Origin of the sequence: Pedobacter sp. Bi27 (genome assembly GCF_918698255.1) — a bacterium.
Classification (GTDB): domain Bacteria; phylum Bacteroidota; class Bacteroidia; order Sphingobacteriales; family Sphingobacteriaceae; genus Pedobacter.
This window is the reverse complement of the sequence record NZ_CAKKMW010000013.1, coordinates 1-57671: the sequence shown is the minus strand read 5'-3', so window position 1 is coordinate 57671 and position 57671 is coordinate 1. Positions and strand designations below refer to the sequence as shown.

General features: G+C 38.2%; 44 protein-coding genes (1 of these 44 running past the window's edge). 16 read left to right on the top strand and 28 right to left on the bottom strand.

Annotated elements, in window-relative coordinates; translation table 11 throughout:
- A protein-coding gene (pafA, locus tag LQ227_RS24950) for an alkaline phosphatase PafA (protein WP_230151796.1) crosses the window boundary here: on the bottom strand, positions 1–103 show its 5' portion. The gene continues 1556 nt to the left of window position 1, outside the view; the window shows 103 of its 1659 coding nt (coding positions 1–103); its start codon is at positions 101–103; its stop codon lies beyond the left edge, outside the window.
- A gap of 355 nt (positions 104–458) precedes the next feature.
- Here pafA and LQ227_RS24945 point away from each other — a divergent pair, with 355 nt between their 5' ends.
- Positions 459–2117 (top strand): DUF3472 domain-containing protein, encoded by a 1659-nt coding sequence (locus LQ227_RS24945; RefSeq protein WP_230151794.1) that lies wholly within the window; start codon positions 459–461, stop codon positions 2115–2117.
- Positions 2118–2159: 42 nt separating this feature from the next.
- Here the strand turns inward: LQ227_RS24945 and LQ227_RS24940 are convergent, their stop codons facing one another.
- A complete protein-coding gene (locus LQ227_RS24940; RefSeq protein WP_230151792.1) occupies positions 2160–3449 on the bottom strand; it encodes a folylpolyglutamate synthase/dihydrofolate synthase family protein in 1290 nt (429 codons plus the stop codon).
- A 266-nt stretch (positions 3450–3715) separates the two neighbouring features.
- On the opposite strand from LQ227_RS24940, the gene LQ227_RS24935 reads away from it, so the two are divergent.
- A complete protein-coding gene (locus tag LQ227_RS24935) occupies positions 3716–6511 on the top strand; it encodes a gliding motility-associated C-terminal domain-containing protein (protein ID WP_230151790.1) in 2796 nt (931 codons plus the stop codon).
- Positions 6512–6732: 221 nt separating this feature from the next.
- On the opposite strand, the gene LQ227_RS24930 is transcribed toward LQ227_RS24935, so the two are convergent.
- From LQ227_RS24930 to LQ227_RS24895, 8 genes are all read right to left on the bottom strand, one after another.
- The gene (locus tag LQ227_RS24930; protein ID WP_215130675.1) at positions 6733–7572 is read right to left on the bottom strand and encodes an energy transducer TonB; all 840 of its coding nucleotides are present in this window, start codon (positions 7570–7572) and stop codon (positions 6733–6735) included.
- The gene (locus LQ227_RS24925) at positions 7572–7973 is read right to left on the bottom strand and encodes a biopolymer transporter ExbD (RefSeq protein WP_025144642.1); all 402 of its coding nucleotides are present in this window, start codon (positions 7971–7973) and stop codon (positions 7572–7574) included. Before LQ227_RS24925 ends, LQ227_RS24930 begins: the two co-directional genes overlap by 1 nt.
- Positions 7973–8677, bottom strand: coding sequence for a MotA/TolQ/ExbB proton channel family protein (locus tag LQ227_RS24920; protein ID WP_029279915.1), 705 nt, complete (start codon positions 8675–8677; stop codon positions 7973–7975). The genes LQ227_RS24925 and LQ227_RS24920 overlap by 1 nt, the downstream gene beginning before the upstream one ends.
- A complete protein-coding gene (locus LQ227_RS24915) occupies positions 8677–10446 on the bottom strand; it encodes an SPOR domain-containing protein (protein WP_230151787.1) in 1770 nt (589 codons plus the stop codon). Before LQ227_RS24915 ends, LQ227_RS24920 begins: the two co-directional genes overlap by 1 nt.
- A 434-nt stretch (positions 10447–10880) precedes the next feature.
- Positions 10881–12506 carry a LamG-like jellyroll fold domain-containing protein gene (locus LQ227_RS24910; protein ID WP_230151785.1) on the bottom strand — a complete coding sequence of 542 codons (1626 nt, stop codon included), beginning with the start codon at positions 12504–12506 and terminating at the stop codon, positions 10881–10883.
- Between the two features lie 84 nt (positions 12507–12590).
- The gene (locus LQ227_RS24905) at positions 12591–14231 is read right to left on the bottom strand and encodes a SusD/RagB family nutrient-binding outer membrane lipoprotein (protein WP_230146447.1); all 1641 of its coding nucleotides are present in this window, start codon (positions 14229–14231) and stop codon (positions 12591–12593) included.
- Positions 14232–14242: 11 nt separating this feature from the next.
- Positions 14243–17353 (bottom strand): SusC/RagA family TonB-linked outer membrane protein, encoded by a 3111-nt coding sequence (locus LQ227_RS24900; protein ID WP_230151783.1) that lies wholly within the window; start codon positions 17351–17353, stop codon positions 14243–14245.
- Between the two features lie 143 nt (positions 17354–17496).
- Entirely contained in the window at positions 17497–18393 is an 897-nt protein-coding gene (locus LQ227_RS24895) for an ROK family protein (RefSeq protein ID WP_230151782.1), read from the bottom strand.
- Positions 18394–18542: 149 nt separating this feature from the next.
- Between LQ227_RS24895 and LQ227_RS24890 the strand changes: the two genes are divergently transcribed.
- The 4 genes from LQ227_RS24890 to LQ227_RS24875 are packed head-to-tail and all read left to right on the top strand — an operon-like array spanning position 18543 to position 24980.
- Complete coding sequence (locus tag LQ227_RS24890; protein WP_230151779.1) at positions 18543–19193, top strand: RNA polymerase sigma-70 factor; 651 nt, start codon at positions 18543–18545, stop codon at positions 19191–19193.
- A 36-nt stretch (positions 19194–19229) separates the two neighbouring features.
- Entirely contained in the window at positions 19230–20243 is a 1014-nt protein-coding gene (locus tag LQ227_RS24885; protein WP_230146443.1) for a FecR family protein, read from the top strand.
- A 32-nt stretch (positions 20244–20275) separates the two neighbouring features.
- Positions 20276–23377: a SusC/RagA family TonB-linked outer membrane protein gene (locus tag LQ227_RS24880; RefSeq protein ID WP_230151777.1), complete on the top strand. Its 3102-nt coding sequence runs from the start codon at positions 20276–20278 to the stop codon at positions 23375–23377.
- A gap of 7 nt (positions 23378–23384) precedes the next feature.
- Positions 23385–24980 carry a SusD/RagB family nutrient-binding outer membrane lipoprotein gene (locus tag LQ227_RS24875; protein ID WP_230146441.1) on the top strand — a complete coding sequence of 532 codons (1596 nt, stop codon included), beginning with the start codon at positions 23385–23387 and terminating at the stop codon, positions 24978–24980.
- A 71-nt stretch (positions 24981–25051) separates the two neighbouring features.
- Here LQ227_RS24875 and LQ227_RS24870 read toward each other — a convergent pair whose 3' ends face one another.
- Together LQ227_RS24870 and LQ227_RS24865 are read right to left on the bottom strand one after the other, a co-directional pair.
- A complete protein-coding gene (locus LQ227_RS24870; protein WP_230146440.1) occupies positions 25052–25552 on the bottom strand; it encodes a hypothetical protein in 501 nt (166 codons plus the stop codon).
- Between the two features lie 508 nt (positions 25553–26060).
- Entirely contained in the window at positions 26061–26963 is a 903-nt protein-coding gene (locus tag LQ227_RS24865; RefSeq protein ID WP_230146439.1) for a class I SAM-dependent methyltransferase, read from the bottom strand.
- A gap of 160 nt (positions 26964–27123) precedes the next feature.
- Between LQ227_RS24865 and LQ227_RS24860 the strand changes: the two genes are divergently transcribed.
- A complete protein-coding gene (locus tag LQ227_RS24860; protein ID WP_230146438.1) occupies positions 27124–27699 on the top strand; it encodes an RNA polymerase sigma factor in 576 nt (191 codons plus the stop codon).
- Entirely contained in the window at positions 27696–29192 is a 1497-nt protein-coding gene (locus LQ227_RS24855; RefSeq protein ID WP_230151775.1) for a hypothetical protein, read from the top strand. The genes LQ227_RS24860 and LQ227_RS24855 overlap by 4 nt, the downstream gene beginning before the upstream one ends.
- A gap of 120 nt (positions 29193–29312) precedes the next feature.
- On the opposite strand, the gene LQ227_RS24850 is transcribed toward LQ227_RS24855, so the two are convergent.
- The 4 genes from LQ227_RS24850 to pyrR all read right to left on the bottom strand — a co-directional run bounded on the left by LQ227_RS24850 (position 29313) and on the right by pyrR (position 35968).
- The gene (locus LQ227_RS24850) at positions 29313–31010 is read right to left on the bottom strand and encodes a TonB-dependent receptor (protein ID WP_230146436.1); all 1698 of its coding nucleotides are present in this window, start codon (positions 31008–31010) and stop codon (positions 29313–29315) included.
- 4 nt (positions 31011–31014) lie between these two features.
- Positions 31015–34038: a tetratricopeptide repeat protein gene (locus LQ227_RS24845; RefSeq protein WP_230151773.1), complete on the bottom strand. Its 3024-nt coding sequence runs from the start codon at positions 34036–34038 to the stop codon at positions 31015–31017.
- Between the two features lie 449 nt (positions 34039–34487).
- Positions 34488–35417 carry an aspartate carbamoyltransferase catalytic subunit gene (locus LQ227_RS24840; protein WP_057933671.1) on the bottom strand — a complete coding sequence of 310 codons (930 nt, stop codon included), beginning with the start codon at positions 35415–35417 and terminating at the stop codon, positions 34488–34490.
- Between the two features lie 2 nt (positions 35418–35419).
- Entirely contained in the window at positions 35420–35968 is a 549-nt protein-coding gene (gene pyrR / locus LQ227_RS24835) for a bifunctional pyr operon transcriptional regulator/uracil phosphoribosyltransferase PyrR (RefSeq protein ID WP_029279357.1), read from the bottom strand.
- Positions 35969–36335: 367 nt separating this feature from the next.
- Here pyrR and LQ227_RS24830 point away from each other — a divergent pair, with 367 nt between their 5' ends.
- Positions 36336–36737 carry a thiol-disulfide oxidoreductase DCC family protein gene (locus LQ227_RS24830; protein ID WP_230151771.1) on the top strand — a complete coding sequence of 134 codons (402 nt, stop codon included), beginning with the start codon at positions 36336–36338 and terminating at the stop codon, positions 36735–36737.
- On the opposite strand, the gene LQ227_RS24825 is transcribed toward LQ227_RS24830, so the two are convergent.
- From LQ227_RS24825 to cmk, 7 genes are all read right to left on the bottom strand, one after another.
- A complete protein-coding gene (locus LQ227_RS24825; protein ID WP_230151769.1) occupies positions 36734–36940 on the bottom strand; it encodes a hypothetical protein in 207 nt (68 codons plus the stop codon). The two genes, LQ227_RS24830 and LQ227_RS24825, sit on opposite strands and share 4 nt — an antisense overlap.
- A gap of 78 nt (positions 36941–37018) precedes the next feature.
- Entirely contained in the window at positions 37019–38680 is a 1662-nt protein-coding gene (locus tag LQ227_RS24820; protein WP_230151767.1) for a beta-N-acetylhexosaminidase, read from the bottom strand.
- Between the two features lie 306 nt (positions 38681–38986).
- The gene (gene rpsA, locus LQ227_RS24815) at positions 38987–40921 is read right to left on the bottom strand and encodes a 30S ribosomal protein S1 (protein WP_029279370.1); all 1935 of its coding nucleotides are present in this window, start codon (positions 40919–40921) and stop codon (positions 38987–38989) included.
- A 589-nt stretch (positions 40922–41510) separates the two neighbouring features.
- Entirely contained in the window at positions 41511–42491 is a 981-nt protein-coding gene (locus LQ227_RS24810) for an SH3 domain-containing protein (protein WP_230146431.1), read from the bottom strand.
- Between the two features lie 189 nt (positions 42492–42680).
- On the bottom strand, positions 42681–44180 hold the full coding sequence (locus LQ227_RS24805) for a YgcG family protein (RefSeq protein ID WP_230151764.1): 1500 nt from the start codon (positions 44178–44180) through the stop codon (positions 42681–42683).
- A 59-nt stretch (positions 44181–44239) separates the two neighbouring features.
- On the bottom strand, positions 44240–45070 hold the full coding sequence (locus LQ227_RS24800; RefSeq protein WP_230146429.1) for a DUF1080 domain-containing protein: 831 nt from the start codon (positions 45068–45070) through the stop codon (positions 44240–44242).
- Positions 45071–45376: 306 nt separating this feature from the next.
- Positions 45377–46057, bottom strand: coding sequence for a (d)CMP kinase (gene cmk, locus LQ227_RS24795; RefSeq protein ID WP_215130722.1), 681 nt, complete (start codon positions 46055–46057; stop codon positions 45377–45379).
- A gap of 130 nt (positions 46058–46187) precedes the next feature.
- Here cmk and LQ227_RS24790 point away from each other — a divergent pair, with 130 nt between their 5' ends.
- The gene (locus LQ227_RS24790; protein WP_215130724.1) at positions 46188–46712 is read left to right on the top strand and encodes a ferritin; all 525 of its coding nucleotides are present in this window, start codon (positions 46188–46190) and stop codon (positions 46710–46712) included.
- A gap of 38 nt (positions 46713–46750) precedes the next feature.
- Complete coding sequence (arfB, locus tag LQ227_RS24785) at positions 46751–47161, top strand: alternative ribosome rescue aminoacyl-tRNA hydrolase ArfB (RefSeq protein WP_230151761.1); 411 nt, start codon at positions 46751–46753, stop codon at positions 47159–47161.
- A gap of 2 nt (positions 47162–47163) precedes the next feature.
- Here the strand turns inward: arfB and LQ227_RS24780 are convergent, their stop codons facing one another.
- The 3 genes from LQ227_RS24780 to lon all read right to left on the bottom strand — a co-directional run bounded on the left by LQ227_RS24780 (position 47164) and on the right by lon (position 51224).
- Complete coding sequence (locus tag LQ227_RS24780; RefSeq protein ID WP_230146427.1) at positions 47164–47679, bottom strand: murein L,D-transpeptidase family protein; 516 nt, start codon at positions 47677–47679, stop codon at positions 47164–47166.
- A 39-nt stretch (positions 47680–47718) separates the two neighbouring features.
- Positions 47719–48669, bottom strand: a complete 951-nt coding sequence (locus tag LQ227_RS24775) for a lipid A deacylase LpxR family protein (protein WP_230151759.1) — start codon at positions 48667–48669, stop codon at positions 47719–47721.
- 83 nt (positions 48670–48752) lie between these two features.
- On the bottom strand, positions 48753–51224 hold the full coding sequence (gene lon, locus LQ227_RS24770) for an endopeptidase La (RefSeq protein ID WP_230151757.1): 2472 nt from the start codon (positions 51222–51224) through the stop codon (positions 48753–48755).
- A gap of 317 nt (positions 51225–51541) precedes the next feature.
- Here lon and LQ227_RS24765 point away from each other — a divergent pair, with 317 nt between their 5' ends.
- On the top strand, positions 51542–52162 hold the full coding sequence (locus tag LQ227_RS24765) for a tetratricopeptide repeat protein (RefSeq protein WP_230146424.1): 621 nt from the start codon (positions 51542–51544) through the stop codon (positions 52160–52162).
- A gap of 51 nt (positions 52163–52213) precedes the next feature.
- Here the strand turns inward: LQ227_RS24765 and LQ227_RS24760 are convergent, their stop codons facing one another.
- Both LQ227_RS24760 and gpmI read right to left on the bottom strand, forming a co-directional pair.
- Positions 52214–52744 carry a hypothetical protein gene (locus LQ227_RS24760; RefSeq protein WP_230146423.1) on the bottom strand — a complete coding sequence of 177 codons (531 nt, stop codon included), beginning with the start codon at positions 52742–52744 and terminating at the stop codon, positions 52214–52216.
- The gene (gene gpmI / locus LQ227_RS24755; protein WP_230146422.1) at positions 52744–54267 is read right to left on the bottom strand and encodes a 2,3-bisphosphoglycerate-independent phosphoglycerate mutase; all 1524 of its coding nucleotides are present in this window, start codon (positions 54265–54267) and stop codon (positions 52744–52746) included. Before gpmI ends, LQ227_RS24760 begins: the two co-directional genes overlap by 1 nt.
- Positions 54268–54440: 173 nt before the next feature.
- On the opposite strand from gpmI, the gene LQ227_RS24750 reads away from it, so the two are divergent.
- The 4 genes from LQ227_RS24750 to LQ227_RS24735 all read left to right on the top strand — a co-directional run bounded on the left by LQ227_RS24750 (position 54441) and on the right by LQ227_RS24735 (position 57441).
- Positions 54441–54839: a DUF4783 domain-containing protein gene (locus LQ227_RS24750; protein ID WP_131032000.1), complete on the top strand. Its 399-nt coding sequence runs from the start codon at positions 54441–54443 to the stop codon at positions 54837–54839.
- Positions 54840–54999: 160 nt separating this feature from the next.
- Positions 55000–55842 (top strand): carboxylating nicotinate-nucleotide diphosphorylase, encoded by an 843-nt coding sequence (nadC, locus tag LQ227_RS24745; protein WP_029279400.1) that lies wholly within the window; start codon positions 55000–55002, stop codon positions 55840–55842.
- Positions 55843–55891: 49 nt separating this feature from the next.
- On the top strand, positions 55892–56539 hold the full coding sequence (gene plsY, locus LQ227_RS24740) for a glycerol-3-phosphate 1-O-acyltransferase PlsY (RefSeq protein ID WP_029279402.1): 648 nt from the start codon (positions 55892–55894) through the stop codon (positions 56537–56539).
- Positions 56540–56634: 95 nt separating this feature from the next.
- A complete protein-coding gene (locus tag LQ227_RS24735) occupies positions 56635–57441 on the top strand; it encodes a M48 family metallopeptidase (protein WP_230146420.1) in 807 nt (268 codons plus the stop codon).
- The last annotated feature ends 230 nt before the right edge of the window (positions 57442–57671 follow it).

Here is a 57671-nt window from a genome sequence, read left to right as displayed (position 1 = left end):
GGAATGCTTTAGGTTGTGCTGTGGAAGGTTTTTTAGTTTGGGCTGAGGTGATTGCGATCGAAAAAATAGAAATGGAAAAGATTAGACAGGATATTTTCTTCATTGTGTTTTAGTTAAAAGGCTAAAGTAATAACTTTTAAGTGAAGATATTTTGAAGTTTATGTAAAGATTTAGAAACTAATGCAAATTACACGCTAATCTATGTATGTAGGATTAATTATGCGCAAACGTTTGCCTTATTGATATGAGTCAAAAAGAGGTTAATTGGTTTGATACTTTGATTTTGAAGTTTTAAAATTATTCAAATGAGGTTAGCTATCTCATTTTTAGGGTGTTAATGAATTGTTTGAAGCTCAGAAGGGCACTCAATCGTTTGTGTAGACAAAAAAAAATAACAGCATTGTTTAATTGGTAGTTTTAATAATCAATTATAAATTAATACCTAACCTTAAAAAACTATGAAACCATTTACTACTTTTTCCTGGTCGTTACCGGCTTGGATTATCTTGTTATTTAGCATTCTGTCTTGTCAGAAAAACATTCTTGCTGAAAATCCCCAATTATCGATACCCAAAAAGAGTTCTGTAAATACAGCTCCTGTAAGCGGAGAAAATGCTGCTCCGTCAGAACATTTATATTTTTCTTTTCCTTCTGATGCTATTGCTAAACTACATAAAATAAAAATTACACAATCTGCCTATGCCGAATATTTTTCTGTGCATAATTATTCGGGCGGCTATGCAGGCTTACAGCAAACACCTGATAATTCTTTTGGAACACCAAACATCCTTATATCCTCATTGTGGGATCCAAATACTTCTGGGGGGATCTATTCTGAAGTGGCTTATACCGGTGCACAAACCATTAGCAGTAGATTCGGGGGAGAGGGTGATGGATATAAAACAATTAATCCCTACCAATGGGCACTTAATACCTGGTATAATATAGCCTTAAGAGCATGGAAACGAGATGGAAAGCTATATATCGGTACTTTCATCCAAAATCAATCGAGTGGTGTTTGGTTTCATACCAGTACATTGGCTATTCCTGAGCGCACTACTTTCCTGGGATCGAGTAACGATGCATTCTTAGAAAACTGGGTTGGAACTAATCCTGATTATGACGGAAGGTATGTTAGAAAAGCATTTTTTAAGGATTGTTGGAACTTAAATACAAGCAATACATGGGAAAAACATACCAGTAGAAGTTTTAGTGCCAATGCAGGAGATGAGGGTAGAAATGGGATTTACGATAGGGCTTTTAATTCAGGCTATGATACTACTGAAGATGCTTATTTTATGGAACATGGAGGAAATACCCAGCCGAGTGCCGGTTTTGGTACAGGAAGAACGTTAAGTCTTCCGGCACAAAGCAATCAGGGTACTACACCAACATTAACCATTGGTGAGGTACAATCTGCAACGGCTGTTGCCAATGGTAATACGGTTACGGTAAACTGGATAAATAATCAGCTAAAAAGCCCTCAGCTTTCTTCAAAAATTGAATTATTGAATTCATCAGGTACTGTAGTTAATACTGTAAATGAAGTATTGCCGCAAAAAAGATCTGTGACGATTACCAGCAGCCTAGGCACAGGTACTTATTCGGTTAGAATTACCCTTACCGATATTTTTAACCAGAATTCAACACCGTTAACAGTGCCGGTTACCAATGGTATTTCGGGAAGTACCTGGTACAAGATAAAAAATGCGTCGAGTGGGCTTTATCTCGCCATAGAAAATAACAGTACCGCTAATAGCGCCTTTTTAGTTCAAAGTACCAGTGCCACCGGAAATGGTCAAAAATGGAAGTTTAACACACAGGGAACAAGTTATATTGTTGTTTATGCCAATAGCAATAAAGCACTGGATATTGCAGGAGGCGTGCAGGCATTAAATGGAAATATCATTCAGTACACCATTACCAATGGGGCAAATCAAAATTGGAATTTAATTCCTGTTGGCGCTAATAAATATGTAATCCAAAGTAATCTTTCTAATCATTATGTTCTAGACAATCCAGGTAGTAGTACAAGCAGTGGTACTAAGATTGTGCAGTATAGTATGAATGGTAGTGCTGGATCATCAAATCAGCAATGGCTTTTAGAAGCACAGTAATTTATATAAGCAAAGGAGATAAATGTTGTTTATCTCCTTTGCTTATATCGCTTCGGCTACTACAAATGTACTTCCTCCAATAAAAACCAAATCTTTTGGATCTGCGTATTGAACGGCCTTTTCTTTTGCCTCGATTACCGATGCATAACTGTTTCCATTTAAATTAAATGTTGCAGCCTGTTCTTTAAGTTCATCTGCTGCTAAACCACGTTCTAAGTCTGGTTTGCAGAAATAGTAAGTAGCATTTTTAGGCATCAGGGATAAAACTTTCGAAATATCTTTGTCCTTAACCATTCCAAAAACAATGTGCAGGTTTTGGTAAGGAGTTTGGGCGATGTTTTTAATTACCTCGGCAATGCCAGCTTCATTATGGCCGGTATCGCAAATAACCAAAGGATTTTTACCCAAAGTCTGCCAACGTCCTTGTAAACCGGTTTGCTTTTTAACCTGGCTTATTCCTTTGTAAATCGCTTCCTGATCGATTTTAATTTCCGTTTTCTCGTTAAGTACAGCGAGGGTTTTTAAAACGGTTAAAATGTTTTTGTGCTGGTAAACGCCGGTAAGATCGCTTTGAAGATCCTTGTATTTAATTTCACTATTCTGATAAACAGATAGGGAAAGCATATTGTTCCTGATCTTAAAATCCTGAGCCCTTAACTCCGCATCAGCAAAAACAATCTGAGCACCTACTTCTTTTGCCTTACTGACAAAAACTGGAGCCAATTCTGCTTGTGTTTCGCCGATTACAACCGGAATATTCCTTTTAATGATGCCTGCCTTTTCACGAGCGATTTCGGTTAGCGTATTGCCCAGCATATTCATGTGATCAAGGCTGATATTAGTGATGACCGAAATTTGCGGTGTAATGATATTGGTCGAATCTAACCTTCCACCTAAACCCACCTCAATTATGGCCACATCAACTTTATGTTTGGTAAAATGATCAAATGCAAGGGCCACAGTGACTTCGAAAAATGAAGGCTCGGTTTTTTCGATGAGTTTTTGCTGTTCTTTTACAAATGACACCACTTCAGTTTTGCTGATCATTTTTCCATTGATGCGGATGCGTTCGCGGAAATCTTTTAAATGGGGAGAGGTGTACAATCCTGTTTTATATCCTTGCGATTGCAGTACCGAAGCCAGCATGTGTGAGGTAGAACCCTTTCCATTTGTACCCGCCACATGGATACTTTTAAACTTATCCTGCGGATTATCCAAAGCTTCACAAAGAATGATGGTATTGGTTAAATCTTTTTTGAAAGCAGATGCGCCAACGCGGGTAAACATGGGGAGTTTACTGTATAAAAAATCAAGCGTTTGTTGGTAGTTCATAATTTACATCAAATATAAGTTGACTGGAGTTATTATGAAACGAAATAAGCAGATTTTATTAAAACTGGTATTTCTAAGTTTTTAATATTAAAGTTAGGTGATTACTTTAAAAGTGTTTAGTAGCGATTTAGTTTGTAAGGTTATGTTGTTATATTTGCAGGTATCTAACGGTCTCAATAATAGTGATTAATAAATTTAGTCTAATCCTTTTCGTGCTCTTAGCTTGCTTTTTTAAACTTGCAGCTCAAACTTTTTATGTAAGTTCTATGGATTATTCTAAGGGAGCAAGCGACCTTTATAAAGTTGAATTTACAAGCGAAGGGGTAAAATCTACAAAAATAGTCGGATGCTCACCTGGTGATCAGTATTTTTCGATCGCTATGAACAGGAATAATTTATTTTGGTTCAGAAATTCAGAAATATACACTGCGGATGTAAAAGAGAACAGTATTGAAAATTGCAGGCGTTTATTTTTAGGTATGTCTGGCTCAAATTCACTTACCCTTGGAGCGGATAATAAGTTATATTATTGTTCTGGTTATTTATTCAATACAGATATTAATACAGGAAAATCAGAAGCCTTAGGTTTACTGAATTATTCACCCACAGGAGATGTCTGTTTTTATAAAAAAGATCTTTATATGGCAGCATATCAAGGGATAGTGAAGATTAATGTTAAAGAACCTAATAAAAGTACCCTTCATATTCCATTGCCTGCAAATTTACCCCTTTATGGGATCGTTAGTGTTTCAACTGGCCTCAGAAAAAACACAGTTTATGGATTGGCAAATTCTGGTGCTCAAACCAATATTATCGAATTTGATATAGAAAATCAAAAAATGGTTGGTGTGGTAGGGACGCTTCCTTATAATATTCTAGATGCCGCAAGTATGGTTGAAGATGGGAGCATTATTGGGATAGAATTTGATCATGTAGATATAAACCAAGATTGTACTTTGGGAAACACAGCCAATGTAGATGTTATTACCGCGCCTCATATTGAAGATTTTACCTATACTTTAAATGGTGTTACCAATGCAACAGGTAAGTTTACCGGCTTATCCAAAGGTCAATATACACTTTCCATCATCTCTGCATCCGATTCCTATACCACGACAGTTGATGTTCCTGAGGTTAATTTGATAAAACCTATTTATAGCTGGCAGATCAAAAATCAGCTTTGCGAAACCCTTGGTGAAATTACTTTTAATACTCCTGAACAAAACAGCAGTTATCAAATTAGATACAATGGGAAGTTGTATCCTTTAAATAGTACATTCTCTAATTTAATAAGTGGTAATACGAATCACTTTGAAATTGTAAATAAATATGCATGCAAGGTTGATGAACAGGATCTTATTGTCGGACGGGATAAATGTAAAATCCAATTCTATAAGGCTGAGGTAAAACAACAATGTGATGTTTTTCACAAAGGAATAATTAGTATTTTAACAAAGCCACATGTAGCAGCTTATACTTATATCTTAAATAATGATTTAAGCAATACCACCGGAACATTCAAAAATTTAATTCCTGGGCCCTATCATATTAAAATTATTTCTGATGAAGATGAATTAGAAACTGACATAATTGTGCCAGATTACAAGCAACTACAACCAGAATTTTCTTTTGCTAAAATAAATCCTGATTGTGCCGCTAAAGGAAATATTCAGTTTAATGCTTTTGCCGGTAGTAATGATTATAGGATAAAATTTAAAAATGATGTTTTGCCCTATAATCATCAATTCACTAACTTGGAGATAGGCAACTATCATTTTGTTGTGCTGAATAAAGAGAGCTGTTTAATTGATGAGTTTGATGTAGAATTGGTTTACGAACCTTGTCCGGTTATTATCAATAGTGTCGAGATGTTTGCCGAATGTAACGTTCTTGGAAAAGGCTTTATAAAAGTTAATTGCCCACCAATTCCAGAAACTTATACATTTACACTTAATAATTCAGTATCAAATAATACCGGTGTTTTTAATATGCTTGATCCTGGTACTTACACAATTGAGGTTAAAGCATCTGGTGGTGCGCCAGCAACATATAGGACTATTGAAGTACCTGATTATTCTCTAACTAAACCGCTTACAAAGATTAATGCTAAGAATCCTGCTTGCGATCTGAAGGGAGAAATATCATTTTCAATAGGTAGTAATTCATCTGATTATAATGTGAAATATAAAGGACTAGTTTATCCTGGCAACCACATTTTTTCGGATTTAATTGAAGGAGATTACAGTTTTACCATTTTAAAACTTAACGGCTGTATTGTTGATGAATTAAATAAAAAGCTAGTATACGAACCCTGTCCAATTGTTATCAATAGTATCGAGATGCTTGCCGAATGTAATGTTCTTGGAAAAGGCTTTATAAAAGTTAATTGCCCACCAATTCCAGAAACTTATACATTCACACTTAATAATTCAACATCTAATAATACAGGTGTTTTTAATATGCTTAGTCCGGGTAGCTACGATATTGAAGTAAAAGCATCTGGTGGTGCACCAGCAGAATATAGAACTGTTGTGGTTCCAGATTACTCGTTAACAAAACCCCATTCGATTGTTAATGCTAAAAACCCTGTTTGCGATTTAACTGGGGAAATCTCATTTTCTATTGGTAACCGTTCAGCTGATTATAACCTCAAGTATAATGGAGTAGTTTATCCAGGTAATTACGTTTTTTCGGGTTTGTACGAAGGTAAATACACCTTTTCGATTCTCAAACTTAATGGCTGTATTGTAGATGAGCTAGATGTTTCTTTAGAAACAGAAGCCTGTAACGACATTTCATTTCCGAATGCTTTCAGCCCCAATTCGGATAATATAAATGACGATTTTAAAGCGAAAGAGGGAAGTAGGGCTTTTAATTTTCAGATGCAAATTTTCGATAGAAGGGGAGTAGTTATCTTTTCTTCAAATAAATTATATGACGCTTGGAATGGTGATTATAAAGGACAGCCAGTTCCCGTAGGAGTCTATTTTTGGGTGGCATCGTTTACAACTCAGGAAAATAAAAGAATAATTAAAAAGGGATCGGTTACCTTGATTCGATAGCCCGTTAAACTATGTTGATTAATTACTTATGCGAAGTAATTTGTTATGGTGTTGGATGTGCTGTCAGATGTTACCATCTGACCGATAATCAGGTTATAATTGGTAATAATTGTTTGTCGAAAATTTTGAGGAGATAAGTCTTCTGTCAGATAGTAATATCTGACAGCACAATAAATGATAACAAAAAAATGGTCTGTGAAGACACAGACCATAGATATTTTTTATTTCACTTTAAAGTTGAACATTACAATCCCGGTTTGTACATCGGGTGCTGATTCTAATTTGTTTAAGCTCGCACCTAATACCGCCTGTTCACATTTCCGCCAAAGTGCTAAATCAGATAGAGTAGTGCCTTTTGCACCTGCACGGGCCTGAACCACTTTACCATTTTTATCTACGCGGATTTGAACGGCGATTTTTCCTGCGCTTTGTCCATCATCCTGAATTCTAGGGATATCGATGAATTTTCTGCTGGCTAATGATAACTGTACATTGCCATTTCCAGAACCACCTTCTCCATAATTTGATGCCAATGGATCGCCATCTTTATCACCTTGGTTTCCTGGTGTTTTTCCAGTTCCATCTCCCTGACCCTGACCAGTATTTTTTTTGCCTTTGTAAAGCGCGTTTTGATTAATCACTGGTTTAGACGGCTTATCTTCAGTTACCGGAGTTGGTGCCGCAGTAGTCGGTTTTGTAGGTTTAGTATTTACGGCAATGGCATCTTCCGTATTTTGTGTCTGAATTTCCTTTTCAGTATTTTCGGTTGCGGTAGTTGGGGTTACTTTTTCTTCTGGTGTTACCTTATCAGGCGCTTTACCATTGGCGTTTGGATCAGCCGATGGTTCTTCAATGCTGGTATAATCATCGCCCATTCCTTCTGCAGAAGTTCCATAATTTACAACCATACCACCCATACCCACTTCTTCAGGTGGCTGGAACGAGCCAATCACGATAAAAAAGCTGATCAACAATAAAAAGCCCATAATTCCGCTTGCTATGGCAATGGCCTTAGGGTAATTATTTTCCTCGTTAGGTACGTTTTGTGCTTTGTAGTTCATTATTTTTTAGGCTCAACGGCTACAACAAGTTTTAATTTTAATTTATTGGCAATATCGTTTACCACAAATCCATCCTGATAAGTCACATTACGCGATACATATAAAAGAATGGTCATGTCTGGTGCCAATTTTTGGTATGATGCCAATGTTGGCTCTAATTCTTCAATGCTAACTGGTTTCTTTTCAACGAAATATTTTAAATTTTCGTCTATCGTAACGGTAACTGCTTTCTTGGCGGTCGATTGCTGTCCGCTAGATGATTGTGGCAACAACAATTTAACCACCGTAGGATTTACCACTGCTGAGGCCAATAAGAAGAACAGCATCAGGAAGAACATAATATCGTTCAACGCTGAAGTATGTACTTCTACCGATCCTTTTGTTCTTTTGCGTAAATTCATTATTTGCCTGGTTCTTCTAGTAAATCAATAAAATCAATTGCATCGGTTTCCATTTTGAGGATGATTTTTTCGACCATAATGTTTAAAATGTGATACAGTACGTAAGCGATAATACCGATAATCAGTCCGGTTGCAGAAGTAATCATTTTGGTATATAAACCACCAGAGATGGTTCCGATTTCAATTGCACCTTTTATTGATACCTGGTGGAAAATGGTAATTACCCCCACAATTGTACCTACGAAACCAAGCATTGGTGCAATACCTGCAACAATACCCAATATACTGATGTTCTTCTCTAATTTAGAAACCTCTAGTTTACCAACATTTTCAATCGCGCCTTCAATATCTTTAATTGGGCGGCCAATGCGTTTTAAACCTTTTTGCAACATGCGCGAAAGGGGAGAGTTATTATTTCTTAAAAGCGACATAGCGCCCTCTAAATTTCCCGATTGGATATACGACCTGATCTGACCCATTAGGTTCGATTCGTCTTTGGTTGCTTTTTTAATGGTTAAATAACGTTCAAAAAAAATAACTAAGGCTAACAATGCTAAAAAAGCCAATGGAACCATTACCCAGCCGCCTTTAAAAAGCAGATCGATAAAATGTAGTTCTGGCTGTGGTTGTGTTACTGCTTGGTTAACCGCATTTGCTGTGTCTTGTAATGCTTGTGTGGTGTCCTGAATTAATAAAGTTATCATTATGGTTGTGTGTTGTTAAATATTTGTTGTACGTAAAACCCTTTTCCCTTTAGTTTTTTCTGCAAAATATCTTTCTGCTCCTCAGCTTCTTTTTGTGTTTTAAAACTCGCAATGCTTACTTTTTTCCACGGGCCTGCCATATTTGCAATTTTAGCATTTAAACCTCGGGCTTTAACTATGGCAATATATTTTTCGGCTCCTGCAACTGTTTTATAGGATGCGGCAATAACATCAAACGTAGAAGGACCAGTGTTTGGTACAACTTTATTTTCTTTTGGTGTTTCGGTAGCTGGCTTAGCTACAGGTTTTACCGCTACTTTTTTAGCTGTATCTGCTTTTTTCTGAACCTGGTTTGCTTTTAAAATGCTATCTGTTTTGGCTATAGAATCCTGTTTTGCTTTTAGGGTATCAACAACAACCTTCGGCGAATCGGCAATTACTTGTGCCGGTTTTACTGCTTGAGCTGTTCCACCTGTAAATAATTCTGGTTTAACCAAATAGGTTATCGCTGCAATAATAACCAAAGCTAACACTGCAATTGTAATCATCAACCAGGTAGACATACCTTGTTGTGTTTCGTCTCCATGTTCTATTGGATCGTGACCAAAACGGTTAGGATGCGCTGCATGTTGCTCTTTTATAAATGCAGGGGCCTCAATTACAGGCTCTTCATTTTTAGCTTCGTCTTCTAAATTGATATATGTTTTAGGTTCCTCCGTTTCCGATCTAAGTGAGAAACGGCTCGAAGGTTCATTTTGTGGAATAACGGTTTCTGGTACCTCCACGGTATTGATTTCCTCAGGCGCTGGGGTATTTTCTGTAGCAATTACTTCGTCTCGTACATCGTCAGATTCAGGCGTTTCAATAGCGGGTTGTTCAACAGCAATATTTTCTGCTTCCGACTCGGGCGTGTGACCAAAACGGTCTGGATGCTCTTCATGCTGTGCCACAACTGATTCGGGAACTTCTACAGCTTCAGCGTTAGTATTTTCTACCTCTTCTTTAGGTGTATTTTCAGCAGTATTTGCTTCATCTTGTGCTTCAGCAGATTCAGGTGTTTCAATTGCCTGATGTTCGGCGGCGATATTTTCTACTTCCGATTCTGGTGTATGACCAAAACGGTTAGGATGTTCTTCATGCTGTTCCTTAATAAATTCTGGTGCTTCAATAATTTCTTCTGAAGGAGTTTCTGAATGTTTTAAAGTGTTTTTAAGATCATCTTTAACTTCATCCAATTCTACATTTTCGATTACCGGAGCCTGATATGATTTATTCTCAAATGGAGATGGTACCACTGGTGCTTCAGCAATTTCGTCGTAAACTTCTTCCTCTTGTTGAGGTAAATCAGTTTTTATTTCCTCAATTACGGTTTCTGCCAATGATGGAAGACCGTAAAATTCAGAACCATAGTTCATATTTTTAACCGGTTCGAAACCTAATCCTTGCTCGGTAAAAAATAAGCGGCCGGTATTTTGTAACTCGGCCTCATGGTCTAATTCTAATTTTTGATTTACTTCTTCAACAAACTGGGCAATGTGATTACGGGCATCATCGTCACTGATGTTTGTTTTAGCTGAAATGAAATTGGCTAAAGCGTTTTCTTCTGTTACTTCTGCTGAAAATTGCAGCGTATATCCGGGAGGCAAAAACGTTTGTTTTTCCTTATCGTATCTTCCTGGGTATTTCTTTTTATAAAAGGTGCCCAAGCCGGTAATACCAACTTCTTTGCGTTGCTGCAAGAGTTCTAATAGGTATGATAAGATATCCATTCGGGTAAAATTAAGCGTTTAAAATTAAAAATTATATTCTACCTTCAAATAGTGTCTACGGGTGCTACTACACATCCTATTCCAAAAAGGGGACAAAAACGAGTACAGTTTTGTTATTTTAATCATGAAAAAAAATCACAGTTTTCTAAACCTATATCTGTATCCGTGCAAAGATAACGGTTACAAAGATAGAAATGGTATGCTAGTAAGCAAATCGCTAAATCGATATAATATTGATTTTGAAGCTAAGGCCTAAGTTATAGAAACGCTTTACTAAAGAAAAGCGTATATAGGAAAAGAAGAGGAGGATTTTAAAAGAGGTTGTATCATAATGTTAAAATCAATTCGTTCTGAGGCAAGCTTAGGATGACAATTCGATATTTATGATACAACCTCTTAGGTTTTTTAGGTAATATAACTGTTTTGAGGAGGATCTATAAACAAGGAACAGTAGTAGACCAATCGGTGCTCTCCATATTAAGTAAGCTTGTAGTGTGGCCATGCCCTGTTGCGTCTGCAATGGTGGTTCCAGTACCTTCGTCGAATTTCCAATAAGCCTCTAAGTTGGTACTTGTAGCACTTACACTGCATTTATTAGCTGAAATTGTCGACTGTGCCAATGCCGATTTCCAAACCCGCATTTCATCGAACTGACCATTAAAACCTCTGTTGGCATCCCAGCTTCTCGAAATCTGGAATGTGCCGTTAGCAGCAATAGTACCAGTAGCGCTCATGCTGGCATCTAAAGTGCCATTGATGTAGATTTTCATGGTCGAGCCATCGTATGTTGCCGCGATATGATACCAGGTATTAGTACTTAGCGCTGTAGCGGAGTTTAGCTTTTTAGGCGTTGCACCACCTGTATTCAATACAAATTGCACTTTATTGTTGGCTAGAGAAGCATCACCCAAACGAAGTAAAGCCACATTGGCATCGCTCACTTCAATCCCCATAATAGTGGAGATATTTGGAGCAGTTGCTTTAAAAGCAGCTGGTTTAATCCATGCTTCGTAAGTTAAGCTGTTGCCTGCAAGATTGAAAGTATTCGAATTTAAATATTCATTTGTTCCATCAAAAACTAAAGATCGGTTTCCGACTGCTGGCGGTGTACCACCATTGCCATCAATACAGTTTGGTTTTACAGCAGTTGCAGCACCATATAGTACGTTAGACATGGCCGATAGCTTAGTTTGCGAATTATTGGCGACGTTGTAAACCATGGCACTGGCCAAACCATTATTTTTTACATAAGTGGCTACAGCTGCCTGATCGCTATTGCCTAAATCTGTTCCTAAACCCAATTTACTTTTAGGTACGCCAGCATTAATGTAAGGCTGTAAACGGCCGGCATAATTTGTAGAGAAGTAAGTTTGCTCAAATACATAATCTAAAATATCGCCTAGTTTTTGGTTGTTATAAGTAGAAGTAAAATAATTGGCCTGATTAAATGCAGCCATGGTAATGAGTTTATCAGCGCCCATACGTGCCCTAAGTGCTGCTGCTGCTAGCACCAACGAGCCATCATTTGCGGTGCATGCAGAATACTCATCATCAATATCAATTCCATCTAAGCCATATTGTTGTACGGCGTTGGCACATTGAATGGCAAAGGCATCGGCCTGTGCGTAAGTGGTAAAGCAACCCCAGCCTGCATTTTGGTGGTTTCCGAGTACATCTAGTACTACTTTTATACCTAATGATTTAAGGTATGCCACCTTGCCTGAATTTAAAGTTTCTTGTACCTGTGGATTGAAATACAAAGTTGGTACGCCATTTACCGAATTGATATTGGCAGCAAAAATAACAGAACCACCAAATAACTGACTAGCTGAAGTGCCGTAGGTGTAGCAACCTGGGTTTACAAAATTGTTGCTGTTTACCTCTACATAGGCGGTCATGAATGGGCCAGTTAAGGCCAGGGCGGAGGCATTGGTCGCAGCTCTGGCGGTACCTTTGGTGCTCAAAGAGTTGTCTTCTTTTTCAGAATTGGCTTTTTTACAAGCATACAACAGGGCGAAAGCTGTTAACAGCAGTACGCCGAAAACGGTTAGTTTTCTCATAGGTTTAAAAATTTTGGTTAGAAATTGGTTTGATATAAAAAAGGTAGGACAACTTTCGTTATCCTACCCGGTGGTATTTGTGTGTTAGAAGTTCGCTTTATTCACGTCCCACCATAGCCTGGTGCCACCATTATCAGGGCCACCAAGCAAGGTTACGGCTTTACGTACCTCATCTTTATTTCCATTGCCGTATTCTGCTGTTGGATATGGCAATCTGCGAATCTGCAATTGGGTATTGATTGTACCGCCGCTATTGTTGTTGGCTACTGTAAACAGTTTTGGGTAACCTGTTCTGCGGAAATCAGCCCAGGCCTCAGCTCCATCAGGAAAAATAGCTAACCATTTTTGCGTAATAATCCGCTCTAATTTCACTTCGTTAGATGCAGCCCCATCCCATTTAATGGTAATGGTGCTTACTGGGGCTGCATTGTTAGCTGGGTTTTTCGGATCTACATAAGCTGTTGGTTTGCTTACCGCATCGGTTAGGTAGCCACCAATACTAGCGTTCCATTGTTGCATTGATGTAGTTATACCTGTTTCATAATTACTTTGTGCATCTCCTGCACCCGCCCAACCGCGTAAAGCCGCTTCAGCTTTTAAAAACCAAACTTCAGCAGCCGTCATTAATATTTGTGGTGCTTTTTGTCCGATAGGTGATTTTGAATTATCTGGTACAGAAGAATTTAAACTCGAATAGGTTTTGTACCCAGCTTTGCCCAAACCGTTAAAAGAAGTATTCGCTCCCGATCTGATTCCTACATACTGTCCTGCAAAAAGAGGATCGGTAGCTGGTGTACAGTATATTGATAAACGTGGATCGGAATAACCAACCAGGTACGATTGTAATGCTGCGCCCATTGCGTTATCACCATCGTAATTTACGGTTACATTCCAAAGGTCGTTATTTCTGTTTCCCGATTGTGCAACAGCCGCATTATCGCTTGGTACAGTCATTAATCCACCTGTTGCAGCCATTGCTTTTTCTGCCTGCAACTTTGCTGTAGCCGGATCAACTTTAACAATGCGCATGGCTAAACGTAACCTTAACGAGTTGGCTAATTTAAGCCATTTTGAAACATCTCCTCCATAAACCAGATCACCAGAATCGTAGTAGGCTTTTTTGCCAGGGTTTGCTGTGATAAAAGCCTGCAGATTATTTGCTGCTGTATCAATCTGTTTAAAAAATTCGGTATAAACCGTTTTTTGATCATCGTAAGCTTGAGAAATTAATGATTTACCAGCCTGTGTATACGGAATCGGACCAAATTTATCGGTTACCCTATCCATCGCAATTACCTGTACTAAAAGCGATATACCCCACGATTCTGGCGCAGTTGCTTTTAAAGGTGATATGGCAATTTTAGAAATTGGCGCCATCACATTGGTATATTGATCGTTAAAACCGGCTTCATTCCAGCCATTATTAAGCGAATAGTTCATATTATTAATACCCCCGCCAAATGGTGTTGGAGCCATCATGTACCCACTAAAAGCATCAGAACTTAAATTCTGTGCAATTTGGTAGTTAGAAAATATATTTTGCTGAATAGGGCCAATTGCCGATCGCAATAAGGCTAAACTCTGCTCAGTAGTCGGTAAATTATCGTTGGTGTTAAAACTTTCAAAGTTCTTTTTACAGCCTTGATTTAGGCCGGCAACGGCTAAAAGCAAAACTAAAGACAAGCCTTTAATTTTATGTTGAGATGAATGATATATCGATTTCATGTTTGTTCGGATTAAAATAAAACATTAAGGTTAAAACCAAAACTTCTGGTAACCGGTTGGTTAAAAACATCTATTCCCGATAAACCATTACCGGTAGACATGGTAACCTCCGGATCGTAAGGTGCTTTTTTGTAGAAATAGAAGAGGTTTCTACCAATTAATGAAAGGCGCATGCTTTTAAATGTTCCTTTTAAAGGTAAATTATAACCTATTGAAGCTTCGCGCAGGCGCACCACAGTAGCGCTGTACACATACTCGCCAGTTACACCGTTTCTGTCACCTAAGAAAGAATAATAGCTTTGTGGGTTAATCGTTGCCGAAACTGCTTTTCCGCTGGCATCTACACCATCAATTTTAACACCGCCCTGCGCTCTTGCATCACCTGATGCTTTTGAAGCTCCTGCCTGGTCCATTAATGCTTCGGTTAGCGAAAGCACCTTGCCCCCAAACTTACCATCTACCAGGAAGCTTAAGCTAAAATCTTTGTAATTGAAACTGTTGCTCCAACCCAACTGAAATTTAGGGTTTGCGTTTGCTATTAGGCTATAATCTGCACTTTTAACCGGAAAGTACGGGTTTGCAGCAGTTCCATCACCATTTAGTACGATACGGCCATTTGCATCTCTTTGTAAGGTGTAGCCATAAATATCACCATAAGACCCTCCTGCAGCTATACGCGAGATATATGCATTGTTTCCGCCACCTGTTAAATCGATCGAATTTAAACCTTGCGCCGCCGCTACATCAATAATTTTGTTTCTGTTCAACGATCCGTTAATGGATGTATTCCAGTTAAGGCCATCGCCTTTTAATACATCAGCCCCTAAAGTAAATTGTATGCCCTGATTTTGAACATCACCTGCATTTAAATACCCTGTTGCAACAAGTCCAGAAGGAGCTGGCTTAACTGGAATGTATTGGTTTTTGGTGTTAGTTTTATAATAGGTAAAGCTAAAGTTTAAACGGTTGGCTAGAAAACGCATATCAGTACCAATCTCGAAAGATTTTGTTCTTTCTGGTTTTAACTCAGCAAATGCCCTGTTGGTGTTGATGGTAAGTGCACCACCATTGCCCAAAGTATTTTGGATAAAGGTTAAGTATGCTGGCACGGTGTTACCCACTTCTGCATAAGTACCTCTTATTTTGGCATAAGTAATCGCCTCTGGCAATTTAACCATTTGCGATACGATGAATGACAAACCTACCGATGGATAAAAATAAGAAACATTTGGGGTAAATGATAGGTTTGAAGACCAGTCGTTTCTACCTGTTAAAGTTAAAAATGCCCAATCTTTATAGGATAAATTCGCGTTTGCAAATACGGCTTGCAATTGGCTGTGTAAAGCATCATTTGCTTTTGTGGTGTTCAATACATCAGAAGTATAGGTGCCTGCTGTTGCCACAATGGTATTATTTGCTGTAAATAAATCAACTGCACTCAAATCGCCTGCTAAAGATAAGCCCGTCGTTTTCTGATCGTTAATGCTACCGCCAATCAATCCGTTAATCTTAAAGTCAGAATCTTTCATCGGCACCGTAACGTTTAATATCGCATCGGCATATTTCTGAATGTAAGTTTGAGTATTCTGAGATAGGTATCCTCTACCATTTGAGTTAAAGTTTCCGTTTATGCCCGAATAACGTCTGTTTTCGAAATCATCTGTAGTACGGTCTATATTTCCCCTTACCTGAAGATTTAACCATGGCGTAAACTCATATTTCACATTTCCACTCAATAAAAAGCGGTTTCTGATGGCGGTATTTGGATTAAGGTTGGTTAAAAACCATGGGTTCTGGTTAATATCTGCAGAACCACCTAGCCAGTTCTGGCGCGCAGTACCTACATTTCCTGATAACAAATAATTGTCTTTGTACGGTGTAATATCAACTCCTCTTGGGAAAAGATAGAGACCAACAAGCGGGTTGTTGTACAATCCAATTGATGGACTATTGTTTATACGTTGGTTAATGTAATTTACATTTCCATCAACCGTTAATTTGTTGTTTAAAAACTTGGCTGTTTCGCGCAGGTTAATATTATGCCTGTTTAACTTGTTGCCTTCCTGTATACCGCTTGCATAAGTATTGGCATAAGAAAAATAAGTTTGGGCAATTTCCGATCCGCCAGAAAAATTGACCGAATTGGTCGCATTTGTTCCTGTTTGGAAAAACTGATCAAGGTTATCAGTGGTGTTGTTAATTGCTGGTCCCCAGCTGTCTCTGGTTGCGGTAGATGCAGGGCCATAACTGTTTTGAAATTCGGGTTTGTAAGCAATTTTATCAAAAGTTAAACTCGACGAAAAACCGATCTGTGTTTTGCCGGCTTTGCCTTGTTTGGTTGTGATTAAGATAACACCATTCTGTGCCTGGCTACCATAAAGGGCTGCGGCAGATGCGCCTTCCAGCACGGTTAAACTTTCGATATCATCGGGGTTTAAGTTTGATATACCATCGCCACCATCCTGGCCGCCACCAAAAACACTGTTCTGCTGTGCATTGGCGTTACCGTTATTGCTGATTGGCACGCCGTCAATTACATACAAGGGCTGGTTGTTCCCGCTCACCGAACGGCTGCCCCTTAATATTACTTTGGCCGAACCACCAACACCCGAAGAACTCGGACTAATCGTCATTCCGGCAACTTTACCATTTAACGAATTTACCAGGTTAGGACTTTTTACTTTGTTCAGTTCCTCGCCAGATACTTGCTGGGTGGTATAAGTTAAAGATTTTTCCGATCTTTTAATCCCCAGCGCCGTTACCACTACGGTTTCAAGGTTTTTAGCGTCAGGGGCTAAGGTAATATCAATGGTACTTTGCGTACCTACAGTAACTTCTTTGCTCTGGTAGCCGATAAACGAGAACACCAAAACATCGCCCGTTTTAGCCGTTATGCTATATTGGCCTGAAGTATTGGTTTGTGTGCCGCCTTGCGCGCCCTTTATAGTAATGGTTACACCTGGTAAGGTAGCGCCCGTTTCATCTTTTACGGTTCCTTTAATCGCATCCTGATAAACAGAATGGAAAGAAACTGCACGATTAAAATGATCGATTGGTGCAGCTGCATACAAACCTGTGGATGCATAGAGCAATAAGCAGGTGAGCTGTAAAGATTTTTTCATATTCATTATGAATAATTTTGAATAAGTATTTGGTTAATTGTTTGCCGCCTTCAGGATTTCCATCCGTCCGGTTTTATAGTTAAGAGCATTTTGATTACACAAATTGCCTACAAGGGAATTGAATTATTTTTAAATAATTTTTGTTAGATTTTTTCGATCGTTTTAAATGTCTGTGTAGACCAGCAACCCGCAGCTCCAACCAAGGCCGCATCTTCATTCAATTTCGAAATATGTATTGGAGAAGTGATACCCTGCGAATGGAGGTATTTAACCACACCGGGAATGAAGCGGTTGGAGGCGTTGGCAATATTACCACCGATTACAATGGCTTCAGCAGCATTATCCTGTTGAAATTTTTTGAGGAAAAGCCCAAGGTTATGGCTAAACTCAGCAAATATTTTCCGCACGGTTTGGTTATCGTCGTAAAGTTTGGCCAGTTCTCTAACATTCAGAATATTAAATCCTGTGAGCTCATAATAACGTTTTAAAAACCATCGGGTAGAAAGATAATCTTCTGGTATGCCATCTAAAAAAGGAGCACACCATAAATTGGCATCATCAATTTTTCCCTGATTGTAAACCGCACTTCCTAAACCTGTTCCCAATGTAATGCCAATCAGGTGCTGATAGGCACCTGCCTCACCCGCAAATACTTCTCCGGCCAAAAAACAAGCAGCATCGTTACTCATCAAAATCTGATCCCGGCCAATCTGAAGTTCACTGGCCAGCATGTCTTTTACGTTTAGTCCATAAAAAGCGGCATATTTATCATTGCCTGCGATATAAGAGATACCATTGTCATAATCGAATGGGCCTGGCATGGCAATACCCAAACGGCCAATTTGGATATCTACCTTTTTATAAGCTGCTTTAATTGCACTGCACCAGGTGTGGATAATCTGTTCTGTTGGGCCGTGCGAGTCAACCCGCTCGCGCGTGTAGGAATTTTTAAGAATGTTCCGCTGCTGCATATCGAGTACGGCAGCTGTAATGTGCGAACCCCCGATATCAATGCCCATCACATATTTGTTTTTATTCATTGTTTTCTGCTTCAATAGATCTATAAATGGCTGCGCCTTATTAAGGCACCGAATGAAGAGTCCTTTTTTTGTTAAATTGCCTACAGCGGGAAGATTTTTTTATGAAATATTTTTTATTACCTTACATTTGATTCACCAAACTAACCAAGTTGAAAGCAGCTAAGCCAGATCTAGTCGTTTTATGGAATAAGATTTGCCTTGAGGATGACATAAAATCTTTCGAGCAACTTTACCGCTTTCTATACAGCAGGTTGATCAAATTTTCTATTTACTATGTGGTTGATAAACAGGCTGCAGAAGACCTGGTTACGGAGGTATTTGTTAAATGCTGGGAAAACCGCGCAACAAGTGCCCATGTATTAAATCCCGAAAGTTATTTTTTTATCGCAGTAAAAAATCAATCACTCAAATACCTCAAAAAAAATTCTTCAATTACGTTTATCGATTTAGTAGATGCGGAAGAGGATATTTCGGTAACAGCACAAACGCCGGAGTATATTTTGGAAACCAAAGAACTGCACCGGCAACTTGATTTTGCCATTGCTGGTTTGGCACCTCAGGCCGCTACAGTTTTTAGGTTGATCAAAGAAAGTGGAATGAAATATAAGGAAGTAGCAGAACTGCTGAACATTTCACCCCGAACGGTGCAGACCCAATTGTTCAGGGCCATTGCAAAACTCCGCTTAATATTACAGCCCTTACAAAACAAAGGTCCGGATGAAAAAAAACTTGGAAAAATGATCTCCCTGATTATCTTAGTGGGTACTTTATCTTTTTTTATTTTTTGTAGGCAATTTTAACAGAAAAAGGAACATATTATAAAGGGCGGAAAAAAAATGACAGATCAAAGATTTACAGAATTGCTTGGAAAACAATTGGCCGGTGAAATTTCACCTGATGAATCTGTTGAACTGAAATCGATTTTAGCCGATAACGAAGTGCTTAGAACAGAATATAAACAGCTACAAACTTATTTTGAATCTGAAACAGCTGAAGAAGAAAATATCGATCTTGTTTTTGATCGGATCAGCGCCCGGATCCAAGTTCCAGGTGAACCCAGTTTAAAGGTTGCCAAAAACAAAGGTTACCGTGTTTGGCTAAAAATCGCTGCCGTTGTAGCAATTGGTTTGGCTGGTGTTTTGGTGTATAACAGAGAGGCTATTTTCTTCAATAAAACAGATCAGCTGGTATTGAAACAAGCGCAAACCAGGGCAACCGAAATTAAAACCATTGTACTGGCCGATGGCTCTACCGTGAAAATGAATTCGGGGAGCAGCTTAAAATACCCTGATCACTTTAATACAGATACCAGGGATGTTTACTTATCTGGTGAGGCATTTTTTGATGTTAAAAAAGACCCTAAACACCCTTTTATTGTACACACCGAGCAATTGGCGGTAAAAGTACTGGGTACTGCCTTCGATGTTAAGGCTTACCAGAATGATACTTTTACCGAAACTACATTAATCAGGGGAAGCGTAGCCATCTCGCTTAAAAATAATACCAAGCAAACTTTTATCTTAAAGCCAAACGATAAATTTACCCTGGTGGGTAGCAAACCCAATTTAAGCCAGCTCACCCATTTTAGTGTAACAGGGACCGACAAAGTAATGGAAACCGCATGGACAAACCACGAACTCATCTATAAAAACAACCGTTTTGATGAAATTGCCAGGCTTTTTGAGCGCTGGTACGATGTTAAAATAACCTTTAAAGAAGCTGATCTTAAAACGATGAAATTTACCGGACATGTGGATAAAGAAACCATCGCCGAAGCTTTAAATGTGCTAAAGCTGATCGAAAATTTCAATTATTCCATAAAGGGGAAAAATGTCTATATCTATCGTTAGCACAAACAATTAAGCAATGTATATTTGTAGCCATGAATTGTGCGCAGAGAATCATATTGTTAATTGGATTGATTTTTCCGCTATGTGCCAATGCGCAAACTAAAGTAACCTTAAATTTTAACGGAGCAAATTTTGAGCAGGTTGTAGAAGCTATACAACAACAAACTGTTTATCATTTCGCCTACAGTGAATCTAAAATCCCTAAACATCAGGTATCAATCCAGGTAGAAGAAGAGGAGGCCATAAAGGTGATCGATCAATTGCTGCGCAATAGTGGTTATTCCTATTCTCTTTTGCCGAATAATTTAATCGTAATCAGAAAAAATGCCGAAGGAAAAATGGATTCTGATAGTGTCCGTTTTTTAAAAGAGGTTGTAATTACGGCTTTGGGTATCGAAAAAGACAATCAAAAAGTTGGCTATGCTTTAACTAGCATTAAAGGTTCTTCCATCGCCAAGGCAAGAGAAAGTAATATGATTATGGCGCTACAGGGTAGGGTAGCTGGACTTAACATTACCGGTGTAAACGGTGGCCCGGGATCTGCGGCACGCATACTCATCCGTGGTGTTTCCAGTATGACTGCTGCCTCTCCGTTATTTATCGTAAATGGTGTTCCCATTGATAACAGTATTCGTGGAAGTGCAAATGAATATGGCGGGGCCGATTATGGCGATGGCATTAGTAATATCAATCCAGATGATATTGAAACCATTACGATATTGAAAGGTTCGGCTGCTTCGGCTTTATATGGCGCCAGGGCTGCAAATGGTGTGATCCTCATTAATCTCAAAAGCGGTGGAGAAAATACCCAGCCAAAGCTGGAGTACAACGCAAACCTGGCCTGCGATGTGCCGGTTAATTCTACCGATTTTCAATATTTATATGGCCAAGGTACACAAAATAAACGTCCTGCCGATCTGTACAATGCAATTACCACGGGTTTGTTGAGCTGGGGAGAACTTATGGACGGTAAATTAAGCCCTCAGGTAGATGGCTCTATACGCCCTTATGCTCCCGTTAAAAGTAACATCCAGACTTTTTACCGCACCGCTCCGGCCTTTATTAATACACTATCGCTGGTTGGTGGAAATACCAATAACAACTATCGTGTTTCGGTTTCTAATTTAGATTACAACTCTGTTTTAAGCAATGGATCCCTAAACCGTAAAACGCTGAATTTTTATGGTACAGTAGCGCTAAGCCCTAAAATATCGCTGAGCTTCACCGGTAATTACATTTACGAAAGGAACAAAAACAAAAGTTACCTCAGCGATGGCCCTTTAAATGCAAATTATGGGATTTCAGCTTTAGCCACCAGTTTAGATCAATCGATCTTAGCCCCTGGTTTTGATACCGAAACAGGATTTGAAACGCGGTGGAATGCGGATGAATATAAAACCAATCCTTATTTTTTAATGAACAAACAGGCCGATTATGCCAATAGAAACCGTTATATCACATCAGCCGTATTAAAATATAAGTTGGCCAGCTGGGCATCACTGCAGGGCAGAATTGGCTACGATTCGAGTAAAGATGAGGTGGTGAGTATTTTACCTACAGGGACTGCATTTTCAATTAACAGGCAGGGGGGTATAAATGCCTATGATCAAAACCATACTTCAGAGCTCAATAGCGATATTTTGTTTAGTGCAACCAGAAAGCTAAGCGATAAATTGAACCTCGAATTTTCAATGGGCGCAAATTATCGCGAAAGAAAGGGCAATACCGAAAAACTGAAAGGATCGCAGTTTAAAGTGCCATATCTGTATGTACCAGAAAATCTGATTACCAGTACCAAAACATTGGCCATATCCAGAATTGTAACCGAATCGGCTTATTACACTGCCGATCTCAGCTATCAGCGTTATCTTAACTTCTCCATTACCGGACGTTACGATATCTATTCTACCTTGCCTGCTAACAATCGGGGCATATTTGTACCCGGCGTATCGGGCAGTTTTATTTTTTCAGATCTGTTGAATTTGAAAGCCCTCGATTTTGGTAAATTGCGGTTGGATTTTGCCAAAACAAGTGGCGAACCTATTGTTCCGTACACCACACAGATTTATTATACCGTAGATAATCAGGTAAATGGTGTGCCTGTAGGTGGTTTTTCAGGAGATTTACCCAATTACAATTTAAAACCGTTTACCCTGAATGAAATAGAGGCAGGCCTCGACCTTAAATTTTTAAATAGCCGTTTGGATGTCGATTTTACCTATTTCAACCGTATTACCCACAACGAAATTATTAATGCAAAACAATCGGTTACCACAGGTTTTACCTCCGCCTATGTTAACCTTGGCGAAACCCGGAATGCAGGGATAGAACTCGCTTTAGGCTATACGCCCTTGCTTACAACAACGGGCAAATGGCAGATCAACTTTAACATGACCAAGGTAAAAAATACCCTGCTTTCTATCGATGGTAACAGTAATTATACCCTTACGGGCACCTATCGGCCATTAAATGCCAATACTGCGCTGGTGGTTGGTAAACCGATCACGCAGATTATGGCCTACGATTATCTGCGGGATGCCAATGGAAACATCATTATCGGATCGGATGGCATACCTAAGCGGGGTAATTTTATTCCTATGGGTGGCACCATGCCAACTTTATATGGAGGGATAAGCAACAGTTTTAGCTATAAACAGTTTAGTTTTTCCTTTTTGATCGATTATCGCTTTGGCAATAAAATCCTATCCGCAACAGAATATTACAGTTATGTGCTCGGCCTAAATAAGGCAACTTTAGTGGGTAGGGAGACGGGGATTGTGGCCGATGGCGTGTTAGAAAATGGGCAGAAAAACACGATTAATGTTCCAGCTTATGCCTATTACCCTGAACTGGCTACCAATATTTCTGCATTATCGGTACTCAATGGCAGTTTTATCAAGCTGAGGCAGGCCACATTAGGTTATTCTTTTAGCGAACGTTTTTTAAAAAGAACACCTTTTAGTAGTGTAGGAATAGATCTGGTGGCGCGGAACCTGTTTACCTTGCTTAAATACACTAAAAATATAGATCCTGAGTCGCAGTTCTCGCCAACATTGGGTTATGCCGGGATAGAAGGGGCTTCATTGCCTGCAACACTTACATTTGGGGTTAATTTTAATTTTAAATTCAAATAAGATGGCCATGAGAAAGTTATGTGTTTTGGGTGCGTTTTTCCTGGCTTTAATGGGCAGTTGTTCTAAGGAAAAGCTGGACGAAATCAATACCGATCCAACCAAACTCACAGAAGACAATTATGATCCCAACAGCTTACTTGCACAGGCACAGTTAAAATATGCCAATTTGGGTTATTACCAACTGCTGTATCAGAGTACTATGATGCAGTTGCTTGCCTCAACTTATTATTATTACAACAATGGTGATAAATACATCAACGTGGGCAGTTTTACTGATTATCAGGGTCGTATTTTTGATGAAGGTTATGCTGATGCTTCCTACATCAGAGAGATGCAACGACTAGCCAGATTAAAAGATCCAGCGGCCTATAAAAACCTGATTGCAATTGGTGATATTATGTTTGTATTGATTTTGCAACGGATTACTGATACTTATGGCGATGTACCCTATACGCAGGCTGTCAAAGCGATGCAAGGTATTAAATATCCCGTTTACGATCGTCAGGAAGATATTTATACCCAAATGCTGAATGATCTCGAAACGGCTACCGCGCAACTGGATGCCGAAAAACCCGGGCCAAGCGCTGATCTTTTTTATAAAGGCGATATCGGTAAATGGAAAAAATTTGGTTATTCGTTAATGGTTAGGATTGCCATGCGGTTAACGAAAGTAGATCCGGAGAAGGCCAGAATTTGGACCGAAAAAGCTGCGGGCAAAACTTTTAACAGTATCAATGACAATGCGATTCTTTTAACCGATGCTTCCTCTTTTAACAGTCAAAATGGAACATCGCTTGCTTTAAGAACATTTTCCGACTATTTGGAAGTGCGGTGGAGTAAAACCTTAATTGATCAGTTAAAAAATACCAACGACCCCAGGTTGGAAGTGATAGGTGAAGTACCAAAAGATGGATTGGCCAAAAATGCAGATCAGAATTTAAGCGGAAATACCGATGCAGCTGTTCAGCTTGGGTTGCCAAATGGATACGATCTACAGGGTGGAGCCACCGATATCAGTCGTTCGCCAAACTATCCGGGTGGTACAGGTAGCGGAAGTGATTTTGCTCCGCTCGGAAAATATTCCAGACCACGCACTGCGATGTACCTTAAACTAGGTGGTCCGATTTTTATCCTGAGTTACGCTGAAATTGAATTTTTGCTTGCAGAGGCTAAAGTGAGAGGGTGGAATATAAGCGGAACTGCAAACCTGCACTACACCAATGGCTTAACCGGCGCAATCCAATCGCTTGCACAGCTGGATCCTTTAGCTGCGGTTGATGCCAATATAATTACTGCATTTGTAAACCAGAATCCACTTGATGAAAGCAGTACACAAAATGCACTAAGCGCAATCAATACACAATACTGGGTTACTACAGGAACTGATTTTAATTTCATAGAAGCCTGGCTAAACTGGAAAAGGAGCGATTACCCTAAACTTATCCCCATCAATTATAAAGGCAACGTTACCAATGGCACTATTCCCCGCCGGATGATCTATCTTTCAACAGAGGTGCTGAACAACCCGCAAAACTATAAAGATGCTGTAGCCAGGATAACTGGAGGCGATGTGCTTACTGCAAGGGTGTGGTGGGATAAATAATCAACCGGAAGTAAGTCTATAATATAGACGTTTTGCAAGATAAGTGCTTTTTATAGCTGAAGCAGGTTGCGTTAAAACTCGTACATATTATTCGCCCTTAAGTTTTCGATTGCTATTTCAGCATCGGCCAGTAGGGGCTGTTGTTTTCGCGTTTCTTCTTCAATTGCGATTAAGGGCTTATATCCGTATTGATTAAAAAATGATCTGGTATGCGCTTGATAATCCATTAAAAAATCAGTTAAAGAAGCCATATCAGCATCAAAGCCTTCACTTTCGAAGTTAAACTGACAAGAGCTTTTATAAGAGATAAATACCTCATCACCAATTGAAAATGAAACATTAATGTCCCATGTGTTTGGCCCCGTGGTGCTAACAATTTCTTTATCATCTGTGATCGCGTCTACACAGTAAAGGATGTCGAAAGTGATGAACATTGTGTTTATTTCTCCAACTTTCTCTCCGGTAATTTCAAAGCCGGATTGATAATCGTATGATGTTCTGCTTTCCTTTAAATATTGATCATTGTAGATGTATTCATTTATTGTGATCGGATTTACATTAAATATTTTCATTGGAGCGTATTCTAGAAGGGGTGATTTTGTTCTTTTGTGAAACCATTAGCTTAATAAGCGGTTTTTTTATAATTTATTTAACCACTAAGGTACAAGGATACATTTTCCGAATATAAAAAATCCCATCGAAATATCTGCCCACAGAGCAGAATTGGTAGTAAGTCAGCTTCTTTAATCATGTATAGATTGATCGCTTCGGTGGTTGGAATCAGTTTAATGTGGCTATAAATATCTAACGTGTTTTTTCTCTTTTCCATGGTTTATGCCTTTGATCATCAGGTATATGCCCAGAAATAAAAGAATAGCGGAAATAATTATCCCAACTGCAATAGGCAAAAAAATAGCTGCTGATGCGAAGAACTCGCTCCATAACACACGGGGATAAAAAAAATAAGTTAGGATCAAAAATCCTAGTAACATTAAGATTGAGAAAAAATAAAGGGTTTTAGGTGTTGAGTTGATTTTCATGTTATTTAGATATGTGTGAAATGATAAGAGTGGGTATCGTTTAATTTAAATAAGGGTTTTGAGGAATGTAAACCAAATGGTAACCGCTTTTCTTAAGCAGATTAATCGTGTGCCCATCAGGTAATTGTTTAAAAATAACTGTCGTTAACACTTGTGAGGGCATAACCCTTAGTTTAAAGAGGGTATCAAAAAGAAACTTCTTCATTTTGATGAAGAAAAACTGCCTGTTGTATTGATCGGTTGATATTGATTCTGCCCCTTTAAACCAGTAATTTGGATTGATTTTTTTGAAACCGACCATTGGCAGGCCTAAACCTGCGGCCAGTTTTTCAAATTCCCGTTCAGAAACCTTGTATACAAAATTTCCAACAGGCTCAAATGAAAAACGGTTTTTCCATAATTTGTTAATAAATTGCCTGTTTTGGGCAAAAAGATTGCTTAACATTAATAGTAAAGGCATTTTTGTTACGGGATCTTGCGGCTCCATCACTACCACAGCTGATCTGGCCACTCTGATCATCTCGTACATTGCAGCATATGGCCTGGGGAAATGGTGGTAAGATTCTTTGCAAAGCACAAAATCAAAGCTATTGTCTTCTCGCGATAGCTTTTCTGCATTTTCTGCAGCACAGGCATTAATAATTCCCTCTTTTAGTGCAACATTTAAAAAATCGGTATTAAGATCGGTTGCCAATGCTTTATTGCCTGAGTTTAGAATATACTGCGCATCAAATCCATATGCATCTCCTATAGTAAGCCAACTTCGGTCTTTTCTGTCCAGAAGCGGATCAAGACAACTGAAAAATAGTTGCTGCAGCCACTGCGCAACATTGTTTTTGCCTGTAGCCCTTACCTTTCCATAAAAATCGCTTTTAGCACTTTCGGACGGAAAATGTTCATTGTACCACTCGTTGTGTCGGTTATAGCTTTCTTTATGGCGCATAGAGCAGGGTTTATTAGATTATACGATGCCTACGCTGAAAACGCTTGGTCGAAAATAAAATCTATCCATAAAAAATAAATTAATTTTAACCCAGCGTTTTTCATATCCACTGCGTAACCTTGTTATAACACCATGAAAAAACGCTTACCGAACCAAATGGATGAACCTTTTTTTTAAGCAGGATACTAAACTAATCAGAGGCTGCAAGGCCAATGAACGGCAAGCACAGGAAGGTCTCTATAAGCTTTACTATGCCGATATGCTGCGGATATGTTTTCGTTATTTAAAATCAGATGATCTGGCGCATGATGCGCTGAGTATTGGTTTTTTGAAGGTTTTTCAGCATATCCATACTTTCGATGCTAAGAAAGGAGAATTTGGTGCCTGGATTAGGACAGTGATGGTAAGGTCGTGTATTGATATTGGCCGAAGAGAGGCGAAGTTTAATGAAACAATCAGTCAAGATGAATTAGAAGAAATCTTTATCCAGCCGTCTGTGTTAGATAAACTTTTTGTGGAAGATCTCCTAAAATTGATACGCCTGTTGCCAACCGCTACCCAGTTGGTTTTTAACCTTTCGGTTATAGATGGCTATTCGCATAAGGAAATTGGAGAACATTTGAATATTACCGAGAGTACATCAAGGTGGCACCTCTCGGAAGCAAAGAAACAGTTGAGGACAATGTTAGCTTCCTCAGCAATTGATAAACCAACTGAAAACATAAAAAGAAGATGAGAAATTCAGCATGGTATCATAAACTCTGGCGCAATAAATTTGATAGTCTGCCAATTCAGGATGCTTCGGATGCTTCATGGGCAGGTATGCACAAACTGCTTAATGAGCAGATGCCGATTAGTACGATTGGTGGCCATGGCCCTAATTTATCTACAGGAGCCAAACTTTTTAAAATAATTGGGTATACGCTGTCTGTAGCTGCTGCGGTTTCTACTGTAGGTTACTTTACAGTTCTGAAATCAAAAAATAAACAGAAAGAAATAGAAAATAAAGTTAAACCCGCAATTCTCGATTCAGTAGTTGTTGATAGTAGTAAGGTGATAAATTACAGCAATTTGGCCGATACGATTATAATTAAGGATAGTATTGATCAGAATGGAAATGCAATTGATCATGTTGTGGCGCAAAATAAAGGCGTTGACAATGATTCTGCTTTGGTTGTAAAACATGTGAATGACAACGTTATTTCATCTACCGCGAAACCGAATGTTGTTTCACCTATTAAAAACAAACACGATGGTACACAAAGACCTGATCATTTTGGACGGTTTGAAAATTTAAGTTCGAGCTTGCCAAAGCCTAGCTCAAAAGTTGATGGTCATCAATCTAAGGACCAGAACGTTAATCGTCCATTTGGGATCGGACAAAATATGTTATTAATGCCGAATAGTTATCAGGAAAAAAATGGATTTTTTAAACAGCTTGCTTCACCTGTTTCCATTTTAAACCAAAGGGCCGTTTTACAAGCCTATTCCCCTGTCGTTTTACTAAATGCATCCTCAATAAATAACAGTAGGATGGGAAGCAACAATAAAGCAGACCGCACCACCGTAGGTAAAACCACAAAGGTAAAAAATGTTAGATTACCAAAAATCAAAACGACTAAAATTAAACAAGAAAGCGAAATTATAGTGCCTACATATAGTTATGGTGTAACAACAGGAATGAATGTGCAGAAAGGCAACAGTAGTTTTTATGCCGGCATATCGGGTGCTTATTCATTAAGCAAAAAATGGCAATTCTCTGTTGGCGCAAATGTAAATAGCTATCATAAAATTGCAGGAGAATTTACACATCCAAGTTATTACCGCCCCGATTCGCTACCACCGTTTACAATTGCAGCTACACGAAAAGTGATTACCATGGATATTCCTTTAACAGCGGCCTATAGGCTTTCAAAACATATAAGTGTTAAAGCAGGTCCGGTAATTAGTTTTATGGGCAAGCAGTCTGAAATGATAACCAAATTAAACCCGATAGCCGATCCGCGTGATACATTATACCATAGCAAGCAAATCGACTCGACCTTAGTAAATATAGTAAACAATAAGGTAAATATAGGGTTTACCGGCGGCATCAGTATTCACATTAAACAATTTGATATCAATGGAAGCTACCAATGGTTGTCTCCATACAAGGTGACCAATAGTTTGGGCTCTTTTAAACAGACCAATCAGGTTTTTAGGATAGGGATAGGGTATAGGTTTAAATAACTATAAGTATTGTTTTATACGCTTGTGTTTTCGGTTTGGCTTACTCATAAAAAAATATGCCTTTAAGATTAAACTTAAAGGCATATCAGATTGAAAAAAAGAATTTTACAATTTTATCGCTTAAAACGAATACGTTAATCCTCCGAAAATATTAAATCCGTTTACCTGATAGTACAAATACCTGCTGTAGTTTGTATTTAAGATATTGTTTGCTTTAGCAAAAACAGAGAATTTTTTGTTGATGCGGTAATCAGCACCAAGGCCTAAATCTACATAACCTTTAACCGTTTCAATAAGTTCGATATTGGTATTGGGAATTATGTATTGTGAAGCGGGAACAGGAGCGCCGGTATATACTTTTGCTTTAATATCATCCTGAATTACCACAGCAGCATTAAAGCTTAGTTTTTTATTATAGGTATAAACAAAGTTAGAACTTACTTTTAAACCCGGTTTAAACCAAGAGTAGGTTTCTGAGGCAGGTTTCCAATCGTCGATATTTAATTTACCTGTCCATTTTAAGGCGTCGCTTACCTGAACAGAAATCTCACCTTCTAAGCCTGTTAATTTGGTTTTACCGAAATCGTATATCACATCAAATTTGTTGAAATCAGTAAAGTTGTTCACGAACAAAGGCATATCATCAAACTGTTTTACATATACGCGTGCCTTGTAACCAAAACCCGGTCCGCCGGTTCCTTTAATACCAGCGCTGAAACTTAACTTTTCAACCGTGTTTTTAACTACAACGTTGCTGTTTAACCAAGGGTTTTCATCGGTAAAGCCTTTTAACGAGTTTCTGTTTACATCACCTTTAACTTCTCCGAAAACCTGTAAATAATCTGGAATTAAAGTGAAATCGGCCGTAACGGCAGGGAATATTTTAGAGCTGCTGAATGCACCAAATTCCTGTACGAAATTAATCCCCGCTGTAATTTTAGCACCTTTAACCTGTAAACGGATATACGGATTTAAGCGCAACAGGTTATTGCCAACGCTGGTTAAAGCATCTTTGCTATTACCAAATTCTGTTGATGCGGCTAAACCTAAGTTTAACGAGTTAATGCGTTTGTTTACATAACCGTTTAAGCTCAGGTAGTTTTCTTTTGCACTGAATTTATCATTCCAGATATAGCCATTGGCTTTTAAAGCATAACTAAAAGCATCTTCATCTTCTGTAAAGTTTTTTACCAGCTCACCTTCCAGTTCAATGGTGGTTAAGGCCTGTTTATCAGGGTTAGGATTTAACGTAGGTCTGGTATCATCTAAACCATAAAAATAGGTGCCATTACGTTCAAAATTAATGCGGCCACTAACTGTGTTTTGATCTAAGATACTGCGGCCAAAAACACTTAATTGTTGGTTACTGCTATTCTGCTTGTTCAGCTTTCCTTCCTGACTAAAATGTTTAAAGTATCCACCAAGCTGTAAACCTTCATCTTTACCGGTGTTAAAATAAGCTTCGCCCAAAAGGGTAGCCAACGACCCGAATGCACCTTTTACATAGTTGTTAACCAGTATGCTTTCTTTTTCTTCCGCCAAAGCCTGTGCCTGTAACTTTTGGATATCGCTGTTCAACTCCAGCTTCCTATCCAAAATGCTGTAGTTCAATTTTGCTTTGTAAGTTTTAACATCATCTAAATTCGGGCTTCGTCTCAGCTTTACAGCCTCGGCCAAAATTGGTTTATATGGACGAACTACTTCAATTTCTTCATTTACTACTGCTTTTTCATCGGCCTTTTTATCCTGCGCCTGTGCAGTCATTAATCCGGCAGCTAAAAAAAACAGTGAACTATATATATATTTAATCGATTTCATAATGCTACTTCTTCTGGTTTAGTTTTTCTAGTTTTTCTTTGGCTGTAGGGATGATATCATCCTTGCCTTCGTAGTTATCAATTATGCTGAGAAGAGTACTTTTTGCCTGTAAATTATCTTTCAGGGCCACATAATTATCAGATAAAAGGATAAACGCCTTTGCTACCCAGTAATCGTAAGCAGCCATGTTGTTAACCAGATCGAAACAGGTTTTAGACGAAGTTTTGAAATCACCTTTGTTGTATTCCAATAAAGCTAAATTATATTTTGCTTCTGCGGCGGCAACGGTTTTTGTTTTGGCCACTACATTTTTAAACTCCTTAATTGCTGTGGTGGTATCGCCTTTTAACAAGTAGGCTTTACCAGAATATAAGCTCGAACTGTTTTTTTCTTCCTCAGAAGCTTTTTCCGATTCTTTGGTTAGCTGTGCATATTTCAGCATGTCATCAGGCATGTTTAAAGCGGTGTAAGCCTTTAACAAATTGTTGATGGCAAAACTATAGTGCGACTTGTAATCGGTGGTAGTTTCTAATCTTTTCAGGTATACAATGGCCTCGTTGTATTTCTTCTGATTTAAGAACAATGTTGATATACTCACCAAAGAGCGTTCGGTGTAATCGCTCGTCCAGTCGTTTAAGATAAATTCGTAATCAGGAATGGCTTCATCCGGGCGGCCCAGTTTCACCAGCGATTCTGCCCTGATAAATTTAGCTTCTTTTTCATGGTTCGCTTTAGGGAATTTATCAAAATAAGCATTTACGGCCTGGAATGCACCATTGGCATCGCCTTTTAAATAAGTGTTATTGGCTGCGGCAAAAACGATATTGTCTTGCTCCGAGCCTGAATAATTTCCAAGTGGAGTAGTAGCTGCGTAAGCGATAAAACCATTTGCATCGCCGCGATCTACATAAATGTTTTTGATCGATTCCATTGCCTGTTTGGCTTCATCGGCAGTAGGATAATCGCGGATTACTTTTTTGAACGATTCTAAAGCGGCATCGTCCTGATCCTGGTTGTATTGAACCAAACCGATGGTTACCAGCGCTTTTGCCACATAACTGCTGCGTGGATATTTAGCTACCAGGGCTACAAGGTCTGATTTAGATTTATCAAAATCGCCCTTGTTGAAATATGTATACGCGGTTTCGAAACCAGCATCATCAGCGTAATTAGAATTTGGAAAAGTATTCAACAGGCTCTGCATAGTAGCAATTTTTGCATCATATTGCGTTTCCAACCCCTGGATCATTCCTTTCTGGAAAGTGGCGTAATCTTCTGAAGTGGTTTTGCGGCTGATGATCTTATTGTAGTTTGCCATTGCATCACCATAGTTTTTGTTTACGAAATATGAATCGGCTAAACGGATGGTGGCATCATCAATCGTTTTTTGGTCTTTATCACTACCCGCGAGGAATTTTTCGAAATAAGTAGCTGCTTTGCTGTATTTCTCATCTTCGAACGCTGCATAGGCCAAAGCGTAGTTCGCAAAATTGTAAACACCGGTTTTATCGGCATCTGGCATTTTTAAGAATTTTTCGAAAGTGGTAACTGCTTCACCAAACTTACGCAGCTCGTACATCGATTCAGCTTTCCAGTAAGTGTTTAGCGCATTGATCTCGTTGTCTTCAGGGAACTTTTCAGAACGTAAAAACATCGATAATGCATTCGGGAATGCTCTTTCGTTATAAAATTCTAACCCACGGAAATAGGTTACTTTTTGGTAAGCTTCTTTAGCTTCAAGGTTTTTATCCGGAATAGGTTCTAAAATATCTACAGCCGCCTGATAGTTTTTGGTGGTTAATAAAACTTCGCCCAATAAAGTTTTGGCTTCGTTTATTTTACGCGATTTCGGGAAAGTTTTTAGGAAGCCCTGTGTAGCCTCTAAGGCTTGTTGGTGGAATTCTAGTTCGTAACTTAATTTGGCATAGTTTAACCAAGCTTCCTCCTGTATACCCTTGTCAAAACTTAAACGCGATGCCCTGAAAAAAGCACTCTGCGCTTTTGGTTTATCGCCCAATTGAATAAAGGCTTTACCCAAAGTATGCATTCCATTTTGAAGGTAAACATCATCGGTATTTAGTTTTTCTAAAACAGCAACCGACTCTTTATATTTCTTATTCTGGAACAAAGAGTAGCCGTATTGGTAAATGAAGAGGTTGTTTTTGGTTTCGCTTTTATCTTTTGCATAATATTCGGCGAAATACTTTTCAGCATTTTTGAATTCAGATTTTGCAAAGTACGATGCTGCGACCAAACTCAACATTTCTGGCTCGAACTGTTGTTTGGTTTTTTGAATGGCTGCTAAAGCATAGCTGATTACATCATCATAACGCTCGTCAAGGTAATACATCGAAGTGATGTAGTATGGATAACTCGCCTCGTAAGTAGGAGAGCCCTTTAACTTTTCGAAGTTGGCCAATGCCGTTTTATACTCTTTGTTTAAGTAATTGATGTAAGCAAAGTAGTAAGTGGCGCTTTCCTGAAAATCGCCTTCTTCTTTTTTAACTTTTTCGAATAAAGGTTCAGCTTTGTCGTAGTCTTTAAGTTCGAAATAAGCGTAACCTTGTTTAAACTGGTATTCGTTTCTTTGTTTGCCTGAAAGCGTAGAAGGATCTGTTTTTTCGAACCATTCTAAAGCTTTTTTATAGTTTTTCTGGTTGAAATAAGTTTTTCCAACGTAGAAATAAGCCAGTTTGGTGTTCGGGTTTAACGGATAATCGCGGATAAATGCCTGAAACAAACTTTCGGCATCGCTATTGGTTAGCTCTAGTGCACAAACAGCAGCGTAAAATTTTGCATTCTCTTTCAGTAAAGATAACTCAGCGTTGCTCTCCGTTTGGGTAGAAGGTTTATAACGTTGCAGCTCAACAAGTTTAAACTGTTGCGCGGCTGCAGTGTATTTTTCTTTGTCTAATAATTCTAAGCCCGTTTGATAGTTTTTGTTGAGGTTCTGCACAGCGCTAACCTGAGCGTAGGTGCTAAAACTTCCTGCTAAAAGTAGCGGAATTAGTAAGTATTTTTTCTGCATTGGTTTCAAATATGGTTGGTACTAAATTAGAAATAGTATCAAAGCTTATCAACAGAAGTAATTAACATCTGTTAATAACACAAATTAACGATAGGATTTTTGGTTTGGTATTAAGGGGTGAACGAATGTGGAAAAATGATAGGGTTCATTGGTCATTGGTTCATTCGTCATTGGTGCCGCCGCATCCGATAAGGGTTCATTGGTTCATTCGTCAATAGTTCATTCGTGCCGCCGCATCCGTCATTCCGAGGCGGCTTTTCAGTCAACAAAGCAATCTGGTAGAAGGGTTAACTGGTCAATGATATAAATTGGTAAATTGCCATAGGCTATTAGCAATGGACTATTTACTAATACATTTCTAAAAAGACGCTGGACTTAGTCCTTTCGGCAAGATGCTAGATTTTGGACTCTGCACTAATAAACCAGTGACCAATGAACGATTGAACTAACTATCCCTGGCTTGCCAACAAATACAGCACAGCCATTCTTATTGCTACTCCGTTTTCTACCTGCTCTAAAATGATCGATTGTTTGCTGTCGGCCACATCGCTGGTAATCTCAACCCCTCTGTTTATCGGGCCAGGGTGCATGACAATGATTTCTTTATCGAGGTTATCTAAGATCTGTTTGTTTAAGCCGTACATCATGGCGTATTCCCTTAATGATGGGAAATATTTAATGTCCTGGCGCTCCAATTGAATACGGAGCATGTTTGCTACATCGCACCAGTTCAGTGCTTTAATTAAATTATGTTCAACTTTTACTCCAAGCTGGTGGATGTGTTTTGGGATTAAAGTTGTTGGTCCGCAAACCATTACCTCGGCGCCTAAGCGCTGCAGGCACAGGATGTTTGAGATGGCTACACGTGAGTGCAGGATATCACCCACAATTACCACTTTTTTACCAGCTACATCACCCAATTTCTGACGGATAGAGAAAGCATCAAGTAAGGCTTGTGTTGGATGTTCGTGCGCACCGTCTCCGGCATTTACAATCTGCGCTTTAACGTGTTTACTTAAAAACTGACCAGCACCTGCATATGGGTGGCGCATCACCACCATATCCACTTTCATGGATAAGATATTGTTTACCGTATCGATCAGGGTTTCACCTTTGCTCACCGATGAAGAGGAAGCGGCGAAATTGACCACATCGGCCGAAAGCCTTTTTTCAGCAAGTTCGAACGAAAGTTTGGTACGGGTAGAGTTTTCGAAAAAGATATTGGCAATGGTAATATCACGGAGTGAAGGAACCTTTTTTATTGGCCTGTTAATCACTTCCTTGAAATTATCTGCAGTTTCGAAAATCAATTCGATATCATTCCGGTTAATATCTTTAATGCCTAAAAGATGTCGGGTTGATAGTTTTTCTGCTGCCATTTTTATTTAGTATTTTCGGATATTAAAATCACTTTATCTTCACTTCCTTCGCTCGCCCAGGTTACTTTTACCTGTTGCGAGTTTAAACTATCTACCTGATGCCCAATATAATCGGGCTCGATAGGTAAATGTCTGCTAAACCTACGGTCTATTAAAACCAAAAGTTCAACTTTCTCTGGGCGGCCATAGGCAAGTAGGGCGTCAAGCGCTGCCCTAATGGTTCTGCCGGTCCAAAGTACATCATCAATTAAGATTACTTTTTTGCCTTCGATAATAAAATCGATCGAGTTACTGCTTGCGGTAACCAATCCGTCTTTACGGCGGAAATCATCTCTAAAGAAAGTAATATCAAGGTTTCCCTTTAAAATTTTCTTGTTTTTTAGAATCTGTTGAAGATCCTGATGAATGCGATCTGCCAAAAAAATACCCCTTGGCTGGATACCAATTAAAACGGTATTTGCGAAATCGTCGTGGTTTTCAATTAATTGATGGCAGAGCCTCTTAATTGTAATCTGAATTTTTTGTCCGTCAAGAAGTGTTTTCTTTTGCATTGAAGAAGGATTGGGCAAATATATAAAAATGTTTTAAGGTAAGAAAGTTGAAGATCGATTGTTTTATTTTTTGATAGTTAAATTGTTCTGTTACAACATTTAAAAATCGGTTTTTCTTTGTGCAATGTTTTTGGAAAGAAATAGTTGTTTTTTATCTTAATGTTGGTCCGGCTGTACACTGTAGTCCCGATTTTCAATCGTAAGCTGCTGTTTCCATCCGGTTTAGCGGGTCAGTTTCTGCAATTATTCGGGGGGGCAAAAACCAACGTGTAATATCCATCAAATATTTCTGCTCCACTTACCAATTAATGTTTATTAGACATTCGTCAGATATTTATTGGATTAAAAAGCTTTATTTTTACGGTATATGATTCAGCAACCAATAATCTTTTTCGATGGTGTTTGTAATCTTTGCAATGCATCGGTTCAGTTTGTTATTGCGCACGATAAAAAGGATAAATTCAAATTTACGGCGCTACAAGGTGATTACGCCAAAGAAATTCTACCGCAATTTAACGCTGATTTAGGAAAGTTGAATACCATTTTATTGCTGGAGGATGGAAAACTGTATACTAAATCTTCAGCGGCATTGCGTGTAGCCCGAAAACTCAATGGATTAATTCCACTTCTTTATGCATTTATCATTGTTCCCAAATTTATCCGCGATTGGGTTTACGATATTATTGCCAAAAACCGTTACAGATGGTGGGGCAGGCAGGAGAGTTGCTGGGTACCAACACCCGAATTGAAAAGTAAGTTTATAGCTTAATTTTGTTGACCATTTTTCTTTCTGCCTGGCGACCAAAGCCAAAGTGTTAAAATAATTAACGGTATGGTAATGCTTAAAGCAATTACAATCATAATGGCTTTTTGCTTAACCATGTCTGTTTCATTAGAAGTAAATACATAGACCGTTTCTTTAATGGCAAATAAGGTTAGGATAGTAGAAAGGACGGCAAATAGTTTACGCATGGTTTAATTTTTAATGCAAAGATTGCATTTTATTTGATAATAGACCAACGTTAAAAGACGCTTCTTTTAAAAAAGGCATTAATTTTCTAAGTACCTTTTAGAATAAGTAATCCCCATTAAATCATAGCGTTTAAACTGTGTTTTTAGCCTTTTTTGAAAATCTGGATAATTCCGTTTTTCTTTCGGGCTCCACAAAATTTCGCTCAAGGCATCTAATCTTGGAAAAAGCAGGTATTGTACTTTTGCCGGATTGGTAATGTATTCACTCCATAAACAGCCCTGTACGCCCCAAATGTATTTAGCCTGCTCGGCAGTTAATTCAGCCGGTATAGGTTCATAATTGTAAACATCAATCAATGGCGAAAACTTATTTGCAGCCAGGCTATCTTCTTTTACAAACTGTTTATGGTTAAAGTACATCTTATCTTCAGGGGTCATAATGGCTTTGTGGTTTTGTTTTGCAGCATCTATACCACCTTTTTCGCCTTGCCAGCTCATTACAACTGCATTAGGGGCTAAACCACCCTGTAAAATTTCATTCCAACCGATAATGGTTTTACCTTTGCTGTTTACAAATTTTTCCATCCTGCGGATAAAATAACTCTGTAGTTCACTTTCATTTTTCAGACCATTGGCCTTCATAATCTCTTGCGAAACAGCAGATCGTTTCCACCATACTTTCGAGGCTTCATCGCCACCAATATGGATGTATTGCGAGGGGAACAAAGCCATTACCTCAGTTAATACATTTTCCAGAAATTTAAAAGTCGTATCTGAAGCCTGAAGTACATTGTTGTATTTATTCATCATTCCCCATGTTTGGGCAACTTCGTATTTTTTGCCGGGCTCCGTGCCTAATTCTGGGTATGCAGCCAATAAGGCCATGCTATGTGCAGGCATTTCTATTTCTGGAATGATGGTGATGTAACGTTTAGCAGCATAATCAACCACATCTTTAATCTGTTCTTGTGTGTAATAACCGCCATGACGAATACCATCAGTTTTAATGAGGGCATCTTTTGGTGTAATTTTTACCTCTGCCGGCAATACCTGATATTTTATATGCTCGTTTCCTTGTCCGGGCCATAAGCCAATAATGCTACCATTTCTCCAGGCACCGATTTCCGTAAGCTTGGGATATTTTTTGATCTCTATTCTCCAGCCATGGTCATCAGTTAAATGCCAATGAAAATAATTCATTTTATGAAGCGCTAAATAATCGATGTATTGTTTTACAAAGGCTACGTCAAAAAAATGGCGACTTACATCCAGATGCATACCTCGATAATCGAAGCGTGGGTAATCGGTAATGGAAACTGCAGGGATTTGTAATTGAGATTTTGTCTCAGGTATCAACTGAATTAATGTTTGAATACCGTAAAAAAGTCCATTTTCTGAACAGGCATAAATTATTGTTTGATTGTTGTTGCTTATAAGCTCGTATTCGTTTAAGTTTTTTAATAACCGACTAATTATTTCTAATTTGACTACGTTTTTTTTGTTTGTTGAATTAGGGTTAATCCGAAGTTTTATATTATAAAATTGTTGAATATAATTTTGTAGAAATAAAGCTGAATTTGATAAAGAATCATTTGAAATAATTTCTGTGTTTTGATCAATGATAAATTTTTCCGTGTTTTTTCCTGTTTTAATACTTACAGGTTGTGGGATGATGTTTATTTCCTGTGCAGAAAGTTTAAACGAAATAATTGATAAAAACAAAAAGATAAATTTCTTCATTATAAGGGATTTTCCTTTTCAAAAGTAATAATTATAGACGGATGAAAGGGAAGGTTTGGTAGGGCGAATTACTTTGTTACATAAAACATAGCTTGAAGTGTTAATTTAATAGGCAAATCGTCATCTCGACTGAAGCGCAGCGAAATGGAGAGATCTGCTAATTAGATTTCTCGACTTCGTTTCACTGCGCTCGAAATGACGATCAATCGGGGTAATGGATAAAGCCACGTTCTCTGTGGCAAAAAATAATCAAAAAAAATCCCGATAACTTTCGCTATCGGGATTAATATGATCAGTTAAAAAGAACTAGCCTTTTTTAGCTTTGCTTTCTTCGCCTTCTAATTGCGATTTCAATTGAGCCAATACGTCTAAATCTCCTAAAGTAGATTTCTCTACAGAATCTTTAACTTTTTTAACAGCAGTTACAGCAGCTTTAGCTTCTTTTTTCTTAGTTGCTCTTTCTTCTGCTACAGCTTCAGCTTTAACTTCTTCCCAAATACGGGCGTGAGAAACAACGATGCGTTTAGCTTCTTTGTTAAACTCGATGATTTTGAAGTCGTTAGTTTCTTCAGCTTTAACTGAAGTACCGTCTTCTTTAACCATGTGTTTAGTTGGTACGAAACCTTCTACACCATATGGTAAAGCAATAACAGCACCTTTATCAGTTACTTTAACAACTGTTCCCTGGTGAACCGAATCTAAAGTGAAGATCGTTTCGAAAGTATCCCAAGGGTTTTCTTCCAGTTGTTTGTGGCCTAAGCTTAATTTACGGTTATCAACATCAAGTTCTAAAACAACAACGTCTAATACATCACCAACTTTAGTGAATTCATTAGGGTGGTTTACTTTTTTAGACCAAGATAAATCAGAGATGTGGATTAAACCATCAATACCTTCTTCGATTTCAACAAAAACACCGAAGTTAGTCATGTTTTTAACAGTTGCTTGGTGCTTGCTTCCAACTGGGAATTTAGCAGCAACTTCTTGCCATGGATCGTTAGATAATTGTTTAATACCTAAGCTCATTTTGCGCTCGTCTCTGTCTAAAGTTAAAACTTCAGCTTCGATCTCATCACCAACTTTTAAGAATTCTTGTGGATTTCTTAAGTTTTGTGACCAGCTCATTTCAGAAACGTGGATTAGACCTTCAACACCTGGGATGATTTCTAAGAAAGCACCGTAATCTGCAACAGTTACGATTTTTCCTTTTACTTTAGAACCAACTTGGATGTCGGTGCTTAAGTTCTCCCAAGGGTGTGGAGTTAATTGTTTCAAGCCTAAAGCGATACGTTTTTTCTCATCATCGAAATCTAAAACAACTACGTTGATTTTTTCATCTAATGATAATACTTCTTTTGGATGCTCTATGCGGCCCCAAGAAATATCAGTAATGTGAAGTAAACCATCAACACCACCTAAATCGATGAACACACCGAAATCAGTAATGTTTTTAACAGTACCTTCCAATACCTGACCTTTTTCTAATTTAGAAACGATCTCTACTTTTTGGCTTTCTAAATCGTCTTCGATTAACACTTTATGAGAAACGACTACGTTTTTAAACTCATGGTTAATTTTAACAACTTTGAATTCCATTGTTTTACCCACGTATACATCGTAATCGCGGATTGGTTTAATATCAATTTGAGATCCTGGTAAGAAAGCTTCAACGCCCATGATATCAACAATTAAACCACCTTTAGTACGGCTCTTAACGAAACCGTTGATGATTCTATCATTTTCAAGAGCCTCGTTAATTGCTTCCCATGATCTTTGGGTTTTTGCTCTTTTGCGAGAAAGGATCAATTGACCGTTAGCATCTTCTGGTGCTTCAACGAAAACGTCAACTGAATCGCCGATTTTAAGATCTGGTGTATCACGGAATTCTGAAGTAGAAACTAAACCGTCTGATTTGAAACCTACGTTTAATACTACATCTTTGTTGTTGATTGAAACAACGATACCGCTGATGATTTCACCTTTAGTGATCTGATTGAATGTTCCAGCATACATATCTTCAAACTTTTTACGGTCTGCATCATTGTAATTACCGAAAACTTTTTCATCTGCATCCCAATCGAAATCTTCCGATGGTGTAGCCAATGATGATTTGATCGATTCGATCGAAACTGAATCAGCTTCTGATTCAATAGTTTCTTTTTCAGTTAGGCGTCCGCCTTCTCCCTGAAGTTCAGCTGTTTTAGCTGCTAATTCTTTTTCTGCTACTTGTTTTTTAGCCATTAATTAATTATCTCCTTTTTTCCCTATTTAGGGACTGCAAAGGTAAAACTTTTTTTAATTATAGAAAAGATTTTTTTAATAAATCTTGCTGATTTTTAGCTCTTTATAATTCCCCTCCCTTGGAGGGGTGCCTGAAAGGTGGGGTGGTTATTTCAGTTTACCACATGTTTTTCCAAAATGTAGCTGTTTTATTTTAGAGTTTAATTGCTTAGTTATGTTAATTATTTGAAAATGAGCGCTCCGTATTTCTTCGGGAGCAGCAGTCCTGCTATCGCTTATAGTCCTCACTACGCTGCGGGCTATTCCGCTCCATCAGGTTTAAAAACAAAGGTTGTGCACAAATACTTACCAAACGTTCCTACAGAACGAAACACAAATAACATTGGTTATTTGCTACCTAGCAAGCGTCCCGATGGGACGGCATATGAAAATGCTAAAGCTGCCGGCCTCATCTTTCATCCGCAAATCTTGCAATTAGGCGGCGTATGGTTGTTTGTTAAGACTAAGCGTCCCGTAGGGACGATTCATGGGTAGAAAAAAAACATTTTTTTTTCGTTCCGTAGGAGCGTTTGATGTGATTTTGGAAATTCTATTTCTTCGTAAAAGTCCCTCGGGTAAAACCTTCGCCAACCAATGTTTGATCATCTCTGATTAATAACATAATGGTGTTCTGCTGATCGTAAAGTTTGATCATATCGCCCTCAATAACATATTTCGAGGTGAAAATAGAATCAGTATAGGCATCGGTAACGGTTACCGAATCTTTTGATTTAAAATTGAAGGTTTTATACTGTATATCTTCGTTGCTTGCAAAGGTACCTGTAACCACTTTTGCCTGTATAAAAGTAATGTAGCAGAAATATCCGGTTACCAGAATTACGATTACTGAAAAACCGATCAAAAATTTATTGCCACTGGCGTATTTTATAGAAAAATATAATATGGTAATCAGTATTAAGGCCACAACCACAAAAAAGATAATGTTCGTATAATCTTTGTTTTCTTGAGGTACCGATGCCGAAATGTTTGTTTTTTCGGCTGCTGCCTTTACAGGAGAAACCCTGACCAAAAATTCTTTGCTCACCCATCCTTCGCCATTGGTAACCTTAATTTTATAAAAGCTCGTATTTGATGAATCGATCACGGCAACATTTTCATCTTTAGGCAGGTATCCCACAATTTTGCTTTTCGGATCAGCTTGTTGCCTAACCCGTAAATCATCTGCAGTTACCCGATACATGTCGGCGCTTGTTGCCGTTTGAGGGGTAGTGGCAGGCTGTGCAGTATTTGCCTGAGGAGTTGATGGTTTAGCCGCAGGAGCAATTTTTTCGATGAAATCTTTGCTTACCCAACCCTCGCGGTTTTTAAATTTTACTTTGTAAAACTTGGCATTGTTGGCATCTAAAACCGTAATATTTTCATTTTGAGCAATATTTCCAATCACCTTGCTTTTCGGATCGCTGCTTTCCCTTACACGCAATTTGTCTGCCTTAACGCGATACGTTTCTTGTGCATTCAAGCGGTTAGTGAAAATAAAAAGAGCGATGAGGAGGAAGAAAATTCTAGTCATAAGTATTGGATTTCTGCGAAACAGTTTAATCGGTAATTGCAAACACGCTATAAGCAAACACCGTGCTAAGTGTTTCAAAATTAGAAAATACTTTTAATAGGTGAGGATAAGATTGAAAAAAGGTGCTGCTCCTTCCCTGAAATCTTCTTTCAGCAGCGTCAAAATATCTTATAAAACGGATAAGTGAGACTACCAGCTTCCGCCAGTACCGCCACCACTGCTACTGCCACCGCCCCAGCTGCTGCTTGATGATGAAGAAGATGAGCTGCTGCTTGAAGAGGAACTTGATGACGAACTCGATTCGACCAACATAGCCAATGTGATCCACTTTATAAATTCTGTTTTTTTACAAAAACTGCATTCATTTATCAGCTTTGCTTGCCCTTCGTGACTGTAAGTGGCCTGTTTAACTGTAACGCGTTCATTCAGCTTGTATGTCCTAAAAGCACATTCGGGGCATTCGGTATAACTGTTGTATTTTTCCGCTGGCCATGCCTTAATCATATGTTCTTTATGGTCTGTGCTTTCCCAGATATCGTAATCGTAAGCTAAAACAACTTCCTCTTTACGTTGCCCTGCAGTTAAAAAGGGCTCCCCTTCTATGTTGATATCGCGATCTACTCGGGTCATCGGGTTGTTTTTACTATCCAAAACTGGCTTGAAACGATCAATCGTTTTAACACGCTTGACAAGGTGGATTATAATTGCAATTAAAATTATAGGAGAGAAAAGAACTAACCACCAGTTCTTTTTATGGAAAGCCACAACGGCATCAAAGAAATTTTTATCGTCCTGGTGTGCTTTTCTTAATGCCGACAGATAGAAAAGGTAACGAAAGAAAAGCAATATGGCCAGGATAGAAAAAAGAATGTAAGGGATATGTGCTAATTTTATCTTTTCGAACAGCTCAAAAGCATCAGTAAAAACAAAAATAAAAATAGAAACAAATACAATAAAGAAAGCCACCCCACAGCCTTTAGCTATGGTAGCATCATAACTATTTTTCTTGTCAAAGCCTTTTGGATTTAAACCATTTTTGGCTTGCCTGTTCACAATTTTGAACACCCCCCAAAATACCAATAGGATAATCCCTGTAGGAAGCCAAAAATTTTCGAGTGAACTATTGCTCTCGTGTTGGGTGAAAAACTGATTGAGCTCTGATTTATTTTCAGGTTTTAAAATAATTACACCAATGGCATTAATGGTATTCGTTATCCCGGTGCTAAAATCATTTTGCCTGAAAGCTGGTAGGAGGTTCTGCTCAGCAATATGTTTAAGCTTTACATCTGGCAATACACCTTCAATTCCTGTTCCGGTAATGAACCGGTACTTTCGCCGGTCTTTTGAAATAAATAACAATAAGCCATTATTGCTGGTTTTTGAACCAATTCCCCAGGTGTTAAAAAGCTCAAATGCAAAATCGAAATCTTCTTTATCATGGTCGAAATCGTTAACAATCACCACTGCTACCTGAACATTGGTTTCATGTTCAAACTGGGCAATGGTATTATTTAAACCCGAAACCGCACTAATTCCCAGAATGCCGTCAGGATCACTTACATAACCTCCGCCATTGTTTTTTGGATCTGGTATGTCTTTTACTTTGTAAGCAGTTTGCCCAAAAGTAATATTGGCAACTAAAAGAAAAAATAGTAGGGTTATGGGTTTAAACAAACGGGTATTGAGCATCGTCTAAATTTAGGTGCGAGGTTTTATATCATGATCTAACAACTAAGTAATGATATGGTTTACTCTTTTAATATTTTAGCCAATACCTTATCTAGTTTTGCTTTATCTTTCATGTATGCTTCCAAATTGTAAAGTTGCACGGTTTTAAATTCTATCGGGTGGCTTTCGCTCTGTAATGAAATATAACCTGATGTTAATGCTTTGCCGTCTATTTTAACTTTCGGGTCAAAATTTGAAACACTGCCACCGCCAATTTGAGGTTTAGTGTATTCTAAAACCACTTCGCCTGCTATAATGTGTTTTACAACCGAATCACCTAAAACTAAAAATTCTGCGGTTACCCATTGGTCGCCAGCATAGGTTTTCGATTTGGAATCTAAGCAGTGTCCGGTAAATAGTTTTCCATTATAATCAATTAGTGTTCCAGGTGTACATACGTTACTGGTATGGCGTTCATGTTCACCATCTCCGCCAAGAATTTGGGCTTCAATCGAAATCGGGAAATCCTGGTTTTTTAACATTGTTGCCGGATCCTGGCAATGTAACATGGCACCACTATTTCTGGTTGCCCAGCCTTCACCACCTTTAGCCTGATCACCAACAAAGCGGTAGGTTACTTTTAAAAGATAGGCCGAAAAAGGTTTTTTGTAGAAAATATGTCCGTATTGTTGGTCAAATTCTTTGTATCCATCATAACTCACCTTCATTACTCCATTTTCTACACGAAAAGTATTGGCATAATTTTCTTTATAGTCGTGTTTGGCGATTTTAATGTTCCAATCTTTTAAATCTTTTCCATTAAAGAGATTGATCCAGCCTTTTTGGGCATTGGCGTTGAGGATAGTAAGCGATAAAAATAATACCGCAAGATAAATTGATTTTAGTTTCATAGTAACGTTTGGGTTGGGTGCTAAAAATATGAAATTTTTTTTGAAGTCAAAGGTCAACAGCCGGATAGTTCATGGTTGGTAGTCTGGTAGCCCATAGCTTGGAACCAGTTAACCGATAGCAATTAACCTTAGAGATACGTCATTTCGACTGGAGCACCGCGGAATGGAGAAATCTATTTAGTCTAAAATCCCTAGTCTTAAGACGATTAACTAAGCTATGTATTTGGGATGCAGCGATAGACATCAGTTAACCTATTTAAACAATTAACCATTGACCAATGAGCTAATGACTAGTGAACCAATGAACTAATGAACCAAAAACGGTTGCACTCTTTCCAATGCAAAGTCTAATTGTTCTTCCTGTGTAAGATCGGTATTATCTAAAATAATAGCATCATCAGCCCTAACTAACGGACTTTCCTTACGGGTGGTATCGGCATAATCGCGATGGGCAAGGTTTTCAAAAACCTCTTCCAGGGTAGTTTTGTTATTGCCTTTGCTCTCCAGTTCCTTAAATCTGCGTTCAGCCCTGATTTTCGGATCGGCCGTCATAAAAAATTTCACAGGAGCATCGGGGAAAACGGTAGTGCCAATATCACGGCCATCCATCACGATGTTTTTCGATTTACCCATGCGTTGCTGTTGCTTCACCATTTCATGACGCACAATTTTATGCGCCGAAACCTCACTTACATTTTCAGAAACAGGCATTAAGCGGATTTCATCAGAAACCTCTTCACCATTAAGGGTAATATGGGATTCGTAATCGCGGGAGTGGAAATTCAGTTCGATGTGCTGTAAAGCATCAACAACTTTGGCATCATCAGTAATATCGATGTTATTTCTTAAGAAGTATAGTGTAACGGCACGGTACATCGCTCCGCTGTCTACATAAATAAAACCTAATTTTTTAGCCAGTGCTTTTGCTAAAGTACTTTTTCCGCAAGATGAGTAGCCATCTATTGCTATTACCAGGTTTTTCTTCATCGTAGCGCAAAGGTAAAAAATAGAAACAGAATGCTGAATTTTTTTAAAGGTATAAAGATAGATTCTAAACAAGATAATGCTAAAACATTGATTTGCTGGATGCGTTTAATTATAAAATAAATACACGATTATGTTGTTATCTGAAAGAATGTTGGCGGCGCTGAATAACCAGGTTAAGCTGGAAGCCGAATCGTCTCAAGTTTATCTGGGCATTGCCTCATGGTTAGAAACGCAGCCAGGTTTAGAAGGTTATACCGAGTTTTTCTACCGTCAGAGTGAAGAGGAACGTCATCATATGCTTAAACTGATTCATTATATCAATGATCGTGATGGGCATGCGATGATTACTGCCCTTGAAATGCCCAAAAATTCTTTCGGACAGGTAATAGAGGTATTTCAGGATTTTCTGGATAATGAGTTGTTGGTATCAAAAAGCATTAACGATTTGGTAGAACTTTCACTGAATGAGAAAGATTATCTCACATTTAAATTTTTGCAATGGTATTTAGATGAACAATTGGAAGAAGAAAAAATGGCGAAAACGATGTTAGAGAAACTTCAATTGGTAGGTAGTGATAGAGGAGGCATTTACCAATTGGATAAAGATATTGTAGGGTTACGTAGCAAGGTGAGCGAATCGAAAGAGGGAGAATAATCTGTTTTTATTAAATTCCAAATTATTACTTTTGCGGCATGTTGCTTACGAGAGAAGAAATTTTGCGGTCTGTTACTTTCAAAACTTCAAGAAGTGGGGGTAAGGGTGGACAAAATGTAAATAAAGTTTCGAGTAAGGTAGAATTAATTTTCGACCTGGAAACAGCTTTTTATTTGGATGAAGACGAAAAGATACGCATAAAAGAAAAACTGGAAAATCGACTAGATTCTGAAGGATTGTTACATATTGTTTCGCAAGAGGATAGGAGCCAGCTACTCAATAAAGAGAAAACAGTTGCCAAGTTGATTGAATTGTTAAAGCGATCGTTACACGTTCAAAAAAAGCGAAAAGCAACTAAAATACCTAAAGCTGTTATTCAAAAAAGATTAAAGAATAAAGCCGTTAATTCCGATAAAAAGGAGAGTCGCAAAAGACCATCAATTGATTAAATCTACGGCCTGATTTCTATTTTAGTCCCAATATTTACAGCATAAAACAATTCGTCTACTTCGCTATTGGTTAATGCCATACAGCCATTTGTCCAATCGAATAATCGTTGAAACTTACCGATAAATCCTAAATGGTTCCTGATCCCATGTATTTTAATATCACCACCGGGATCTTTACTTAGTAGTTTTGCCTTAGCAATATCTTTTTTATTTGGGTAAGACACTCCAAGGTTTTTATGATAACCACTATTTTGGTTTTTGGCATTGATTACATAAACCCCCTCAGGTGTTTTCTCATCACCTTCGAATTCTTTGTGTCCAACCGGGCTGTCGCCCAATGAAATCTGATAAGTTTTAATTAATTTCTGTTTTGAATAAGCCAGTAATTGCCGGTTTGACTTTTTAACAATGATATAATCGATTTTGGTATTAGTTGGTAATTTCTTTTCAGGGTATACATTGTAAATAACTGCACCAATAATGAAGGACAAAATGATAAAAAAAGTTGCTTTTTTCATACGCTGCAAATTCTCAATTAACTAGTTTAAATAGTTAACCTAGCTCTTTCCAAACCGATAATACAAACTTAAACCACCATAATTCTGTGCTTTAGCCACACTTTTAACTTCTTTGGTTTTAAAAATAATATTGAAATCGGCAGTAAATCTTTTTGAACTATAATTTACACCAAACTGTTGCTCAAAAACAATCGGTTTTACCCCAAAAGTTAATGGACTGTTGTTGTTAAAAAGACTTCCCTGTATAGTGGCATCGTAGGCAACAAAGTTTAGCTGTGGTTTTACATAAAAGAAAAATTCCGAGCTGTTTAAGCTTTTGGTTTTTGAATTTCCGATCACCGCGTTGTGATAAGCACTGTTGAACAATTGATTTAGTTTACCGGCCCTAAAAAGCACCGATGCACCCAAACCCGAAAAAGTTGTTCCTAAGTTGGCATAACCCTGGCCACTGATATCCACAATGGGATCTTCTGGCCTAAAAAGTAACTTGCTATAATTTGCCGTAAGGTTTATGGCCAGTTCATTTTTAATCTGGTAATCCCAACCCGCAGGGGTATAAAAACCTACGGTTTTATGTAGGAAACGTTGTGCTGTTTGGGCAAGCGAGTTAGGGCCAACCGTTCCCAATTCTACACTGGTTTTTAAAACGCTCTCATTTTTATAGAAAACAGAATATGCACCACCTGCATAAAGATAACCTGCAAAAGGCCTGTCCTGATCTTCTTTGTTAGGAACCTGGCCCCAATAAGGCGTATACATTTTCTGCCCGGCAGAAATTTCGTAGGTCTTTTTCTCTATTTTATCTGAAAACTTTTCGGTATTAATGGCATGGCGGTAGTAGATAAATAATCCGTTGGTATAATATCGATCGTTTAAAGTAGCCAGGTAAGCATCGTTTTCGGTTTTAAAACCGAATTCGTTTTTAAAGGATTGAGCGAAACTGGTTGAAACAACCAAACAAAAAACTATAGTGAATAAAAATGATCTCATAAAAAAGCCCAGGCGATTTACCTAGGCTATAAAAGTATTTATTGTAATTGGATTTTTGATTGTTAATCCAAAAGAATTAGCAATTAGTTTACAATCGGTGCAATTTTAACACTTAAATCTAAAGGTTTTTTAACCTTGTTTTTGGTTAAAGCCAACTCAATTACTTCACTCATTTCGGCTACATAATGGAATTTTAAATCCTTGATGTAACTTTCTTTAATCTCTAAAATATCTTTACGGTTGCTTTTGCAAAGGATAATTTCTTTAATGTTTGCTCTTTTTGCAGCTAGGATCTTTTCTTTGATACCACCAACCGGAAGTACTTTTCCGCGTAAAGTAATCTCGCCAGTCATAGCTAAATGCTGTTTTACCTTGCGTTGGGTAAATGCCGACGTTAGGGCGGTAAGCATCGTTACACCGGCCGAAGGGCCATCTTTTGGTGTAGCGCCTGCAGGCACGTGAACGTGAACATCCCAGTTATCAAATAAACTGTAGTCTATATCAAATTCGGCTGCGTGGGCGCGTAAATAAGCTAGCGCGATAACCGCCGATTCTTTCATTACATCGCCAAGGTTGCCTGTTAAGGTTAATTTTCCTTTTCCTGGGCTTAAACTCGATTCGATGAATAAAATATCACCTCCTACGCTTGTCCAGGCTAAACCTGTTACAACTCCAGCCACTTCATTGCCTTCGTATAAGTCTTTATCGTAAATTGGTGCACCTAAAATGCGCTCTACATCATCATTGCTTAAATTTGAATCGTAGGTTTCTTCCATCGCAATTTTGGTGGCCACACCACGCACTAAAGAACCTATTTTTTTCTCCAAACCACGTACGCCTGATTCTCTGGTATAATCTTCAATTACTTTTTCGATTAGTGGAGTTTTTAAGTTAATATCCTTGGTTTGTAAACCATGGTTTTCTTTCTGTTTAGGCAACAGGTATTTTTTAGCGATTTCTATTTTCTCTTCAATCGTATATCCGTTTACTTCAATAATCTCCATACGATCTAACAAAGCAGGTTGAATGGTACTTAAAGAGTTTGCTGTTGCAATAAACAGGATGTTTGATAAATCGTAATCCATTTCTACATAATGATCGTAGAAGGCGCTGTTTTGCTCAGGATCTAATACTTCAAGCAAGGCTGATGATGGGTCGCCACGGTGGTCGGTTCCTACTTTATCAATCTCATCCAAAACAAAAACAGGATTATCTGCCCCCGCTTTTTTAATAGAGGAAATAATACGGCCTGGCATTGCACCAATGTAAGTTTTACGGTGGCCACGGATTTCTGCTTCATCGCGGATACCACCTAAAGCCATACGTACATACTTACGGCCTAAAGCTTTCGCAATAGATTTTCCTAAAGATGTTTTACCAACTCCCGGAGGGCCAACCAAACATAAGATTGGCGCTTTCATATTACGCTTTAATTTTAAAACTGCTAAGTATTCTATAATGCGTTGCTTAACTTTTTCTAAACCAAAGTGATCTTTATCTAAGATACGTTGTGCTCTTTTTAGGTCGAAATTATCTTTCGTAAACTCGCTCCAGGGTAAATCTAAAAGAAGTTCCAAATAATTTAACTGAACAGAGTAATCCGGTGCAGCAGGGTTCATTCTACCCAACTTATCTAGTTCCTTATCAAAATGTTCGGCAACTGCTTTTGCCCATTTTTTCTTCTTGGCTTTTTCTTGTAAAGCATCGAATTCTAAATCAGCAGAGCTGCCTCCCAATTCTTCCTGAATGGTTTTTAGCTGTTGATTTAAAAAATAATCACGTTGTTGCTTGTCTAAATCGGTACGTACTTTCGATTGGATCTGATTTCTCAGCTCCAGCATCTGCAGTTCGACCATTAAAAGCTCCATTACCTTTTGCGCTCTTTCCTGCAATTTATCCATTTCAAGGATTTTTTGCTTATCGGCCATTTCGGCATTCATATTTGATGAAATGAAATTGATCAAAAATGAATTGCTCTCAATGTTTTTAAGTGCAATGCTGGCTTCACTTGGAATATTTGGTGATAGCTGGATAATCTGAGCAGACATTTCGCGGATAGAAGCGATTAATGTTTTAAACTCTTTGTCTGCTTTGTGCTTTTGTTCTTCGAATTTTTTAACAACGGCTTTAATGTAAGGTTCATTCTGCACCTCTTCAATTAAGCTGAAACGTTGTTTACCCTGGATAATTACGGTGGTATTTCCATCAGGCATCTGCAACAGCTTTATGATGTTTGCAACCGTACCAACCGTGTTAAGCTGCTCAAAAGTAGGGTCTTCAATGGAAACGTCTTTTTGAGAAACAACCCCAATAATCTTATTCCCTTTGTACGCTTCCTTAATTAACTTAATTGATTTATCTCTTCCAACAGTAATAGGAATAACTACGCCTGGAAATAAAACTGTGTTTCGCAAAGGCAATATGGCCAACGTTTCGGGCGTTTCCTCATTATTCATCTCCTCTTCGTCTTGTTGAGACATTAAGGGGAAAAATTCGGTATCCTCATTTATGATTGGCATTGCTGTATGGAAATCAAATATATCTTGTTTACTCATTATCACATTTTCCGCTAACGACAAACTGGCAGTTTAATCGTATTCACTTTGTTTAATTTTGGTATTAAGTTAATAAATTCAACTCTTGTGCCAAAGTGAAAATAATATTAATCTTATGTTAAAAAGGCAGAGTAATATAAATATTTTTACCAATATCATATAAAGCATATTTTAGCGTTTAAGCTAATGTTTAGGGTATTTGGTTTTGAATGAAAGAAAATTAAAAACTTTTAAATTATCAGAATAGGATTATATTGCAAAAAATTTCTCCTATAAATTTGGTTAGGCGTTAGATTTGTTAAACTTATTACTCATACATGAACTATTTTAAAAAGGCGATTTTAGGATTAATTATTTTTACATCAACTAGTAGTTTCGCACAAAGCAATTACGAAAGAAGCATGCAGGCGATGATGAAAGGTGATTATAAAACTGCCGCGATACAATTAGAAAAAGCTGATACTAAAACTCCTGATAATGCAAACGTGCTCCAAATGCTTGGATATTCTTATTTCCAAAATCGTGAATACGAGAAATGTATTGCAACTTACAGCCGTTTATTAACCATCAAACCATCTGAAGTTTCTGCATATTATTACCGTGGGATAGCAAGATTAAAAATCGCTAACGATCCTAAAGAGTCGTTAAATACTATGCGCGAGAACTTTTATTTGGCATCTCTCAAAGATTTTACAAAAGCCATTGAAATTAATGGTGATGAAGACGCTCAAATGTTTCAAAACCGTGGTTTAGCTTACAAAGACTATGCAATTTTCAGATCTTTTAAAGCGAAGAAAAAAGAAGAAAAAGCGGCTTGTGTAGCTTTGTTCAATAATTCTATCGCTGATTTTCAGAAGGTATTAACCTTGCAACCATTAAGAAAAGATATTATTGATTGGGTAACCTACGATAAGGCACAGATAGCAAGCCTTAAATAAAATACAACTTTTAAAGAAATGGGGCCTGAATATTTTCGGGCCCCATTTTTTTTATTTCAGCTTCCCAATAACCGAATACTTCTTTTCGTTTAGCAATCTAATTTTCTGCTGCTTTTTGATCGCATAGAGGCTATCTGGGCAGTAGGTTAACGTATCCTGAGATTGGTATAAGATATTTTTATTATCGATAATGATCTCTATTTTGCCAGCTTTCTGGCCTTTCCAAGTTATAGAAACCTTCTTAATAGGGATTTTTTTATTATTGGAAGTATAAATATCTACCCCATCTTGTTCTTTTGTTTTAAAACTTCCTTTCCACGATGTTTTATTGATGTCAGCGTTGACAAAAATGGCCAATTCTTTTGCCCAGTCAGCAATTTTAGCTGTTTTGCTTTCGGCTGCCCCATTTATACTAACGGTTTTATTCACAATGGGATTCAGTCTCTGTAGGCGCGAAATTTCCTTTCCAAAATATCCTTTTATATCAAAATATAATAAATCGGTATTTGCTTCAGCTTCTTTTCGCTGATTGCAGGAAAACAATGCCAAAGCAAATACTAGGATATGAAGTTTATTAACCATTATACTAAAACGTTTCCTGTCATTTCTGCTGGAATAGCCACTCCTAATATTTTTAGAATAGTAGGAGCAATGTCGCCTAATTTACCGTCTGCAATGGTTTTATAGTCCTTATCAATTAAAATACAAGGAACCAGGTTGGTGGTATGCGCAGTATTGGCAGAACCATCTTTATTTACCATAAATTCAGAGTTTCCATGATCGGCCAAAAGAATAAACGAATAACCATGTTCCAAACCTTTGTTTACCACAGTTTCTGCACATTTGTCTGCAGTTTCTACTGCTTTTATTACAGCTTCAAAAACACCTGTGTGGCCAACCATATCCGGATTGGCAAAGTTTAGGCAAATAAAATCAGCCCATCCGGTTTCCATTTCTTTGGTAATGGCATCTGTAATCCCCGCGGCACTCATTTCTGGTTGAAGATCATAGGTGGCTACTTTTGGTGAAGGAATTAAAAGGCGTTTTTCGTTTTTAAATTCGGCTTCCCTTCCGCCCGAGAAGAAGAAGGTTACGTGTGGGTATTTCTCAGTTTCTGCAATACGGATCTGATTTTTATTGTTGTTTGCCAGTACTTCACCAATAGTTTGGGTTAAATCATCTTTGGTGAAAATTACATTTACCTTTTCAAAACTCTCATCGTAAGTAGTCATGGTAACATAATACAATGGAAGTTTATGCATCTGCTGTTCTGGAAAATCTTTTTGCGTTAATGCAGTGGTGATTTCACGACCTCTATCAGTACGGAAATTAAAACAGATTACCACATCATCATTTTGAATCGTAGCAACTGGTGCACCATTATCCTGCGTTAAAACGATTGGTTTTAAAAACTCATCGGTTATGCCATCGGTATATGATTTTTTGATTGCTGCCAAAGCATCCTGGGTTTTTTCGCCAATACCGTTTACCATTACATCGTAAGCTTGTTTAACACGCTCCCAACGGTTATCACGGTCCATCGCATAATAACGGCCAACCATAGTAGCCAATTTAGCATTGGTGTTTTGGATATGGTTTTGCAGATCAGTGATAAAGCCCAGGCCTGAGTTTGGATCAGTATCACGGCCATCTAAAAAAGCATGAACAAAAGTATTTGGCACATTTGCTTCGTTTGCGGCATCACATAAAGCTTTTAAATGTTCGATATGCGCATGCACACCGCCGTTTGAAACGAGTCCGATGAAGTGAACCGCTTTATTGTTCTGCTTAGCATAATCGAATGCACTTACCAAAACCGGGTTGCTGTGCAATTCTCTGTCGGTAATCGATTTGTTGATTCTTCCAAGCTCCTGGTAAACTACCCTACCTGCGCCTAAGTTCATGTGCCCAACTTCGGAGTTACCCATCTGCCCAGCTGGCAAGCCTACAGCTTCACCAGACGCTTCAAGCTTAGAATTTGGGTATTTCTGTAATAACGAATCGAAAAAAGGAGTGTTGGCAGCATATGCAGCATCAGAATTATCTTGTTTTCCGTAGCCCCAGCCATCTAGAATTATAAGCGCGAGTTTTTTATCGTTTACCATTTTTGTTGTAAAATTTATTGATCCACATTAAAACATTTTCATGTATAACATGTTTTAGTGTTTTGTTTATATGGCAAATATAACTTTATTGATGCTTATACAAATGAAGAAATCCTTTTTTTGATACGCTAATGGCATAATTTTAGCTATAGGGTTCTGTATAAAATACAGAAATGATCCGGAGCTTATTTTTACTCATTATTAGTTTGTCATCATTATATCACCCTACAGCTCTTCAGGCAGATATTATTGATGATTTATCCTCGTATTTTAAGGCTGGCAATTCAAAAGAAATTGCGAAAAGTTTCGCCTCAACTATCGAACTTATTATAGTTGATGAAGAAGATGTATACTCAAAAGCACAGGGTGAACAGATTTTAAGAGATTTTTTTATTAAACATCCTCCAGTAAAAACAAGTATTTTTCATAAAATTAATACGAATCCAAATTATCGTTTTGGCGTAATTATTCTAAGTACCGCCAAAGAAACCTTCAGGGTTTCTATTACCATGAAAAAATTCAATACCAGCTTTTCGATTACTGAATTAAGGATCGAACCGGCAAAGGATTAATTGGTCAGGTAGTATTTACGAAGTTATGCCACCAGTATGCCTGTGCTAACTTCATAAGTCGCGGAGGTTAGAAACTTCTGATGTTAACAGATCACTTTAACGCTTCAGTAAATTGTCTGCTAATAAATATTTCTTATTTTTGCGGCATAAAATCTACATTTTGGATACTCAACTTATACATCAATTCATAAAAAATGCCCTTGCCGAAGATGTTGGTGATGGCGATCACACTTCACTTTCAACAATTCCACCCGGAACGCAGGGAAAAGCAAAACTGATTATCAAAGAAGATGGTGTTTTGGCTGGAATTGAACTGGCACTTGAGATTTTTAAGGAAGTTGATGATACTTTAAAGGTTGATGTACTGTTGCAGGATGGTGTAGCGGTAAAAGTAGGCGATATTGCCCTAACCGTTTCAGGAAGTACGCATGCTATTTTAATTGCAGAGCGTTTGGTTTTAAACTGTATGCAGCGCATGAGTGGTATTGCAACTAAAACCCATCGGATTGTTTCTTTATTGAAAACAACTAAAACCAAAATTTTAGATACCCGTAAAACCACTCCAGGGCTTCGCTATTTAGAAAAATGGGCAGTAAGGATAGGAGGAGGCGTAAATCACCGCATTGGTTTATATGATATGATCTTAATTAAGGATAATCATGTAGATTATGCAGGAGGAATTTCAAACGCCATTACAGCTGCTAAAAAATATCTAATTGATCAAAATAAATCACTTCAGATTGAAATTGAGGTGCGCAACCTGGAAGAATTGTCTCAAGTTTTGTCTATAGGTGGTGTAGACCGTATTATGCTTGATAATTTCAGTTTCGAAAACTTAAGGGCTGCGGTTAAATTAATCGACGGTAAATTTATTACAGAGGCTTCTGGAGGGATTACTGAAGAGAATGTTGCCGAATATGCTGCTTGCGGAGTAGATTTTATTTCGATGGGCGCGCTTACACACTCTGTGAAAAGCCTGGACATGAGTTTAAAAGCATACTAAAGTGATTTGCTATAAAATTAAAAGCTTATTTTTTGTATCATTGTAGGCTATGGTTACGGTTTATTCTCTCAGCGCGTTATTAATCGCCTATCTTTTTGGATCTATACCAACAGCTGTATGGCTTGGTCAGGCCTTTTATGGGGTCGATGTAAGAGAGTATGGAAGTGGCAACGCTGGCGCAACCAATACTTTTAGGGTATTGGGCAAAAAAGCGGGAATTGCTGTAATGATCATCGATATTGCAAAAGGTTATACCGCAACCAATCTGGCATATTTAATCGGCATGTCGGTAACGGGGCCACAAAATTCAGTTGTTTTTGTCAATTACCAACTTGCACTGGGTGTAACCGCAGTAATGGGACATTTATTTCCTGTTTTTGCAGGTTTTAGAGGCGGAAAAGGTGTTGCTACACTTTTTGGAATGATTTTGGCAGTTAACTTCGAAGCATCTATGCTTTGTGTTCTGGTTTTTGTGGTTGTGTTGTTGTTAACCAAATATGTTTCATTAAGCTCCATTTGTGCAGGATTTACTTTTCCGCTCAGTGTGGTGTTCTTGTTTCAGGTTTCAATCAAATCGGAAGTGCTTTATGGCATGGTGGTTTGCATTTTAATCTTAGTTACGCACCAAAAAAACCTCGAAAGATTGCTGAAAGGCAAAGAATCTAAAGTGTATTTGTTTAGGAAGAAAACTAATTAATTAACAAAACACATTTCATTAAAACTTATTTATAGGCTTACTGTTTAATCTTCGGTTTTGCCTATCAGTATTTACTAATCATTTAAAATCGCATTATGAAAAAGTTATTTTTAACAGCAAGCGTTGCTGGAGTATTATTATTTAACTCCTGTTCTACCGTTCCTTTAACAGGCCGTAGTCGATTTGATTTAGTGAGTAACGACCAGGTTTTGCCAATGGCTTTCCAGGCTTATAGCACCTTTTTAACGGAGAATAAAACTACAGTTTTACCGGCCTCAAATGCGCAGGCATTGAAGGTTAAAACCATTGGTAGCAGATTAATTACGGCTGTAAAATCGTATATGAACAGCAATAATTATGGTAACCTGATTGCAGATTACCAGTGGGAGGTTAATGTGGTGCAGAACAACGAGAAAAATGCCTGGTGTATGCCAGGAGGAAAGATTGTAGTTTATACCGGTATTTTGCCCGTAACACAAGACGATGCAGGTTTGGCCACCGTAATGGGCCACGAGATTGCCCACGCTATCGCAGGTCACTCTGCTGAACGGATGTCGCAGGAAATGGTTGCCCAAGGTATTGGTGCTGCAGCAGGTGTTGCGTTATCTAAAAATCCAAAAACTCAATCTATTTTTAATACCCTTTATGGTGTGGGTACACCAGTGGCGATGTTAAAATTCAGTCGAAATCAAGAATTAGAAGCCGATCGTTTAGGCTTGATTTTTATGGCCATGGCCGGATACAATCCACAAAATGCCACGGCTTTCTGGAATAGAATGTCGGCGGCATCGGCAGGTGCTCAAAAACCAGCCGAGTTTTTAAGTACCCACCCAAGCGATGCGACACGTATTGCACAGATCCAAAAATATTTGCCTGAAGCGCAACAGTATTATAAGAAATAGTTTAGGGTTTAAGGTTTAAGGTGGAGGGGTATGCGTAGTGCAGAACCCCATCTTTTTATTTATTTTTACCTGGTCTTAGCGTCTCCAATGCTATTAAGTTAAGGTTTTTTGGATTTTGAGATAGTTTTTTTTAGTATATTTATATACAATCAAAAAAGATACATGAGTTTAATTTCCAGCAATATTTCCAAGGAGAAACATATCGTTTCTCCTAAAAAACATGTGATTTT

What these genes read in the sequence shown, in the direction of transcription:
- LQ227_RS24945 (WP_230151794.1), top strand. Translation starts at nt 459, where the DNA reads ATGAAACCATTTACTACTTTTTCCTGGTCGTTACCGGCTTGGATTATC.
- LQ227_RS24940 (WP_230151792.1), bottom strand. Translation starts at nt 3,449, where the DNA reads ATGAACTACCAACAAACGCTTGATTTTTTATACAGTAAACTCCCCATG.
- LQ227_RS24935 (WP_230151790.1), top strand. Translation starts at nt 3,716, where the DNA reads ATGGATTATTCTAAGGGAGCAAGCGACCTTTATAAAGTTGAATTTACA.
- LQ227_RS24930 (WP_215130675.1), bottom strand. Translation starts at nt 7,572, where the DNA reads ATGAACTACAAAGCACAAAACGTACCTAACGAGGAAAATAATTACCCT.
- LQ227_RS24925 (WP_025144642.1), bottom strand. Translation starts at nt 7,973, where the DNA reads ATGAATTTACGCAAAAGAACAAAAGGATCGGTAGAAGTACATACTTCA.
- LQ227_RS24920 (WP_029279915.1), bottom strand. Translation starts at nt 8,677, where the DNA reads ATGATAACTTTATTAATTCAGGACACCACACAAGCATTACAAGACACA.
- LQ227_RS24915 (WP_230151787.1), bottom strand. Translation starts at nt 10,446, where the DNA reads ATGGATATCTTATCATACCTATTAGAACTCTTGCAGCAACGCAAAGAA.
- LQ227_RS24910 (WP_230151785.1), bottom strand. Translation starts at nt 12,506, where the DNA reads ATGAGAAAACTAACCGTTTTCGGCGTACTGCTGTTAACAGCTTTCGCC.
- LQ227_RS24905 (WP_230146447.1), bottom strand. Translation starts at nt 14,231, where the DNA reads ATGAAATCGATATATCATTCATCTCAACATAAAATTAAAGGCTTGTCT.
- LQ227_RS24900 (WP_230151783.1), bottom strand. Translation starts at nt 17,353, where the DNA reads ATGAAAAAATCTTTACAGCTCACCTGCTTATTGCTCTATGCATCCACA.
- LQ227_RS24895 (WP_230151782.1), bottom strand. Translation starts at nt 18,393, where the DNA reads ATGAATAAAAACAAATATGTGATGGGCATTGATATCGGGGGTTCGCAC.
- LQ227_RS24885 (WP_230146443.1), top strand. Translation starts at nt 19,230, where the DNA reads ATGACAGATCAAAGATTTACAGAATTGCTTGGAAAACAATTGGCCGGT.
- LQ227_RS24880 (WP_230151777.1), top strand. Translation starts at nt 20,276, where the DNA reads ATGAATTGTGCGCAGAGAATCATATTGTTAATTGGATTGATTTTTCCG.
- LQ227_RS24875 (WP_230146441.1), top strand. Translation starts at nt 23,385, where the DNA reads ATGAGAAAGTTATGTGTTTTGGGTGCGTTTTTCCTGGCTTTAATGGGC.
- LQ227_RS24870 (WP_230146440.1), bottom strand. Translation starts at nt 25,552, where the DNA reads ATGAAAATATTTAATGTAAATCCGATCACAATAAATGAATACATCTAC.
- LQ227_RS24865 (WP_230146439.1), bottom strand. Translation starts at nt 26,963, where the DNA reads ATGCGCCATAAAGAAAGCTATAACCGACACAACGAGTGGTACAATGAA.
- LQ227_RS24860 (WP_230146438.1), top strand. Translation starts at nt 27,124, where the DNA reads ATGAACCTTTTTTTTAAGCAGGATACTAAACTAATCAGAGGCTGCAAG.
- LQ227_RS24855 (WP_230151775.1), top strand. Translation starts at nt 27,696, where the DNA reads ATGAGAAATTCAGCATGGTATCATAAACTCTGGCGCAATAAATTTGAT.
- LQ227_RS24850 (WP_230146436.1), bottom strand. Translation starts at nt 31,010, where the DNA reads ATGAAATCGATTAAATATATATATAGTTCACTGTTTTTTTTAGCTGCC.
- LQ227_RS24845 (WP_230151773.1), bottom strand. Translation starts at nt 34,038, where the DNA reads ATGCAGAAAAAATACTTACTAATTCCGCTACTTTTAGCAGGAAGTTTT.
- LQ227_RS24840 (WP_057933671.1), bottom strand. Translation starts at nt 35,417, where the DNA reads ATGGCAGCAGAAAAACTATCAACCCGACATCTTTTAGGCATTAAAGAT.
- pyrR (WP_029279357.1), bottom strand. Translation starts at nt 35,968, where the DNA reads ATGCAAAAGAAAACACTTCTTGACGGACAAAAAATTCAGATTACAATT.
- LQ227_RS24830 (WP_230151771.1), top strand. Translation starts at nt 36,336, where the DNA reads ATGATTCAGCAACCAATAATCTTTTTCGATGGTGTTTGTAATCTTTGC.
- LQ227_RS24825 (WP_230151769.1), bottom strand. Translation starts at nt 36,940, where the DNA reads ATGCGTAAACTATTTGCCGTCCTTTCTACTATCCTAACCTTATTTGCC.
- LQ227_RS24820 (WP_230151767.1), bottom strand. Translation starts at nt 38,680, where the DNA reads ATGAAGAAATTTATCTTTTTGTTTTTATCAATTATTTCGTTTAAACTT.
- rpsA (WP_029279370.1), bottom strand. Translation starts at nt 40,921, where the DNA reads ATGGCTAAAAAACAAGTAGCAGAAAAAGAATTAGCAGCTAAAACAGCT.
- LQ227_RS24810 (WP_230146431.1), bottom strand. Translation starts at nt 42,491, where the DNA reads ATGACTAGAATTTTCTTCCTCCTCATCGCTCTTTTTATTTTCACTAAC.
- LQ227_RS24805 (WP_230151764.1), bottom strand. Translation starts at nt 44,180, where the DNA reads ATGCTCAATACCCGTTTGTTTAAACCCATAACCCTACTATTTTTTCTT.
- LQ227_RS24800 (WP_230146429.1), bottom strand. Translation starts at nt 45,070, where the DNA reads ATGAAACTAAAATCAATTTATCTTGCGGTATTATTTTTATCGCTTACT.
- cmk (WP_215130722.1), bottom strand. Translation starts at nt 46,057, where the DNA reads ATGAAGAAAAACCTGGTAATAGCAATAGATGGCTACTCATCTTGCGGA.
- LQ227_RS24790 (WP_215130724.1), top strand. Translation starts at nt 46,188, where the DNA reads ATGTTGTTATCTGAAAGAATGTTGGCGGCGCTGAATAACCAGGTTAAG.
- arfB (WP_230151761.1), top strand. Translation starts at nt 46,751, where the DNA reads ATGTTGCTTACGAGAGAAGAAATTTTGCGGTCTGTTACTTTCAAAACT.
- LQ227_RS24780 (WP_230146427.1), bottom strand. Translation starts at nt 47,679, where the DNA reads ATGAAAAAAGCAACTTTTTTTATCATTTTGTCCTTCATTATTGGTGCA.
- LQ227_RS24775 (WP_230151759.1), bottom strand. Translation starts at nt 48,669, where the DNA reads ATGAGATCATTTTTATTCACTATAGTTTTTTGTTTGGTTGTTTCAACC.
- lon (WP_230151757.1), bottom strand. Translation starts at nt 51,224, where the DNA reads ATGAGTAAACAAGATATATTTGATTTCCATACAGCAATGCCAATCATA.
- LQ227_RS24765 (WP_230146424.1), top strand. Translation starts at nt 51,542, where the DNA reads ATGAACTATTTTAAAAAGGCGATTTTAGGATTAATTATTTTTACATCA.
- LQ227_RS24760 (WP_230146423.1), bottom strand. Translation starts at nt 52,744, where the DNA reads ATGGTTAATAAACTTCATATCCTAGTATTTGCTTTGGCATTGTTTTCC.
- gpmI (WP_230146422.1), bottom strand. Translation starts at nt 54,267, where the DNA reads ATGGTAAACGATAAAAAACTCGCGCTTATAATTCTAGATGGCTGGGGC.
- LQ227_RS24750 (WP_131032000.1), top strand. Translation starts at nt 54,441, where the DNA reads ATGATCCGGAGCTTATTTTTACTCATTATTAGTTTGTCATCATTATAT.
- plsY (WP_029279402.1), top strand. Translation starts at nt 55,892, where the DNA reads ATGGTTACGGTTTATTCTCTCAGCGCGTTATTAATCGCCTATCTTTTT.
- LQ227_RS24735 (WP_230146420.1), top strand. Translation starts at nt 56,635, where the DNA reads ATGAAAAAGTTATTTTTAACAGCAAGCGTTGCTGGAGTATTATTATTT.